Raw genomic sequence first — 56436 nt, 5'->3', positions numbered from 1 at the left:
GTCCTTGTTCTGCAGCGCGTCGTAGAAGCGGCCATACCACTGGTTGCCCAGCACGGCCACGTACACATAGAACAGGTTCAGTGCGACGATGCCCAGCAGCATGAGCCGCGCCCGCCATTTCTCCTCGGATCGGAAGTAGGGCGCCGCGAGCGCGAAGACGCGCCGCAGCACCTGCAGGAAGCTGCGGGCGCGTTCGTTGACGGTGGGAGACATGCTGGCTTTCCTCGCTGGCGCAGGCGCGCCGGTCATCGTGAGGAGACCATAGTAGACAAATGTTTCTTAAACCGGGCTGAAACATGCCGGCACGGCATGCGACCGGCCCGCGCTGCCCTCACCAGGTGTTCAGCATCACGCGCGCCGCGGTCGCCAGGAAATGCGAGAGCGGCGGCGTCTTCAGGCCTTCGACCTTCGCCTCCTCGTCCCACAGTCGCAGCCGGATCGCATCGCCCGACCACGGATGGTCGGCGAAGCGCCGCGCGGCCGCGTCGTTCATCGGCCCGCCCTGCAGTTGCAGGCTGCGCACCGAATCGGGCGAGAGCCGCGCGAAGTAGTCGGGCCGGGTCGCGCAGAGGTAGCGCTTGGCATCCACGTGCAGCCGGATCGGTTCGCGCACCTCGAGCCCGAAGGCGCCGCGCAGCAGCGGCAGCGCGATGTACTGGTGGCGGTCGTCGATGCCGAGCTCGGTCGGCGAGCGCTCGAGCGTCTGGTGCTCGGTGATCAGCATGTGGCCCAGGTCGTGCAGCAGCGCGGCCGTGACCAGCGCATCGCCGGCCTCGGCCTGCTCGGCCAGCCAGGCGCATTGCAGCGCGTGCTCGGCCTGCGACACGGGCTCGCCCGCATAGGCCACGCCGCCGCGTTCGGCAAAAAGGCGGGCGATCTCGGCGAGGTCGAGTGTCATTGTTCTGAAACGAAGCGCGGGCGACAGCACACCGAAGTTCGCGGATCTCGATGACAAGGCCGTGACCGCTGGCGCGGGCCGCGTCGAAAAGAGGGTCTTGGCGGGCCCTGGCGCATGCGTTTGACAAATCCCTGTCACACGCCGCTGCCAGCATCGCCGCGTCCACGGCAGGCCTGCGCCACCGTGTTGCGTTTTCGTTTTTCTTTCGCTTTCCGCTTCATTTCTTTCCCGAGGGATCTCACCATGCTGCGTCGTTGTCTTCGCTGGGCCGCCGTGCCCGCCCTGCTTTCGCTGGCCTTCGCCGCCACCGCCCAGGGCCGCACCGAGCTGCTGGTCTATACCGCGCTCGAGGCCGATCAGGTGCAGGCCTACAAGGCCGCGTTCGAGAAGGAGAACCCGACCATCGAGCTGAAGTTCGTGCGCGACTCCACCGGCATCGTCACCGCCAAGCTGCTGGCCGAGAAGGCCAACCCGCAGGCCGACGTGGTGTGGGGCCTGGCCGCCACCTCGCTGATGCTGCTCGACAAGGAAGGCATGCTGCAGCCCTACGCCCCCAAGGGGCTCGACGCGGTGAAGCCCACCATGCGCGATCCGGCCAACCCGCCCAAGTGGGTGGGCATGGACGTGTGGTCCTCGGCCATCTGCTTCAACACCGCCGAAGCGACCAAGAAGAACCTGCCCAAGCCCACGAGCTGGGCCGACCTCACGAACCCGGTCTACAAGGGCCAGATCACGATGCCGAACCCGGCCGCCTCGGGCACCGGCTACCTGATGGTCTCGGGCTGGATCCAGATGATGGGCGAGGACAAGGCCTGGAAGTACATGGACGCGCTGCACCAGAACATCGGCATCTACAGCCAGTCGGGCAGCAAGCCCTGCCGCCAGGCCGGCGCCGGCGAGTTCGCGCTCGGCATGTCCTTCGAATACCGCGCCAACAAGACCAAGCGCGACGGCGCGCCGATCGACATCGTGCTGCCCAAGGAAGGCCTGGGCTGGGACATGGAAGCCACCGGCATCATCAAGACCAGCAAGAAGCAGGAAGCCGCCAAGGCGCTGGCCGACTGGGCCGTGACGAAGCAGGCCAACGAGCTCTACGCGAAGAACTTCGCGGTGCTCGCGCTGCCGGGCATCCAGGAGAAGCTGGAATTCGTGCCGGGCGACGTGGAGAAGCTGCTGGCCAAGAACGACTTCACCTGGGCCGCCGCGAACCGCGACCGCATCCTGGCCGAGTGGTCGAAGCGCTACGAATCGAAGTCGGAAAAGAAGCCGATGTGATCTGAATACGGGCAGCCGGACGCAGAGGACGCGAAGGTTTCGCGAAGGACGCAAAAGATGCAGCAGAAATCCTTTCATGGATTCCTTTCGCGCTCTTTGCGAAATCTTCGCGCCCTTCGCGTACGGAAGTCCGATCCCGTATTTGCCTCAGCTTGACCATTGACATGACCAGCTTCCTGTCCCTGCGCGGTATCGAAAAATCCTTCGGTGCCACCCGCGTGCTCGACGGCATCGACCTCGACATCGAACCCGGCGAGTTCGTCTGCCTGCTCGGCCCCTCGGGCTGCGGCAAGACGACCTTGCTGCGCATCGTCTGCGGCATCGAGCGCGCGGACCGCGGGCAGATCCTGCTCGGCGGCCAGGACATCGCGGGCCTGCCGCCGGCGGCGCGTGGCTTCGGGGTGGTGTTCCAGTCGTATGCGCTGTTCCCCAACCTGACGGCGGCGCAGAACATCGCCTATGGCCTGCATCCCACGGGCGCGCTGGCGCGCGAAATGGCCAAGCGTTCGCGCGAGATGCTCGACCTGGTGGGCCTGGCGGCGCATGCCGACAAGTACCCGGTACAACTCTCGGGCGGCCAGCAGCAGCGCGTAGCGCTGGCGCGTGCGCTCGCGCCCAATCCGCGCCTGCTGCTGCTCGACGAGCCGCTGTCCGCGCTCGACGCGCAGGTGCGAGCGAGCCTGCGCACCGAGATCCGCGCGCTGCAGAAGCGCCTGGGCATCGTCACCATCATGGTCACGCACGACCAGGAAGAGGCACTCTCGATGGCCGACCGTGTGGTGCTGATGCACGACGGGCGCATCGAGCAGGCCGGCACCCCCGACGAGCTCTACCGCCAGCCGCGCACGCGTTTCGTCGCGGGCTTCGTCGGCCGCATGAACATGCTGCCGGCCACGGTGCTGGCCGATGGCAAGGTGCGCGTGCGCGATGCCGAGCTGTTCTGCGCCCCCGGCAACCTCAGCGTGGGTTCGCAGGCCACCGTGGGCATCCGTCCCGAGCATGTGGTGGTGAAGCGCTTCGGTGCCGAACTCGGCGCCAACAGCTTCGCGGCACGCCTGCTCGACACCGAGTTCTTCGGCAACCGCACCGCCGCGCGCCTGGCCTGCGAGCCGCTGGGCATCGAGATCGAGGCCGAGCTGCCGGCCGATGCGCAAGGCAATGGCGGCGAGCCGCTGGTGCCGAGCAGCATGGTGCATATCCAGTTGCCTTTGCATGCGCTGTCGGTGCTGGCGCATTGAATGACGTGTTGTCTTGCGATGCAAGGTTCGGGGCGGACTCACGCCGACGGGGTACTCCCCTCCGCGAATGTCCCCCGGCCTTCGGCCTCCTCCTTGATTTCGCTGCGGGGAGTACCCCATCGACGTGAGTCTGGAGCAGGTCGGTTGAACCGGCTGGCACCACTGCTGCGCCTCCGTGCACAGGGCAGTGGGTGCTTCCCGCAGCGAAATAAAGGAGGAGCCGAAGGCGGGGGACATTCGCGGAGGGAAGTACCCGCTGTCCTGTGCACGCGCCCCGGACAAAAAAAATGAGCAGCACCCCAGACGTCATCGCTACACCCATGGCGCCGATACGCGCCAACGCCGTAGACCGCGAACGCTGGCTCACCGGCGCCGCTGTACTGCTCGTCGTCGCATTGCTGCTGGTCATCGTCGCACTGCCCGTAGGCGCACTCGTCGGCCAGAGCTTCTTCGACCGCGAAGGCGCCTTCGTGGGCCTCGCCAACTTCGCGCGCTACCTCGACAACCCCGCCCTGGTCCAGTCCGCCTTCAACAGCCTCTGGCTGGCCGCGATCAGCGCCGTCATCTGCACCGCCATCGCCTACGTCTACGCGTATGGCCTCACGCTCTCGTGCATGCCGGCCAAGGGCGTGCTGCGCGCCGTCGCGCTGATACCGCTGCTCGCGCCCTCGCTGCTGCCCGCCATCAGCCTGGTCTACCTGTTCGGCAACCAGGGCCTCTTCAAGGGCCTGCTCGGTGGCGCGTCCATCTATGGCCCGCTGGGCATCGTGCTGGGCTCGGTGTTCTGGACCCTGCCGCATGCGCTCCTGATCCTCACCACCGCGATGGCGACCTCCGACGGCCGCCTCTACGAGGCCGCGCAGACCCTCGGTGCTTCGCGCTGGCGCATGTTCCGCACCGTCACCCTGCCGTCCACGCGCTACGGGCTGATCGTGGCCGCGATGGTGGTGTTCGTGCTGGTGATCACCGACTTCGGCGTGCCCAAGGTGGTGGGCGGCCAGACCGGCGTGCTCGCGACCGACATCTACAAGCAGGTGGTCGGGCAGCAGAACTTCCAGATGGGCGCGGTGGTGGGCTTCGTGCTGCTGATCCCGGCCGTGCTGTCCTTCCTGGTCGAGCGCCACGTGCGTCGCAAGCAGGCGGCCGCGCTGTCGGCGCGCGCCACGCCCTACCAGCCCGAGCCGGTACGCACGCGCGACCGCGCGCTGCTGGTGTTCTGCGCGCTCACGGCCTGCGCCATCCTCGTGATGATCGGCATGGCCGTGTTCGCCTCGCTCGCCACCTATTGGCCCTACCAGCTCGCGCCCTCGCTGAAGAACTACGACTTCAGCAACATGGACGGCGGCGGCTGGGGCAGCTACTTCAACTCGCTGCGGCTCGCGGTCTGCGCCGCCGTGGCGGGCGCGCTCCTCACCTTCGTCTCGGCCTACCTGGTCGAGAAGCCGCGCCACTTCGGCCTGCTGCGCGAACTGCTGAACCTGCTGGCCAACCTGCCGCTCGCGGTGCCGGGCCTGGTGCTCGGCGTGGGCTACATCTTCTTCTTCATCTCGCCCTCGAACCCGCTGCGCGCCATCTACGGCAGCATGACCATCCTCGTGGTCTGCACCGTGGCCCACTTCTTCTCGGTCGCGCACCTCACCTCGCTGACCGCGCTGCGCCAGCTCGACCGCGAGTACGAGCTGGTCTCCGAATCGATGGGCATCCCGTTCTGGCGCACCCTGTGGCGGGTGCACCTGCCGGTCGCGCTGCCCACGGTGCTCAACGTCGGCGGCTACTTCTTCGTCAACGCGATGACCACCGTGTCGGCCGTCGTGTTCCTCTATTCGCCGCAGACCACGCTGGCCGCCATCGCCGTGCTCAACATGGACGATGCCGGCGACGTGGCACCCGCCGCGGCCATGGCCTCGCTGATCATGCTCACGGCCGCCGCCGGTCGCGGCCTGTTCGCGCTGGCCGGCCGCTGGGCGCTCGTGCGCACCCAAGCCTGGAGACACCGTTGACCGCCGCTCCCAACTCCTCCTCCTTCGACGTCATCGTCGTCGGCGCCGGCATCGTCGGCCTCGCGCATGCCTACACCGCCGCCAGGCGCGGCCTGCGGGTCTGCGTGGTCGAGCGAGACGCCGCCTGCATCGGCGCCTCGATCCGCAACTTCGGCTTCATCACCGTGACCGGCCAGGCGCCGGGCGACAGCTGGCGCCGCGCCATGCATTCGCGCGACGTGTGGCAGGAGATCGCGCCGCAGGCCGACATCGACATCGTGCACCGCCACCTGTGGCTCGCGGCCTACCGGCCCGAGGCGCATGCGGTGCTCGAGGCCTTCATGCGCACGCCCATGGGCGAGGCCTGCCAACTCATCGATGCCGCCGAGGCCCAGGCCAAGGCGCCCGCGCTGCACCTGGCCGAGGCGCGCTCGGTGCTGTTCAGCCCGCACGAGCTGCGCGTGGAATCGCGCACCGCGATCGCCCGGCTCGCCACCTGGCTGGCGCGCGCGCACGGCGTGAGCTTCCGCTTCGGCGAGGCGGTGCTCGAGGTGCAGACGCCGCGCGTGCGCACCTCGCGCGGCGAGCTGCATGCCGAGCGCGTGGTGGTCTGCACCAACAGCGAACTGCACGGCCTGTTCGCCGATCGCATCGCGGCCCACGACCTCACGCTGTGCCGGCTGCAGATGCTGCGCGTGCAGCCCGAGGCCGGCTTCCGGCTGCCGGGCGCGGTGATGATGGACCTGAGCCTGGTGCGCTACGAGGGCTACAGCACGCTGCCCGAGGCCGCCGCGCTGCGCGAGCGCCTGCAGCAGGAGGAGGCGGCTTCGCTCGCGCACGGTATCCACCTGATCGTGGTGCAGAGCGCCGACGGCTCGCTGGTGGTCGGCGATTCGCACCACTACGCCGCCGCGCCCGAGCCTTTCGCGCTGGAGGAGGTCGACCGCCTGATCCTGCGCCACCTGCGCAGCACGCTCGACCTCGAGAGCGCGCAGATCGTCGAGCGCTGGAACGGCGTCTATCCCTCCTCGAAGACCACGCCCTGCGTGATCGACGCGCCCGACGACGCGACCCGCGTGGTGCTGGTCACCAGCGGCACCGGCGCCAGCACCGGCTTCGGCATCGCGCACGACGTGTTCGCCGGCTGGTGATCCCTTTTCATTCACGCGAGTTCTTCTTCATGTCCGCCACGCATTCCTCCAGGCTCCAGGCCGTCGTCTTCGACTGGGCCGGCACCATCCTCGACTTCGGCTCGTGCGCGCCCATGGGCGCCTTCGTGAAGCTGTTCGAGCAGTTCGGCATCGAGATCACCATCGCCGAGGCGCGCGGCCCGATGGGCATGGCCAAGTGGGACCACATCAAGGCGCTGGGCTCGCAGCCGCGCATCGCCGCGCAGTGGGAGACGAAGCACGGCCATGCCTTCAACGATGCCGATGTCGACCGGCTCTACGAGGTGTTCACGCCGATGAATGCCGCCAGCGCGCGCGACCATGCCGACTTCATTCCGGGCGCGCTCGACGCCGTGGCCGCCGCGCGTGCGCGCGGCATGAAGATCGGTTCGACCACCGGCTACAACCGCCCGATCATGGAGGTGGTCGCGGCCATCGCCGCGCAGGGCGGCTATGTGCCCGACAACCTCGTGTGCGCGGGCGACCTCGCGGCCGGCCGGCCTTCGCCGCTGATGATGTACCGCTGCTTCGCCGACCTCGGCGTGTGGCCGGCCCACGCCGTGGTGAAGGTCGACGACACCGGCGTGGGCCTCGAGGAAGGCCTGAACGCGGGCACCTGGGCCGTGGGCCTCGCGGTCAGCGGCAACGTGATGGGGCTGACCCTGGCCGAATGGCAGGCGCTCGGCGCCGACGAGCAGCAGGCACGCCGCGAGCAGGCCACCGAGCAGCTGAAGGCGGCCGGTGCCCACTACGTGATCGACAGCGTGGCCGAGCTCATGCCGGTGCTCGACGACATCGAGCGCCGCCTCGCGGCCGGCGAGCGGCCCGGGCGCTGAGTTCCGTTTTCACGGCGGCGCGATCGGGCCCGCGTCCGACTTGACCGCCCATCGGGCGGGCCTAGCATGCCCGCCATGCGACACCTCTTCCTCGCACTCTGCTGCTGCCTCGGCCTGATGGCCGCCGGTTGCGACGACAAGCCCAGGCCGGGCGGTCCGATGCCCAAGGCCTCGGCCGCGCAGCCTCTGGTCGCGCCGTCGGTGGGCTGACGAGCCCCCGGGCATTGCCGCGCCGTCGGCGCGCGGTGCGTTCGTGCGCCATCGCGGCTTGCCTTGTATGCTCGACCTCGCCGTCGCCCTGACGGACGCATGCAGGACAAGAAAGAGAACGATGACGGAGACGCTCGCCGCACGCCACCCCTCCCACCAGCCCGATTCGCGCTACGCCATGGTGCGGCTGGGCCTCACGCTGCTGATCATGACCGTCGGCAGCAGCGGCATGTACGTGGTGTCGGTGATGCTGCCCTCGGTGCAGGCCGAGTTCGGCATCGACCGCGCGCAGGCCTCGCTGCCCTACACGCTGCTGATGCTGGGCTTCGGCATCGGCGGCGTGCTCATGGGCAAGCTGGCCGACCGCTTCGGCATCATGTGGCCGCTGCTCGGCGGCGCCGTCTGCCTCGGTCTCGGCTACGTCGCCTCGGGCCTCGCCGGCGGCATCGTCTCCTTCACCATCGCCCAGACCCTGCTGGTCGGCCTGCTCGGCAGCTCGGTGGCCTTCGCGCCGCTGGTGGCCGACACCTCGCTGTGGTTCGTCAAGCGGCGCGGCATCGCGGTGGCGATCTGCGCCAGCGGCAACTACGTGGCGGGCGCGGTGTGGCCGCCGATCGTGCAGCACTTCATCGAGACCGTGGGCTGGCGCCAGACCTACATCGGGATGGGACTGTTCTGCAGCGTCACGATGGTGGCGCTGGCCTTCTTCTTCCGCGCGCGTCCGCCGGCGGCCGTCGCGGCACCGCCCGTTGCCGGTCCCGGCGGCGCCGCGGTGCGCAACCTCGCGCGGCCCTTCGGCTTCAGCACCGGCGCGGCGCAGGGCCTGCTGTGCGTGGCGGGCGTGGCCTGCTGCGTGGCGATGGCGATGCCGCAGGTGCACATCGTGGCCTACTGCAGCGACCTCGGCTTCGGCGCCGCGCGCGGCGCGCAGATGCTCTCGCTGATGCTGGCCTTCGGCGTGGTGAGCCGGCTGGTGTCGGGCGCCATCTGCGACCGCATCGGCGGGCTGCGCACGCTGCTGCTCGGCGGCGCGCTGCAGTGCGTGGCGCTGCTGCTGTTCCTGCCCTTCGACGGGCTGGTGCCGCTGTACGTGGTGTCGGCGCTGTTCGGCCTGTTCCAGGGCGGCATCGTGCCCTCGTACGCGATCATCGTGCGCGAGCACTTCCCGGCCTCCGAGGCGGGCGCGCGCGTGGGCACGGTGCTGATGTTCACGCTGTTCGGCATGGCGCTCGGCGGCTGGATGTCGGGCAAGGTGTTCGACCTCACGGGCAGCTACCACGCGGCCTTCCTCAACGGCATCGGCTGGAACCTCGTCAACGTCTCGATCGCGGCCTTCCTGCTCTACCGCGTCATGGGGCGCGGCCGCCGCGTCGCGCCGGCCTGAGCCGCCGTCCGGGCGGTCTGGGGCGGCAGAGTATATTCAAGCGACAGATTCTTCGAGCCGACCCCCGATGCCCGCTTCCAAGCCCACCGCCCGCCGACCCGACGTCCGCCCGCGCGCGCGCCGCGCCGCCCATGCGGAAGCGGTGCCGCCGGACTACGCGCAGGGCGCGCGCGCCGACACGCTGACCGACCAGGTCTACCAGCAGCTTCGCCAGTCGCTGATGACCGGCGCGCTGCTGCCCGAGCAGGTGCTGACCGTGCGCGGCGTGGCCGAGAGCCAGGGCGTGAGCCTGACGCCGGTGCGCGAGGCGGTGCAGCGGCTGGTGGTGGAGCACGGGCTCGAGGTGGTCAACGGCCGCACCATCCGCGTGCCGCGCCTCGATGTCGAGACCTACCGCGAGATCCTCAAGATCCGCATGGAGCTCGAATGCCTGGCGGCCAAGGAGGCCGCGCCGCGCATCTCGAACGACGAGATCGAGCGCCTCGACGGCGTGGTGCAGGCGCACCTGGCGGCGATCCAGGCCGGCGATGCGCACCGCACCCTGCTCGAGAACACCGAATTCCATCTCTCGATATATCGAGCCTCGGGCCAGGCCATCCTGATCCGCATCATCGAGAGCCTATGGCTGCGCGTCGGCCCCACGCTCAACCTGCTGTTCCCGCAGTACTGCGGCAGTCTCACGGGCCACGAGACGCATCTGACCGCGATGGACGCGCTGCGCCGGCGCGACGGCGACGCGCTCGGACAGGCGATGCGCGACGACCTGACGCACGGCTCGCGCTACCTTATCCGGCTGCTCAAGCCCTGAAAAAGCGGCTGGGTCGGGTTTTTGCGTAGACAGAATATATTCTGATCGCCTAAAGTGCGGCCCAAGGCCTCGTTGCCGGGGCTCCAGTTCCTTCGTCTGTTCGAAGAAAGGCCGTCGCATGAAGTTGAATCTCTCCCGCCGCGAGTTCCACATGGCCAGCGCCCACATGCTGCTGGCCTCCTCCGCCGGCTCGCTGCTGCTGGGGGCCTCGGGCCCGGCCGCCGCGCAGTCGCGCTCGGTCAAGCTCGGTACCTTCGGCGCCATCGATGCGCAGAACTACATCCGCGCGAAGAACATGGCGGCCAAGACCTTCGGCGCCGGCACCAGCGCCGACTTCGTGACCGTGCGCGCGGGCTCCGAGGTGATCGCGGCCATGGCCGGCGGCAGCCTCGACATGTGCAACATCGGCTCCAGCCCGATGATGGTCGGCTACGCCAACGGGCTGAAGGCCTCGATGGTCTACGTCTACAAGAACATCGTCGACAGCGAATGCCTGGTGGTGCAGGGCAACTCGGGCATCACCACGGTGGCGGGGCTCAAGGGCAAGAAGATCGGCCTGCCGTTCAACACCTCGGTGCACTTCGCCGCGGTGGCGGCGCTCAAGACCGCGGGCATCGGGCTGGCGGACGTGCAACTCATCAACATGCGCGCCGACCAGATCGCCTCGGCCTGGCAGCGCCGCGAGATCGATGCCAGCTACATCTGGGTGCCGGTGCTGCCGCGCCTGACCGAGGACGGCGGCAAGATCATCTTCAAGACCGGCGACCTCAACAAGAACAACCTGCTGATCTTCGACGGCCTGCTGGTGCGCGACGAGTTCAAGCAGAAGTCGCCCGACCTGGTGCTGGCCTTCCTCAAGGACTACGAACAGATCGCGCGCACCTTCAAGCAGGAACCGAAGGAAGTGGTCGAGACCATGACGAAGTTCCTCAACGTCGACGAGGCCGCGGTGATGCGCTCGCTCAACACCTTCTACCCGGTGCCCGCGCGCGAGCAGCTGCAGAGCCACTGGATGGGCAAGCCCGGCGAGAAGGACACGGGCGTGCTCAAGACCTTGCAGACGCAGGCGCAGTTCCTCCTGGAGTCGGCGCAGATATCGGCCATGCCCAAGGACCTGAGCGGGCTCGTCGATTCGAGCTTCGTCGCCAAGATGGCCGCCTGAGGCCATGGGACTGCCACCGCAGCAGGCGGGCACGCCCAAGGTCCGTTTCGAGGAAGTCTCCAAGCGCTTCGGCGACGGCCCCGACGCGGTGCAGGCGCTGGAGCCGATCACGCTCGACATCGCGGAGGGCGCCTTCGCCTGCCTGCTCGGCCCCTCGGGCTGCGGCAAGAGCACGCTGCTGAACATCCTCGCGGGCTTCGAGCAGCCCACGGCCGGCCGCGTGCTGATGGACGGCCAGCCGGTGCGCGGCCCCGATCCGCGCCGCGGCGTGGTGTTCCAGCAGGGCGCGCTGTTCACCTGGATGCGCGTGATCGACAACGTGGCCTTCGGGCCGCTGGCCACGGGCAAGTCGGCCGCCGAGGCCACGCGCATCGCCTCGCAATACCTCGAGATGGTCGGCCTCGCGGGCTTCGCGAAGCGCTATCCCTACGAGCTCTCGGGCGGCATGCAGCAGCGCGTGGGCATCGCGCGCGCGCTCGCCAATTCGCCCGAGATCCTGCTGATGGACGAGCCCTTCGCCGCGCTCGACGCACAGACGCGCGAGCTGCTGCAGGAGGAGATCAAGCGCATCTGGCACGAGACGCGCAAGACCGTGCTGTGGATCACCCACAGCATCGACGAGGCGCTGTTCCTCGCGACCGAGATCGTCGTGATGTCGGCGCGCCCGGGCCGCATCAAGGCGAAGTTCCATCCGGGCTTCGCGCAGAGCGACGACCCGGCCGTGGTCGCGAGCGCCGAGTTCGCGCGCATGAAGGCCGAGATCTTCGGCCTGCTGCGCGAGGAGGCGCTGGCCGCGCAGCACCAGGAGGCCCAGCGATGAGCGCCGCGCCCAACCGGCCCAACGGCGCACGCACCCGCGCGCGCTGGATCAACCTCGGCTCCTTCGCCGCGCTGTTCGTGCTGTGGCTGCTGATCACCGTGCCGATCGTGGGCGACCAGCCGCTGGTCGCGCCGCTGTTCCTGCCTTCGCCGATGTCGGTGTGGAACACCTTCCTCCAGCTCATGCAGAACGGCTACCAGGGCAAGACGCTCGCGCACCACCTGGGCATCAGCCTGTTCCGCTTCGGCGCCTCCTTCGTCCTCACCGTGCTGGTGGCGGTGCCGCTGGGGCTGTGGATGGGCATGAACGAGACCGTGAAGGCGGTGCTCGATCCGCCGATCGAGATCACGCGGCCGATGCCCAAGCTCGCGCTGCTGCCGCTGCTCATCATCTGGTTCGGCATCGGCGAGGTCTCGAAGATCGTGATCATCGTGCTCGCGCTGTTCCCGATCCTCTCGATCAGCGCCATGCAGGCGGTGCGCGCGGTGGGCCGGCGCAAGGTGCAGGCCGCGATGGCGCTCGGTGCCTCGCGCGCCATGATCTTCCGGCGCGTGATCTTCCCGGCCAGCCTGCCGGGCATCTTCACCGGCATCCGCGTGAGCATCGGCCTGGGCGTGACCATGCTGGTGGGCGCCGAGATGATCGCCACCAACGCGGGCATCGCCTACATGGCGATGTCGGCCTCCGACTTCCTGCTCACCAACGTCGTGATCGTCGGCGCGCTGATCATGGCGATCCTCGGCTACCTGCTCGACCTGCTGGCGCGGGCACTCGAAAACAAGGTCGTCCATTGGGGCGGCAAGGAAGGATGAAGCGACCATGGCACTGACACTCCCCGAGCAAGGCACGTCCTGGCCCGAACTGCAGCGGCGGCTCGAGGAGGCCGGCCGCGGCGACGCCGACTGGCGCAACGGCCGCGTGCCGATGTTCATCCACTATGCGGGCGAGGACGTGCTCGAGGTGGCCAAGAAGGCCTACCTGATGTACTTCTCCGAGAACGGCCTGGGCCCGCGCGCTTTCGCGAGCCTCGCGACCTTCGAGCGCGAGGTGGTGGAGATGGGCCTTTCGCTGCTGCACGGCGGTGCCGAGTCGCGCGGCGCCATGACCACCGGCGGCACCGAGAGCATCTTCCTCGCGGTCAAGTGCGCGCGCGACCGCGCGCTGGCGCGCCGCCCCGGCATGGCCAGGCCCGAGATCCTGATGCCCCGGAGCGCGCATCCGGCCTTCGACAAGGCCGCGCACTTCCTCGGCCTGGTGCCGGTGCGCACGCCGCTGGCGGCCGACTTCCGCGCCGACCCGGCGGCGATGCGCGCCGCCTTCACGCCCGACACCGCGATGGTGGTGGGCTCGGCGCCGGCCTTTCCGCACGGCGTGGTCGATCCCATTCCCGAGATCGCGGCGCTGGCGCGCGAGCACGGCTGCTGGATGCATGTCGATGCCTGCGTGGGCGGCTACTTCGCGCCGTTCGCGCGCGAGCTCGGCGCCGACATCCCCGACTTCGATTTCGCGGTCGAGGGCGTGACCTCGATCTCGGCCGACCTGCACAAGTACGGCTACACCGCCAAGGGCGCCTCGACCCTGTTCTTCGCCGATCCCGAGGCCTTCGCGCTGATGGGCTACTACTTCGACGACTGGCCGCGCGGCCAATACTTCACCCACACGCTGGTGGGCACGCGCGCGGGCGGCGCCATCGCCGCGGCCTGGGCGGTGATGAACTACCTGGGCCATGCGGGCTATCTGCGCGTGACCGAGCGCGTGCTCGCGACGCGGCGCGCGATGCAGCAGGGCCTCGATGCGCTGGGCCTGCCCACGCTGGGCCGGCCCGAGCTGTCGATCTTCGCCTTCGGCTCGCCCGCGCGCGACATGGGCGCCATCGGCCGCGGCCTCGGCGCGCGCGGCTGGACCGTGGGCTACGTGAAGAACCCCGACGGCATCCACCACATGCTGAACCTCACGCACGAGCCGGTGGTGGGGCAATACCTGGGCGACGTGGCCGCGGTGCTGGAGGATCCGGCGACGTTGGCGGATGGCGGTGCTGGCGGGGTGGTGGCGCAGTATTGAACGCGGGAGCGGACGGAAACCCGAATTCGACAACCTGTCCAGCGTCCGCTCAGATGTTCGTGCTCGACGGAATCCGGCTCGGCAGCAGGTGCTCGTAGGGCCGCGAGCGCGTCGTGTTGCGCTGCTTGATCGTCGTTTCGATGTTCGCCAGCGCCGCGCGGAAGCGCTCGAGCGGCCCGCCCTGGCCCGCGATCGCGGGATCGATCAGCACCGGCAGGTGCGGAAACGCGTTGTCCTTGTACTCGCCGAGCGGCCGGTAGTAGACGCCGCCGAGGATGTGGAACAGCAGGATCTGCTCCTGCGCCGCGAGCCGCGCGGGCAGCATCTGCGACCAGGTGGCCTCCGACTGGCCGGCCGTCGAGGCGGGCGCCGGCGTGCCGGCCATGCCCGCGCTGAAGGGCGCGTAGGTCATCACCGAGAGCTGCGGGAAGTTCACGGCCGCATGCTGCGCGCTGGTGTTGAAGACGATGGCCGTGATCACGTCGGCCAGCCTGGCGCGCGTGGAAATGGCCGGCAGCCCCTTCACCTTGCCGTGGGTCGATAGGTCGACGGCCCAGGCCTGCAGCTCGTGGTCGCCGCTCACGTCGGCGTCGCTGAGGTAGTAGGTCGCGACGTACTCGCCCACCCATTGCGCGATCGCGTTCCACAGCAGCAGCGCGTCGTCGCGGTACGGGTACTCGGGCAACTCGTTCGGGTTGTCGACGCCGCGCGCGCGCAACTCGTCGGGCAGCATCAGGTTGGCCTGGAAGTCGTAGGCCAGGCGGTCGCGGCCGCACTCGCGCTGCAGGGTCTCGATCGGCGCTGCGAGGATGCCGTCGCCCGTGGTCAGCGGCGCCATGATGATCAGCGTGGCCGCCTCGTTGATGAACATCGCGCCCTCGAGGTGCGGCGACAGCAGGCGGCTCAGCGGATGCGCGGTCGCGAGCTGGCGCTGCGTGGCCATCGCGAAGGCCTCCGACATCAGGTGCGTGCGGCCCAGGTGCACGAACATCTCGTGGTAGTTGAAGTCGGCCACCTGCACCGTGGTCTTGGCCGACTGCCAGGCCCAGTAGGCCTCGGCGTTCGAGGCGTCGTCCACGCGCAGGAAGATCGGATGCTGCGCCGGGTTCTGGCCGCACTGGATGGCCACGGGCACCAATGAACGGCCGGCCCTGGGCCGCGCGAACAGCGCGATCGGCATGAAGACATAGGCGGTGCCGGTCAGCGGCTTGGTCACCGGGCCCGTGGGCGCCATGTCGCCCAGGCCCTCGTAGTCGAGCAGGTAGAGGCGGCCCTCGGCGGCCGCGTCGGCGAGGCTGTCGGCGTTGCCCATGGCCTGCCGGTACTGCGCGTCGGTCAGCGGGAACTTCGAGGGCAGCACGCTGGCCTTGCGGATCAGCATCGGGTTCGGGCCGGCCACGCGCATCCAGGCGAACAGCGCGTTGTCGCGGAAGACCTGCGCGATCGACGGCTTCTCGATGGTCGCGAACAGCGCGTCGTACTGCGCCACGGTGCGCGGCCCGCCGAGCAGGCCCTGCGTCATCAGGTCCTGGTGCACCTGGCGCAACTGGGTGGCGATGTCGCCCGCGGTGCCGGTCAGCGTGCCCAGCAATGCGAGCGCCGCGGCCGGCAGCGTGAGCAGGCCGGCGTTCTGCGACAGCAGCTGCGCGAAGCTGGCCTGCAGGCTCGAAAGCCGCGTGCGCAGGTTGTCGAGCGTCTGCAGGCTGCCGCTGGCGAGCGGGCTGGTGGCGAAGGAGGCCGCGAAGTTCACGGCCGCCTCGAGCGCGCGCGACAAGGTCAGCAACTGGTGCTCGAGCGCCGGCAGTTCGGCTGGCGGCACGACAGTGCCCATCGGCACGCCCGCGAGGTTGAGGTGCGACTCGGTCCAGAGGTAGGTGGCCTGCCGGCTCACGAGTTCGAGCCGGCGCAAGGTGGCGCTGATCGGATCGATCTTCTGCGGCAAGGTGGGCCTGGGCACCGGCAGCGCGGCCGAAGCGGTGGATGGCGCGCCGGCCAGCAGGCTGCCGAATCCCGCTGCGGTGCCGGCCGCGGCCGCGCCCTTGAGGAGTTCTCTGCGTTTCATCGCTAGTGTTCCCTGTTGTTGTCGTGCATCTGGAACATCGGCCGATGGTTCTCGCCCTGGCCGACAAAATCGAACGCTCGTTCTATTCGAGCCAGCGGATTCTGCGGACGAGGCATGGCGCCCGCAATGCGGGTAGCTGCCTAGGGCGAAGGTTCGCATCCGGCGTTGCGAAAGCGCACGCCGGTCAGGTGCTGTTCAGCGTCTCAGGCCGTGTGCGGATGCCGCGCGCGCTCGTACAGCGTGCGCGCGAGCTCGCGGTGCCGCGCGAGCAGCGGCGGCAGCTCGAGATCGACGAAGCGGCCCTCGCGGATGCGCACCTGCCCGTCGATGATGCTGAGCGCGGCCGAGGCCGGCGTGCAGAACACCAGCGCCGCGACCGGGTCGTGCCCCGCGCCCGCGTGCGACACGCCGCGCAGGTCGAAGCCCACCATGTCGGCCGACATGCCCGGCGCGAGCGCGCCGATGTCGTCGCGGCCCAGCACGCGCGCGCCGCCCAGGGTCGCGATCTCGAGCGCCTCGCGCGCCGTCATCGCGGCCGGGCCATGGCCCACGCGCTGCAGCAGCATGGCCTGGCGCGCCTCGCCGAGCAGGTGCGCGCCGTCGTTCGAGGCGCTGCCGTCCACGCCCAGGCCCACCGGCACGCCGGCGCGGCGCATGGCGCCGATGGGCGCGATGCCCGAGGCCAGCCGCATGTTCGAGCACGGGCAATGGGCCACGCCGGTGCCGGTGCGGCCGAAGAGGGCGATGCCCGCTTCGTCGAGCTTCACGCAGTGCGCATGCCAGACGTCGCGGCCGACCCAGCCCAGATCCTCGGCGTACTCGGCCGGCGTCATGCCGAACTTCTCGCGCGAGTAGGCGACGTCGTTGTCGTTCTCGGCCAGGTGCGTGTGCAGCGACACGCCGCGCTCGCGCGCGAGCAGCGCCGAGTCGCGCATGAGCTCGCGCGAGACCGAGAACGGCGAGCAGGGCGCGAGCACGATGCGCCGCATCGAGTGGCGCGAGGCATCGTGCCAGCGATCGATCAGCCGCTCGCTGTCGCGCAGGATCGCGGCCTCGCTCTCCACCACCTCGTCGGGCGGCAGGCCGCCGGCGCTGCGGCCCACGCTCATGCTGCCGCGCGCGGCGTGGAAGCGCATGCCCATCGTGGCGGCCGCCTCGATCGAATCGTCGAGCCGCGCGCCGTTGGGGAACAGGTAGAGGTGGTCGCTGGTGGTGGTGCAGCCCGAGAGCATCAGCTCGGCCATCGCGGTCTGGGTCGACACGCGGATCATCTCGGGCGTGAGCCGCGCCCACAGCAGGTAGAGGTGGGTGAGCCAGCCGAACAGCTCGGCGTCCTGCGCCTCGGGCACCGCGCGCGTGAGGCTCTGGTACATGTGGTGGTGCGTGTTCACCAGGCCCGGCATCAGCACGTGGCCGTGCAGGTCGATGGCCTCGGCACCGCCGCTGCGCAGCGCCTCGAGGTAGACCGGCGGCAGCTCGGCCGTGGCACCGACCCAGGCGATGGCCGGCCCGTCGATCACCAGCGCGCCATCGGCGATCTCGCGCCGCGCGGCGTCCATGGTGACGAGCACGTCGGCGTGGCGCAGCACGCGCAGCGGCCGGGGCGAGGAGGCGATGGAGGAAGTCATGTCATTCGGTTCCGTGCGAGGTGCGTGCTGCCAGTGTGAAGGAACGCTCCCTCGACTGCACGCCGTTGTAGAAGAGATTGAGCAGCACCGCGGCGACCGTGCCGAGCACGATGCCGCTGTGCGTCAGCGGATGGGTCCAGGCCGGGAAGTGCTGGAAGAAGTTCGGCGACAGCGTGGGGATCAGCCCGAGGCCGACCGAGATCGCGATCACGTAGAGCGCGTGGCGCTCGCGTGCGTAGTCGATGCTGCCGAGGATGCGGATGCCAGTGGCAGCGACCATGCCGAACATCACGATGCCCGCGCCCCCGAGCACGAAGGAAGGCACCGATGCCACCACGTGCGCGACCTTGGGGAACAGCGCGAGCGCGATCAGCAGCACGCCGCCGCCGGCCGCCACGTAGCGCGAGCGCACGCCCGTGACCGTGACCAGCCCCACGTTCTGCGAGAACGAGGTGTAGGGGAAGGTGTTGAACACGCCGCCGATCACCGTGCCCAGGCCGTCGGCGCGCAGGCCGCGCGAGAGCGCGTCGGTGTCGACCTTGCGGCCCGTGATCTCGCCGAGCGCGAGGAACATGCCGGTCGATTCGACCAGGGTGATCAGCATCACGACGCACATCGAGGCGATGGCCGTGAGCTCGAAGCGCGGCAGGCCGAAGTGGAAGGGCGTGGTCACGGCCAGCCAGCTCGCTTCCTCGAGGCCGTCGAACTGCATGCGGCCGAGCGCCAGCGACAGCAGCACGCCGAAGACGATGCCCAGCAGCACCGCGATGTTGGCGATGAGGCCCTTGCCGAAGCGCGTGATCGCGACGATCGCCGCCAGCACGGCCGCGGCGATGGCGAGGTTCACCGGCTCGCCGTAGGCCGGGTTGGCCACCGCATGCGCGACGCCCTCGATGCTGCGCGTCGAGGTGGGCTGCCCGCCCGCGGCCCAGTGGATCGCCACCACCATCAGCGAGACGCCGATCAGCGTGATGACCGTGCCCGTCACCAGCGGCGGGAACACGCCGAGCACGCGTCCCATCAGCGGCGCGAGCGCGATGCCGAACAGCCCCGCCACGATGGTGGCGCCGTAGATCGCGGGCAGGCCCAGCGAGGGATCGATGCCGATCGCGATCATCGGGCCGACGGCCGCGAAGGTCACGCCCATCATCACGGGCATGCGGATGCCGAAGCGCCAGAAGCCGATGGCCTGCACCAGCGTGGCGATGCCGGCGGCCAGCAGGTCGGCATTGATGAGGAAGGCGATGTCGGCCTTCGAGAGGCCGAGCGCGCCGCCCACGATCAGCGGCACCGCCACCGTGCCCGCGTACATCACGAGCACGTGCTGCAGGCTCAGCGCGCCGCAGCGCATGAGGGGAAGCTTCTGGTCGACCCCTTCGCCGTCTCCTGCGGGGGTCTTTTTCTTGTCGTTCGAAAGCATGGGACTTTTCCTTCCGGCCGATGACCGGCGCGGCAGTCTAGGAGCCATGCCTTCGAACGCGCAAAGTCAATAAATGGCGCGCCCCGTGCACAAAAAGTGGACGGCCGCCGGTGCCGCGCTCAGGGCGCGAGCAGCTCGTCGAGGCAGGCCGTCACATGGTTCGCGAACAGCTCGGCCGCGGGGCTCGGTGCCTGCGCGGCGCGGGTCTCGAGCGTGAGCGTCTGGGCCGGCAGGGTCGCGTCGCGCAGCGGCACGAAGACCAGCGAGCCGTCGTGCATCTCCTCGGCCACGTCGAGCCGGTTGAGCAGCGTGATGCCCTCGCCCTCGCGCACCAGGCGGCGCATCAGCGCGGTGGAGGTGGTCTCGATCACGGGCGAGGCGCGCAGGCCCGAGCGTTCGAAGGCGGCATCGATGATCGGCCGGATCGACAGCGAGGGCGCGGGCAGCAGCAGCGGATGGCCCACGCATTCGGCCAGCACGGTGCTCGCATGCGCCGTGAGCGCATGGCCGGGCGGCACCACCGCGCCGATCGGCCATTCGCTCGCGAACAGCGTGCGAAAGCCCGCCGTGGCGGGTACGTCGTAGGCCAGCGCGAGGTCGGCATCGCCTTCGCGCACGCCGTGCAGCACGGCCGCGATCGGCAGGCCCAGCAGCTTGAGCTGGATGCCGGGATGCGCCGCGCGAAAGCGCCGCACCACGCCCGGCAGGAAGGCGTCGGCGAGGCCGGCGGTGGTGGCCAGCGTGACCTCGCCCTGGCGCAGCCCGCGCATGGCCTCGATGCGCTGGCGCACCCCGTCGAACTCGCGCAGCGTGCCGCGCGCATGCGCGAGCACCAACTCGCCCACCGGCGTGAGCTTGAGCGTGTTGTGGATGCGCTCGAACAGCGGCGCGCCCAGCTCCTCCTCGAGGTTGAGGATCTGTCGGTTGATCGCGGTCGGCACCACGTGCAGCTGCGCGGCCGCCTTGCGGATCGAACCCGCGCGAACCACCTCGACGAAGTACCGGACCACCTTGGCGTGCATGACATCTCCCGCGCCACCGTGGGCGCGGGGGGATCATGCATGCGGGCTCAGAGGTCGGGCAAGCCCAGCGCGGGATCGCTGACCGAATGCTTGCCGGTCTCGACGCGGCCGGCGAAGCGTCGGTAGTAGGCCGGATCGGCATCGCAGGTGACGGCGAAGTCGTACCACTGGCCGCTGGCCGCGAGCTCCCAGTGCAGCTCGGCCTTGGCGCCGCCCGCGACGGTCGCGGTCCACGGGCCGTCGTCGCGATAGGCCTTGGCGCGCACGCTGAACTTCGCCGCGGCCTGTCCGCCGTTCATCATCTCGAGGTAGACGTTGCCGTTGGCGATGTCGTAGCACACGCGCAGCTCGGGCAGGGCCGCGCCGCCGGCGCGCAGCGCGTTGAGGTCGCCCTGGAAATGGCGGTGGTAGCCGTTGGGGCCGAGCACCCAGAGGTCGTAGCGGCCGGCGTTGTCGGCGGTCGCGTTCCAGCGGTCGTCGAGCGACTTGCCGGCTTCGACCATGTAGCGGCGCGGCAGGCGGTCGAGGTTGAGCCGGTCGTAGACATGGAACACGGCGGCCGCGTTGCCGGTGTTGGCGAACAGCAGCTGCAGCGTGCCGCCGGCCGTGTCGGCGCGGGCGCTGGTGTGCAGCTCGTAGGGCAATGCGCGCGAGGGCCGCGTGCCCGTGGCCTGGCGCGGCAGCAGGCCATTGGCCGGCGGCGTGACCTGCGGCAGCGCCTGCTGCGCGGCGCGCAGCTGGTCGGCCTCGGCCTTGGTGCGGCGGCCCGCGAGCGTGGGCAGCGCCTCGCCGTTGGGATCGGCGAAGTTGAAGGCGCTCGTGAGGTCGCCGTTGACCGCGCGGCGGAACGGGCCGATGTTGCTTTCCTTCACGCCGAAGCGGGCCTCGACGAAGCGCAGCACCGAGGTGTGGTCGAAGGTCTGCGAGTTGACCCAGCCGCCGCGGCTCCACGGCGAGATCACGTACATCGGCACGCGCATGCCGGGGCCGTAGACGTTGCCGTCGGGCGTGGGCTGCGACTGCGTCATGCCCGGCGGCTTGGGATGGTTGAAGTACTCGAAGCTCAGGTCCGCGTCGGACATCGTGGTCTTGCCCGCGAAGGCCTTCGCCGAGGGATCGGCCGATGCGATGGGCGAGGGCGCCGAGGCCGAGGGCACGTGGTCGAAGTAGCCGTCGTTCTCGTCGAAGTTCACGAACAGCACGGTCTTGCTCCAGACCTCGGGCACGGCGGTGAGCGCCTCCAGCACCTGCTGGATGTACCACGCGCCCTGCACCGGGCTCGAGGGGCCGGGGTGCTCGGAGTAGACGTCGGGCGGGATCACCCACGACACCGCCGGCAGCCGGCCGGCCTTCACGTCGGCGCGGAAGGCATCCATGATCGCGCCCGCGTCGAAGGCCGCCTGGTCGGCCACCGGCAGCGTGTTGGCCGTGCCCTTGTAGAGCGGGTTGCCGGCGTCGTCGCCGGGCGCGTAGGCCGGCGATGCGCCCTGCGGCAGCGAGGTGCTGACCGGCTTGGCCGAGGCCTCGTTGGCCTTGCGGAAGTTCTTGAAGCCCAGCAGTGGATTGCAGCCGTAGTTGTTCGGGATGTTCTGGTAGACCATCCAGCTCACGCCCGCGTCCTGCAGCCGCTCGGCATAGGTCTTCCATTCGTAGCCCTCGGTCGAGGGACCGGTCGAGCTCCAGGCATTGACGTTGTTCACGTAGGCCACGTTGCCGCCCGTGGGGCCGTTGGTGCCGGTCCAGTGGAACGAGCGGTTGGCGTGCGTGCCGGTGTGCATCGCGCAGTGGTAGTCGTCGCAGATCGTGAAGGCGTTGGCCAGCGCGAACTGGAACGGCAGCTCGGCCTCGGCGAGGTAGCCCATCGACTGCACGTAGGGCGCGGTGCTGCTGACCTTCTTGTAGCGCGGCCACTGGTAGAGGCGGCCGCCGTCCCAGGCGTTGTGCGAGTCGACCCAGGTGTGCGGCGTGCTGCTCACGCGCTGCGCGTTGCCTTTGCTGCCGTCGAGGTGGTAGGGCAGCACCACCTTGCCGTTCTCGTCGAGCTGCTGCCACACGTTGAGCCCGTTGGGCAGCGGGATCGGGAAGCGGTCGCCGAAGCCGCGCACGCCCTTGAGGGTGCCGAAGTAGTGGTCGAACGAACGGTTCTCCTGCATCAGGATCACGATGTGCTCGACGTCCTGGATGGTGCCGGTCTTGTTGTTGGCGGGGATCGCGAGCGCGCGGCGGATGGCGGGCGGAAAGGCCGAGAGCGCGAGCGCGGCGGCGCCGGTGGTGGCGCTGCCGGTGAGGAATTTGCGGCGTGAGGTCATGGTCTTGTCGTGTTGTTTTTTGGGCCGTTGTATCAGGGCGCGCAGCGCATCACGGGCTGCGTGGTGGCGGGCGGGTTCTGCGTGCCGCCGTCGCCGCCGCCGGGGTTGCCCGTGCCCGGCAGGCCGCCGAAGCCGCCGCCGCTGCCGCCACCGCAGGCGGCGAGGGTGCAGGCCAGGATCAGCGCCGGCAGCAGCCGCGCGCGCGAGAAGAAGAGATGCATGGGGAAATCCTCGCAGGTGTGTTTTCTTGTGAAGAGGCGACGAGGAGCGCGCCGCCACTGCCCACGGTAGGAAGCGGCAATGACAGTCGAGTGAAGAACGCGGCCGAGGTGTAAGCGCGCGTTGCGCCTGCGCGCGCGATGAATACCAAAGCCGGACAGGCAGCGCGCGAAGGGCTCGCGCGTACCGTGTCCGGCCTGGTGGGAAGGCTGCGGAAGCCCTCAGCGATGCATGGGCCTCAGAGGTCGGCCATGCCCATCGCGGGATCGCTGACCGAGTGCTTGCCGGTCTCGACGCGGCCCGCGAAGCGGCGCGCGAAGGTCGGATCGGCATCGCAGCCCACGACGAAGTCGTACCAGGCGCCGCTCGACGAAAGATCCCAATGCAGCTCGGCCTTGGCGCCGGGCTGCACGGTCGCGGTCCACGGGCCGTCGTCGCGGTAGGCCTTGGCGCGCACCGTGAACTTCACGGCCTTCTTGCCGCCGTTGAGCAGCTCGAGGTAGACGTTGCCGTTGGCGATGTCGTAGCACACGCGGACTTCGGGGGCGGCCGCGTCGCTCGCGCGCAGGCTGCCGAGGTCGCCCTTGAAGTGGCGGTGGTAGCCGTTCGGGCCGAGCACCCACAGGTCGTAGAAGCCGCTGTTGTCGCGGCCCGCCATCCAGGTGTCGTCGAGCGTCTTGCCGGCCTCGACCATGTAGCGGCGCGGCAGGCGCGCGAGGTTGAGCTTGTCGTAGACGTGGAACACGGCGGCCGCCTTGCCGGTGTTCGCGAACAGCAGCTGCACCGTGCCGTCGAGCGGTGCCGTGCGCGCGCTGGTGTGCAGCTCGTAGGGCAGGGCGCGCGAGGGCCGCGTGCCGGTGGTCTGCCGAGGCAGCTGCGGATCGAGCGGCAGCGGCACCTGCGACAGCGCCTCCTGGTTGCGCCGGATCTGGTCGACCTCCGCGCGGGTGGCGCGGCCGGTCAGCGTGGGCAGCGCTTCGCCGTTGGGGTTGGCGAAGTTGAAGGCGCTCGTGAGGTCGCCGCACACCGCGCGCCGGAAGGCGCTGATGTTGGGCTCCTGGACGCCGAAGCGGGTTTCGAGGAAGCGCAGCACCGAGGTGTGGTCGAAGGCCTGCGAGCTGACCCAGCCGCCGCGGCTCCACGGCGAGATCACGTACAGCGGCACGCGCGGGCCCGGGCCGTAGACGCGGCCGTCGGCCTTGGGCTGGCCGCCGCTGCCCAGCGGCGCGGCATGCGTGAAGTACTCGGGACCCATCGCCGAGTCCGACAGCGTGGTCTTGCCCGCGTAGCTGCCGTCGCCGTTGGGCGAAGGCGCCGAGGGCGAGGGCAGGTGGTCGAAGTAGCCGTCGTTCTCGTCGAAGTTGATCAGCAGCACGGTCTTGCTCCACACCTCGGGCACGGCGGTGAGCGCGTCCAGCACCTCCTGCAGGAACCAGGCGCCCTGGATCGGGCTCGAGGGACCGGGATGCTCGCAGTAGATCGACGGCGCGTTCATCCAGCAGACCTGCGGCAGCTTGCCTTCGCGGATGTCGCGCTTGAACGCGTCGAGGTAGTCCTCGGGCTTCGTGCCGGGCAGCGTGTTGGCCACGCCCTTGTAGAGCGGGCTCTTCGCGTCGTCGGTGGCGCGGTCGTAGGCCTTGTAGGGCAGCGCCTGGCCGGTGTCGGCATAGGGCTTGTTGGGCTCGCCGCCGCTGGAGACCGGGTAGCCCGAGTCGATGTTGGCCTTGCGGAACTGCCGGAACGCGCCGAGCATGTTGTCGCCCCATTCGTCGGGCATGTTCTGGTAGCTGATCCAGCGCACACCCGCATCTTCCAGGCGCTCCGCGTAGGTCTTCCAGGTGTAGCCCACGTTCAGCGAGCCGGGCTTGCCGTCGATCCAGTCCCATTCGTTGCGCACGAAGGCGGTGTTGGTCGCGGTCGGGCCGTTGGTGCCGGTCAGGTGGAAGGAGCGGTTGGCGTCGGTGCCGGTGTGCATCGCGCAGTGGTAGGCATCGCAGATCGTGAAGGCGTTGGCCAGCGCGAACTGGAACGGGATCTCCGTCGCCTTGTGATAGCCCATGGCCTTGCTGGTCTTGTAGCGCGCCCACTGGTACATGCGCCCGCCGTCCCAGGCGTTCTGGCTGTCGGCCCAGTCGTGCGGCGTGCCGCCGTCGCGCTGCGCATTGCCCTTCGAGCTGTCGAGGTGGTAGGGCAGGATGGCCTTGCCGCTGGCATCGCTCTGCTGCCAGACGTTCATGCCTTTGGGCAGCGGAATCGTGAAGCGGTCGCCGAAGCCACGCACGCCGGCGAGCGTGCCGAAGTAGTGGTCGAACGAACGGTTCTCCTGCATCAGGATGACGACGTGCTCGACGTCCTGGATGGTGCCGGTCTTGTTGTTGGCGGGAATGGCGAGGGCGCGGCGGATGCTCGGCGGGAAGGCCGAGAGTGCGAGCGCGGCGGCGCCGGTGGTGGCGCTGCCGGTGAGGAACTTGCGGCGTGCGTTGTCGGTCATGGTGCGTGCCTCCTTCACAGATCGCCCAGGCCCATGGCCGGATCGCTGACCGAATGCTTGCCGGTCTCCACGCGGCCCGCGAAGCGGCGCTGCCAGCTCGCATCGGCGTCGCAGCTCACGACGAAGTCGTACCAGGCGCCGCTCGACGAAAGATCCCAGTGCAGCTCGGCCTTGGCGCCGCCCGCGACGGTCGCGCTCCACGGGCCGTCGTCGCGGTAGGCCTTGGCGCGCACCGTGAATTTCGCGGCGGCCTGGCCGGCATTGAGCATCTCGAGGTAGACGTTGCCGTTGGCGATGTCGTAGCACACGCGCACCTCGGGCACGGCGGTGCCGCCGGCGCGCAGCCGGCTCAGGTCGCCCTTGAAGTGGCGGTGGTAGCCGTTCGGGCCGAGCACCCAGAGGTCGTAGAAGCCGCTGTCGTCGCTGACCGCGTTCCAGGCGTCGTCGAGCGTCTTGCCCGGTTCCACCATGAAGCGGCGCGGCAGGCGGTCGAGGTGCAGCCGGTCGTAGACGTGGAACACGGCGGCGGCCTTGCCGGTGTTGGCGAAGATCAGCCGCACGCTGCCGCCGATCGCATCGCTGCGCGCGCTGGTGTGCAGCTCGTAGGGCAGCGCGCGCGAGGGCCGCGTGCCGGTGGCCTGGCGCGGCAGCTGCGGGTCCAGCGGCAGCGGCACCTGGGCCAGCTTCTCCTGGTCGCTGCGCAGCCGGTCGGCCGCGCCGCGCGTGGTGCGACCCGCGAGCGTGGGCAGCGTCTCGTTGTTCGGGTTCGCGAAGTTGAAGGCGCTCGTGAGGTCGCCGCACACCGCGCGCCGGAAGGCGCTGATGTTGGTCTCCTTCACACCGAAGCGCGCCTCGATGAAGCGCAGCACCGAGGTGTGGTCGAAGGCCTGCGAGTTGACCCAGCCGCCGCGGCTCCATGGCGACACCACGTACATCGGCACGCGCACGCCGGGGCCGTAGACGCGGCCGTCGGGCGCGGGCTGGCCGGTGGTGCCCGGCGGCTTCGGATGGTTGAAGTACTCGGGCTTGAGCGCGTCGACCGGCAGCGTGGTCTTGCCCGCGGGCGTGCCGTCGGGGTTGATCGAGGGCGCGGCGGGCGAGGGGTAGTGGTCGAAGTAGCCGTCGTTCTCGTCGAAGTTGATGAGCAGCACGGTCTTGCTCCACACCTCGGGCACCGCGGTCAGCGCATCGAGCGTTTCCTGGATGTACCAGCCGCCCTGCACCGGGCTCGAGGGGCCGGGGTGCTCGGAGTAGGTGGCCGGCGCGACGATCCACGACACCTGCGGCAGCTTGCCGTTCCTGATGTCCTGGCGGAACTGCTCGAGGAAGCCGCCGTCGCCCATGGTGTTGGCGATGCCCTTGTAGAGCGGGTTGCGCGCGTCGTCGCTCGCCGGGTCGTAGACCGGCGAGGGGCCGTCGTTGCTGACCGGCTTGCCCGAGGCCTCGTTGGCCAGGCGGTACTGCTTGAAGCCCGCGAGCGGGTTGTCGCCGAAGTTCTCCGGCATGTTCTGGTAGACGATCCAGCTGACCTTGGCCTCCTGCAGGCGCTCGGGATAGGTCTTCCACTCGTAGCCCTTGGCCGAGCTGTCGATCGAGTCCCACTCGTTGTTGACCGTGGCCACGCCCGCGCCGGTCGGGCCGTTGGTGCCGGTCCAGTGGAACATGCGGTTCGAGTTGGTGCCGGTGTGCATGCTGCAGTGGTACTCGTCGCACAGCGTGAAGGCGTTGGCCAGCGCGAACTGGTAGGGCAGTTCGGCTTCCTTGAAGTAGCCCATCGCCGCGTTGGTCTTGTAGCGCGCCCACTGGTAGGTGCGCCCGCCGTCCCAGGCGTTCTGGCCGTCGCTCCACGAGTGCGGCGTGCCGCTCACGCGCTGGGCGTTGCCCTTGGTGCTGTCGAGGTGGTAGGGCAGGATGGCCGTGCCGCTGGCATCGCTCTGCTGCCAGACGTTCATGCCCTTGGGCAGCGGAATCGTGAAGCGGTCGCCGAAGCCGCGCACGCCCATGAGCGTGCCGAAGTAGTGGTCGAAGGAGCGGTTCTCCTGCATCAGGATGACGATGTGCTCGACGTCCTGGATGGTGCCGGTCTTGTTGTTGGCGGGAATGGCGAGGGCGCGGCGGATGCTCGGCGGAAAGGCCGAGAGCGCGAGCGCGGCGGCGCCGGTGGTGGCGCTGCCGGTGAGGAATTTGCGGCGTGCGTTGTCTGTCATCGCGGGGTCGTCCTTGGCGTTCTTCCGGTTTGGAAAGCTCGAACGCTCAGGGCGCGCAGCGCTTCACGGGCTCGGTGGTGGCCGGCGGATTCGGCGTGCCGCCGCCGGGGTTGCCCGCGCCGGGCAGGCCGCCGAGGAAGCCGCCGCCGCCATCGCCGCCGCCGCAGGCGGACAGCAGGCAGGCCAGCAGCAGGGCGGGCGCGAAGCGAAGCAGGTGAAGGGGACGTGGGACTTGCATGGTGATCCTCTCTCTCGGGGTCGTTGTGTGTGGGGGAACGGAATGCGATGGCGCTCAGGGCTCGAGCGTGGACAGCGGCTGGCCCGACTTGAAGATGCTCGTGAGCTCGTCGGCCGCGAGCGCGCGGTTCCAGATCGCGAACTCGTTGAAGTCGAGCGGGCCGCGCGGCGAGCTGGTCCAGCGCTTGTAGTACTGGCCGGTGCCGTCCTCGTTGAGGCTCAGGCCGTTCTTCAGGCCGCCGAGCTGGGCCACGATGTCGGCGGTCATGTCGGCGCTGCCGGTCTGCAGCGCGCGCGCGGCGTCGAACAGGTAACCGGTCATCTTGAGGTTGGCCTTGTCGATCACGACCGCCACGTAGGCCCACTGGCCGGCGCTCAGGCGGTAGCCGTTGCTGTCGGCGCGGCCGCCGCCCTTGCCGACGTTGAAGCGCAGCTCGCAGCCGTCGAACAGGCCGATCGCGAGGCCGGCGTTGCTGCCGCTGTCGTAGTTCTTGTTGGCGATCACCGAGGCGCCGTCGCCCGCGCCCACGCTGCAGCTCGCGTCGGTGCGCAGCCAGAAGCCGATGGTGTAGGCCGTGACCGAGGGCGCGGTCGCCACGTCGGCGGTCTGCACCAGGCGATAGCCGGCGGTGCCGTCGGCGGTCTTCACGCTGCTGTCCACGCGCAGGGCCTTGGCCTTGTACGGGGCCTTGAAGCCATCGTCCACGAGGCTGCCGCCGTCGGCGCCGGCGGCCCAGGGCGCGAGCGTGGAGGCGCTCTTGCGGTCGGCGGGCGGCAGCGCGTCGAGCGGGTAGTAGTTGACCAGGCCGTTGCGCAGCGTGGGCGCGAGCGTGGCGGGCTTCACGTAGGTGACGCGCGCCGGCAGCGCGAGGCTCGCATCGCCCGCGACCACGGTGTAGTCGAAGGCCAGGATGCCGTCGCTGGCCGCCTCCACGGGGTCGTTGTAGGCGGTGGCACCGGCCGCGAGCGTGGCGACCAGCTTGCCGTCGCGCAGCACCTTCACCGGCACGTTCGCGTTGCCCGCGAGCGTCCACGAGAGGTCGACGCTGGCCTTGTCGGCGCCGGTCGTCGCCACCAGGCCGCGCAGCGCGGTGGCGGCCTGCAGCGGCTGGCCGTTGAAGCGATAGGCCTCGGCCGCGGGCAGCGCGCCGAGGTGGCGCAGCACGGTCGGCGCGATGTCGGTCGCGGCGGCCAGCTTCGTCAGCGTGGCGACGTCGGCGGGCGCGGCCTCGCCGGTGGCGGGCAGCGCGGCCAGCGTCTTGTTGCTCGCGACGAAGATCGTCTTGGTCTGCGCGCTCTGCGTGCCGGTCGCGTTGCCGAAGGCATCGAGGCCGTTGGGCGTGGTGAGCACCACGAGCCAGTCTTCCTTCGCATCGTTGGCGCTGCGCCGCGCGATGCGCGCGAGCAACTGGCCGACCGCGGCGGCGGTGTCGGACACGGCGCGCTGGTAGGCCTCGCCGCGCGGGCCGGAGGGCGCCGCCGCGGCGGGCGCGCCGTACTGCGCCACCAGCAGGTCCCAGCCCTGGTCGATGAGCTGCGCGGTGCGTTCGGTCACGCAGGCGTCGGCGCCCGCGCAGTCGACGGCGGCATCGAGCGTGCCGCTCTCGTTCGCGAGCAGCGAGCGGTAGTTGGCGCCGGCCGTCACCGAGGCGGTGAGGTAGCCGGCGTCCTTCTTCAGCTTCGCGAGCGCGAACACCGAGGGCGCGAGCCTGGCGTCGATGCGCTGGTCGGCCGTGTCCCACTGCACCGAGTGGCGCTGCGCCCAGGTGCCGGTCACGAGCGTGGCCCAGCCGGGGCTCGCGGTGGTGCGCTGCTCGGTGAGCGCGCCATTGGCGCCGCCGGTCCAGGCCGGCGCGAGCTTCAGGCCCTGCAGCGCGGGCACCTTGTTCTGCGCCATCGCATCGCGCAGCGCGGCGTGGGTGAGGCCGTCGATCTGCACCACCAGGGCCTTGGGGCCGCTCTTGCCCTGGTTGGTGGTGGGCAGGTTGCCGTCGCCGTTGCCGCCGCCGGCGGGTGGTGTCGCGACCGGCGGGAAGACCACGCCGCCGCCGCCACCGCCGCCGCATGCGGCGAGCGCCATGGCCGCGGTCAGCGGCAGCAGCCAGCGGGTCGCGGCGCGTGATCGGAATGCGGGGAGCGCGTGAAGTTTCGGACGCATCGTGGAGCCCTGGAATGAGATGGAACGGAGTGCCGGTGACAGTCGGCCGGAGGCAAAAAAAAGTGCCCGGAGGGCACGTGTGCGGACGCCGCGAAGATTAGGGAGAACCCGTGACGCAGCAGTGAATCGCGCATGACAATGCGAAGGCATGCGCGTGACAGCGCATCGCCGGTTACTGCGAAAGAATGAAGTTGAAGGTGGCCGGCGGGTTCGGCCCCGCGCCCTGCGCGCCTAGCGCGAGCGCGGCTTCGCGGGCTTCGCCGCGGCCTTGGGCGCGCGTTGCTTCGATGGCGCCTTCGCGGCCTTCGCCGCTTCGCGCGCGGGCTCGTTGCTGATCCCGCTCGAGACATGCCCCGCCGGCACATGCCGCGCCGCCGCATCGACATGCCCGGTCTGGTCGTCGAAGAAGAAGTCGGGCTCGAACTCGCGCAGGAACTCGCCCTTGGGCAGGCCGCCGAGGAACATGGCCTCGTCGACGCGGATGTTCCAGTTCATCAGCGTGCGGATGGCGCGTTCGTGCGCGGGCGCGCTGCGCGCCGTCACCAGCGCGGTGCGGATGCGCATCTGCGCATTGCCCGCCATCTGCAGCCGGTGCAGCGCGGCCAGCAGCGGCTTGAACGGGCCGCCGGGCAGCGGCAGGTCGACCTTGCTCGCCTCGTGCGCCTGGAAGGCATCGAGGCCCTCGGCCTGGAACACGCGCTCGGCCTCGTCGCTGAACAGCACGGCGTCGCCGTCGAAGGCGATGCGCACCTCGTTGGGCCAGGCATCGCTGGCCTTCACCGATTCGACCAGCACGCGCGCGGCCGGGAAGCCCGCGGCCAGCGCCTCGCGCACGTCCTGCGCGTTGACCGAGAGGAACAGGTGGGCGCGCAGCGCGCGCAGGTAGCCGAAGGGCGGGCGGCCCTGCGTGAACACGCCGCGCTGCAGCTTGATGTCGGCCGCGGCGCTGGAGCGGAAGATGCGCATGCCCGAGACCGGGTCGTTGCGCGAGAGGATCACGACCTCGACGCGCTGCACGCCATCGTCGTTGAAGCGCAGCAGCTTGCGGATCAGCGAGTAGGCGATACCGGGCGCGGCCGGCACGTCGAGGCGCTCGAGCTGCAGCTTCATGTAGCCCGCGTCGTCGCCCGACTCGAAGATCTCGTTCTCTTCTTCGAGGTTGAACAGGGCGCGCGAGGAGATCGCGACCACGAGCTTGTCTTCGAGGGTGACGGGCATGGCGTGCGGTTGGACGGTCAGGAGTCGTCGCGGCCATCGTCGGCCGCATCGAACGAGAAGTAGAGCGTATCCGACCAGTGGCCCAGGCCGAGCTCGCGGATCGGCGCCTCGACCACCTGCTGCGCGGGCGGCAGCAGGCGTTGCCAGATGTTCTTCGGCCGCGGCGCGAGCGTGGCGAGCGTGCGCTCGATCTCGGCGTCGAGATCGGCCAGGCCCTGGCGCAGCTTCTCGACCTCGCCGGCCACGGGTGCGTCGCCCATGCCCAGCACCTCGGCCGGCTCGAGCACGAACCATTCGTCGGGCCGCGTGCGTTCGTTCAGGAAGCGCAGCGCCTCCTCGCGCATCGGCGAGATCGCGGGATGCTCGATGCGCGCGAGGAAGGCGGCCGCGCGCGCGATGCCCGGGCCGCAACGCCCGGCCAGCGCGAGCGGCTCGGGCTCGTTCCAGATCGCCGAGCGGCAGGGCCGCGTCTCGCACGAGACCAGCAGCCGGAACAGCAGCGGCACCGCGTACGCATGCTCGGAGATGCCGCGCAGCGTGGACGGGCTGGCCTGCGCATCGGGCAGGGCGGTGCTGGCATAGAGGTAGCTTCGATTCGCCATCGGCTTGCTCCTTGCCCGCGGCCGGACCGCGCGCGGGCGCTACTTCACGAACTGGTTGAGCTGGATGATCGGCAGCATCACGGCCAGCACGATCAGCATCACCACGCCACCCATCGCCACGATCAGCAGCGGCTCGAGGATGGTCGCCAGGTGCATGGCGCGGCGCTGCACTTCGGCGCCGAGCTGGTTGGAGGCGCGCTGCAGCATCAGCGGCAGCGTGCCGGTCTGTTCGCCGAGCCGCGCGAACATCGACACCAGGCCCGGAAAGCGCTTCTTCTGCGCCAGCGCCGAGGCCAGCGGCGCGCCCTCGCGCACCAGCACCAGCGCATCGAGCGCGTCGGCGCGCATGGCGCGGTTGCTCAGGGTCTCGGCGGCCGCCTGCAGCGCGCGCAGGATCGGCACGCCGGCGGTGGCCAGCATGGCGAGCGTGCTCGCGAAGCGCGCCGCGTTGTAGCCGCGCGCGAGCTTGCCCACCAGCGGCAGCTTGAGCCAGGCGGCGTCGAACTTGAGGCGGAAGGCCTCCTGCGCCAGCGCCAGCCGCGCGCCGATGGCGGCCAGCAGCACGGCGCCGAGCATCCACCAGCCGTAGTTGCGCACCGCGGCGCTGAGGCCCAGCATCACGGTGGTGAGGAAGGGCAGCGAGCGCTTGGTGCCCGCGAACACCTGCGCCACCTGCGGCACCACGTAGCTCACGAGGAAGATCACGATCACGATCGCCACCAGCGTGACGATGGCCGGGTAGAGCGCCGCGCCGACCAGCTTCTGCTGCAGCGCCTGGCGTTCCTCGAGATCGTCGGCCAGGCGGTCGAGCACCAGGCCGAGGTTGCCGCTCTGCTCGCCGGCGCCGATCACGGCGGTGTAGATCGGCGAGAACTCGCGCGAATGCGCCGACAGCGCGCGCGCGAACGGCGAGCCGGCGTTGACCTCCGCGCGCAGCGAGGCCACGAGGTTGCGTTGCTGTTCCGATTCGGCCTCGTCCGTGAGCGCCGTGAGCGCGCGCTCGAGCGGCAGGCCCGAGGAGACCAGGCCCGCGAGCTGGCGCGTCCAGACCGCGAGGCCGGTGGAATTGAAGACCCGCTTGCCGCCGCCGAGCCAGCGCGACAGGCCGCTCGCCTGGCCGGTGCCGTTGACGTGGTCGCTGCCGACCGGCTTGACCGACAGCGGGATCAGCGCCTGGGCGCGCAGCATGCTGCGCGCGCTGCGCGCGGTGTCGGCTTCGAGCACGCCTTCGCGCGACTGGCCGGCGGCATCGATGGCTTCGAAGGAGTAGGCGGGCATGGCGGAACTCGCGCGCTAGTCGCGCGTGACGCGCAGGAGCTCGGCGCGCGAGGTGATGCCGGCCTGCACCAGCCGTTCGCCGTCCTCGCGCATCAGGCGCAGGCCGCCCTGCGCGCCGGCCTTGAGCAGCTCGCTCTCGGCTGCCTTGCTGTGGATCAGGCCCTGGATGGTCTCGTCGGCCACCAGCAGCTCGAAGATGCCGGTGCGGCCCTGGTAGCCGGTCTGGCCGCAGGCCTCGCAGCCGGCGCCGCCGCAGCTGGTGCAGACCTTGCGCACCAGCCGCTGCGCGAGCACGCCGAGCAGCGAGGAACTCAGCAGGAAGGGCTCGACGCCCATGTCGGTGAGACGCGTGACGGCGCTGACCGAGTCGTTGGTGTGCAGCGTGGCCAGCACCAGGTGGCCGGTGAGCGAGGCCTGGATCGCGATCTGCGCGGTCTCGAAGTCGCGGATTTCGCCGATCATGATCACGTCCGGGTCCTGCCGCAGGATGGCGCGCAGGGCCTTGGCGAAGGTGAGCTCGATCTTGGCGTTGATCTGGGTCTGGCCAACGCCCGGCAGCTCGTACTCGATCGGGTCTTCCACCGTCATGATGTTGCTGCGGCTCGCATCGAGCCGGGCCAGCGCGGCATACAGCGTGGTGGTCTTGCCCGAGCCGGTGGGGCCGGTCACGAGGATGATGCCGTGCGGCTGCGTGATCAGCTTCTCGAAGCGCTCCAGCGTGTCGCCCAGCATGCCCACCGATTCGAGCGTGAGCTTCGACTCGCTCTTGTCGAGCAGGCGCAGCACGGCGCGTTCGCCGTGCGCGCTCGGCAGCGTCGACACCCGCACGTCGACCGCGCGCGTGCCGATGCGCAGCGAGATGCGCCCGTCCTGCGGCAGCCGCTTCTCGGAGATGTCGAGGTCGGCCATGATCTTCAGGCGCGAGATCAGCGCGGCATGCAGCGCGCGGTTGGGCTGCACCACTTCGCGCAGCGTGCCGTCGATGCGAAAGCGCACCGACGACGTGCGCTCGTAGGGCTCGATGTGGATGTCGCTGGCGCCGTCGCGCGCGGCCTGCGTGAGCAGCGCGTTGAGCATGCGGATGATGGGCGCGTCGCCCGCGCTTTCCAGCAGGTCCTCGACCGCCGGCAGCTCCTGCATCATGCGCGAGAGGTCGGCGTCGCTCTGCACCTCGCTGACCACCGCGGCGGCGCTCGATTCGCCCTGGGCGTAGGCGGCGCTGATGCGCTGCGCGAGCGGGCCGTCGGCCAGCACCTCGAAGGCCTGCACGCCGTACTTGCGCGTGACCTCGCCGACGGCGCTGCGCGCGGGGTGGCTCGACATCCACAGCGTGTAACGGCCGTCGTCGGCTTCCTCGAGCAGCAGTTGCTGGCTGCGGGCGAAGGCGTAGGGCAGGGGATAGCGCATGGGGCGGGTCGGCGGGGCGTGGTCGGTGCGTGGTTCGAGCGGGGCGGGCGGCCTTCGGGCCTCAGGGCATTTCGCGTTGCGTGGCCGGGTCGGCGGTGGGCGGCAGGGCGCCGCGCAGCGGGCTGGCCGGCAGCTTGCGGTTGTCGGGCGCGGGGATCGGCGGCGGGATCAGCTGCGTGCCTTCCTCGCGCAGGCTGCCCGAGGGAGCGCGCGGCGCGCGCGTCAGCGGCGTGTCGGGCAGGATCGGCGCGGCGTCGACCTTGTTGAGCATCGGGTTGCCGGTGTCGGGCTGGGCCTGGACCTGCAGGGCGCGGATCTGGTCGTAGCGGTCGAAGGCGAAGGCCTCGGTGGAGGCGGCGTCGCGCATCACGACCGGACGCAGGAACATCATCAGGTTGTTCTTCTCGCGCGAGCGGGTCTCGTTCTTGAACAGGTTGCCCACGACCGGGATGTCGCCGGCCAGCGGCACCTTCTCGATCTTGTTGCCGTAGTTGTCGGACAGCAGGCCGCCCAGCATGACCAGGCCGCCGTCTTCCACCAGCACGCTCGATTCGAGCGAGCGCTTGTTGGTGGTGGGGCCGTTCGGGTCGGTCAGGCTGCCGGGCAGCACGGTGGAGATCTCCTGGAAGATGCTCATCTTCACGGTGCCGTTCTCGTTGATGGTCGGGCGCACGCGCAGCGTGAGGCCGACGTCCTTGCGTTCGACGGTGGTGAAGGGGTTGAGGCCGCCCGTGGTGGGGTTCGAGTAGGAGCCGGTCGGGAAGGGCACGTTCTGGCCGATCACGATCTTGGCCTCCTCGTTGTCCAGCGTCAGCAGGTTCGGCGTGGACAGCACGTTCGTGTCGTTGTCGCTGGCGAAGAAGTTGGCGATGGCGCCCAGCACGTAGTGGCCGCCGATCTTGCCGCCGATGCCGATGTTGAAGCCCTGCGGCAGCGAGATGCCCTGCGGGTTGCGCGTGGCGATCGCCGCCGTGAGCGCCAGCAGGTTGGTGCCGGTCAGGCTCGAGTTGGTGCCGAGCACCGCGTTGTTGCCGAGCGCGCTCTGCCATTGCACGCCGAACTGCGCGGCCTTGGTCGCGTTCACCTCGACCACCAGCGCCTCGATCATGACCTGGGCGCGGCGGCCGTCGAGCCTGTCGATCACGGCGCGCATCTGGCGGTACTGCGGCTCGGGCGCGGTGATGATCAGCGAGTTGGTCGACGGGTCGGCCTGGATCTGGCCGCCGGTCGAGGGCTGGTTGGCGTTGTTGAGCGGAGCGCTCGCCTGCGGCGAACTGCCGTTCTGCGAGTTGCTGTTGCCGAAGTTGACCGGCATGGCGGCCGACAGGTTGGGCTGCGACTGTGCCGCGGCCGCGCCGGCGCCGCCGGCCGCGCCGGGCTGGCCCTGGTTGTTGGTCTGCGCCGCCGCCATCGCCGCGCGCAGCGTGGCCGCGAGCCGTACCGCGTCGGCGTTCTTCAGGTAGACCACGTAGATGTTGCCGGCCGCGCCGTTGCTGCTGTCGATGGCGGGTCGGTCGAGCTTCTCGACCAGCGTGCGCACCAGCGCCGCGCGCGCCGGGTTGGCCGCGCGCAGGATCAGCGCGTTGCTGCGCGGATCGGCCATCAGCGTGGTGCGGAACGAGGCATCCGTGCCGCCCGGGGCCGCGGCCGCGCCGGGCTGGCCGGTGGCGCCGCCGCCGTCGACCAGGCGCTGGATCAGCGGCACGATGTCGGTGGCGATCGAGTGCTTGAGCGGGATCACGTCGATGTCGGAGGCGTTGGGCACGTCGAGCGCCGCGATGATGCGCGCGAGGCGGCGCATGTTCTCGGCGTAGTCGGTGATCACGAGCGAGTTGTTGCCCGGGTTCACGTTGATGGTGTTGTTCGGCGGGATCAGCGGCCGCAGCACCGGCAGCAGGTTGTTCGGCGACTCGTAGTTGAGGCGGAAGATCTGCGTGATGATCTGGTTGCCCGCCACCGCGGCGGTGCCGCCCGTGGTGGTGGTGACGGTGCTGGTCTGCAGCTTGGCGTCGGCCTCGGGCACGATCTTGTAGAGGCCGTCGGCCTCGACCACCGCGAAGCCCTGCAGCCGCAGCGCCGAGGCGAACTGGTTGAAGGCGGCCGAGGGCGGGATCGCGCGGTCGGTCACGAGGTTCATCGTGCCCTTCACGCGCGGATCGACCACCACGTCGCGCCCGGTGACCACCGCCATGGTGCGCGCCACGGCCTCGATGTCGGCGTTCGCGAAGTTCAGCGTGATCGGCTCGCCGCGGCGTGGTGCCTCGCCCTGCGCGAAGGCCGGCATCAGCGCGAGCGGCGCGGCCTGCAGGAAGGTGGCGGCGATCAGCAGCCGGACCGCATGCGCGACCAGGCCACGGGGGGCGCGGGGGAAGGAGCTCAGGGGCGTCGTCATGGTCAGGTCAACCCAGGGTGATGATCGAGCGCGCGTTGTCGCGCCGCCCGATGATGTTCAACAAGTTGGAGAGAGCGTCTTCGCTGCCCGGCGCGGCACTGGCCTCGCCGTTGAAGCGGAATGCGGTGCCGTTCCAGCTGCCGCTGCCGTTGAGCTCGAGGCTGCCCTGGCGCGTGCTCAGCAGCAGCGAGGGGCGGTTGCCGCCCTCGAGCGCGAGGCGGTAGCTGCCCATCGGCCGCAGGGTCGAGAGGCTGGAGGAAACGTCGGTCGCGTCGAGCGTGGCCTGGCCCGCGATGCGCAGCACCGGGCCGTCGGTGCGCAGCGAGAAGGCGCGCGTCGAGAGGTCGAGCGTGCCTTCGAGCTTGAGCGTGTTCCAGGGCGCGCCGAGGCCGCTGAGCATGGTGGCGGGCCAGCGCGAGCGGCCGTCGCCCCAGTCGATCTGCACGCCGCCGGCGCGCGGGCCGGCGCGCAGTTCGAGCGGCTGGGCGGCGCAGCAGGGCAGGTCGAGCGAGGCGGATACGCCGCCCCAGCCCGGCCGCAGGCGCCAGTTGAGCGTGCCGGGCAGCGAGACGGCTTCGCCGCCGCCCGCGCCGCTCGCGAACACCACGGCCGCGGCGCCGTTCCAGACCGTGCCGCGCGGATTGACCAGCAGCAGCCGGCCGTCGCTCCAGCTCGAGAGGCCGGCCGCGAGCCAGCGCGCGGGCGCGAACAGCACCAGCGCGACCAGCGCGCCGACGACGATGCCGAGCACGGCCCAGCGCCAGCCGCGGCGCGGCTTGGGGGAAGACAGCGGGGCGCGCGTCAGCATGGACGGGGGCACCGGTGGAGGGGGCGGCTCATCGCGCGGCCGGCAGCGTCATGACGAGGGTGCCCTCCCAGCGGATCTGCGGCGGCTCGGGCGTCTTGTCGCGCGCGGCGGCCTGCGCCGGGCCGGTGGGCGGGGTCGGCGTGGCGGCGACGGCGCGCGTGAGATGCGCCTCGCGCGGCACCGCATGGGCATTGCCGCGCGCCTGCGCGAGCCATTGCGCGAGCGCGTCGGCGGCGGTGGGACGCAGCGTGACGGTGGCGACGTCGCCGGAGCCGCCGCCACCGGTCATCAGCTGGCCGCTGGCGCCGATGCCCTGGCGCACCGAGGTCTCGAGCGCGCGCAGCGCGTCGTCGCGCGCCAGCCGCGGTTGCGACTGCAGCGCCTTGGCGCGGTTCTGCAGGGTGGCCATCTGCTGCAGCTGCGCGTCGAGCTTCGCGTGCTCGGCCGGCGCGGCCCAGAGGGTGCGCAGCGCGGGCGCGAGCGCGATCCACCACAGCAGGGCCAGCGCCACCAGCGAGACGGCGGCGATCACCATGCGGCGCTCGCGCATCGCGAGGACGGCCCAGCGGGCCTTGAGTTCTTCGGTGAATTTCATCGGGTGGCCTCGGCCTGTACCAGCAGCAGATCGCCCTCGGTGCGCACGCCGTAGCCGCGCGGCGCCATCGCGGACGTGAGCTGCGAAACCTCGGAGGGCTGCAGCCCGAGGCCGCGCAGACGCAACTGGCCGGCCACATAGTCGATGGCGCTCGGCACGCGGCCCGGCGGAAGATTGCCGGCGAGCGCGCCGAGCATGGGTTCGAAGTCGCCGCTGGTCACGTCGCCCACGGCGAGCTGCAGCGCGGCGACTTCGCGCTGCATCTGCACCGGCGCGTCGACCACCAGCTTGACGGCGGGGAAGGTCTGCGTGAGCACGCCCTTGACGGCTTCGCGTTTGGCCTCGAGCGCGCTGCGCTCCTTCCAGGCCCAGGCGTTGAGGCCGACGAGCTGCACCAGCACCAGCACCACCGCGCCCCAGCGCGCGGCGCGCCATTCGGGCGCGTAGCGCAGGGTCTGGACCACGGAGGCGAATTTCTTGCCGGCGCGCGCGCGGCCCGTGACCGCGAGGTCGAACTGCGCGAGCTCCCAGCGCGAGCGCGCGGCCTGCAGCCAGCGCTGCGGCGCCTGCACGATCGGCACGCGCTGCTCGAGCAGCCGTTCGGCCGCCGCGGCCACGGCCGGCTCGGCCGAGATCACGGCGGTGTCGGCCGGCAGGCCGGCCGAGAGCGCGAGGCCGGCGCCCGCGAGCGGCAGCGAGACCACGCCATCGGCGTCGCAGACCGTGAGCTGCGGGGCTTCGGGCTCGCCGGTGATCAGCAACTGCGGCGGGCCGTCGGCCGGCTGCGGCGCGAACTCGGGAACGATGCGGGTGACGCGCCGGCCGCTGGCCTCGAGCGCCTGCACCACCGAGCGCAGCCAGATGCGGTTGCAGGCCGCGACCCACACCGGATCGCCGGCGCGCGCCTCGGGCTCGAGGGCGAAGTGCAGCGCCTCGGGGTCGTCGAGCAGGTGTTCCTCGAGCAGGCCATCGAGCACGGCGCGCAGCTTGGAGGCGCTGCCCATGCTGCCCTTGGGCAGCGTGACGCGGTGCCACGAGAGCGCGGTCGACGGCACGCCGAGCGTGACCTCGCTGCCCGAGGGCAGCAGCGCGAGCAGTGCGCGGCCATGGTCGCGCAGCACGATGCCGTCGTCGCCGGCCTGGGCCCAGTCGTACTCGCCCGCGGCGTCGGCCGGAGGCAGGGGAGCGATGAGCAGCAGCGGGGTCATGGGGGTGTGGGGAAAAGCCGGTGATTGTAGGTGGGCGTCTTACAAAGGCGCACTACGTTTTTCATAGCGTACCTGACAGATGTGACGGGCGTTGGAAGGCGTTTATGCTCGGAAAAATGTAACGGGCCTCAGGGTTTGACCGAGGTGTAGGTGGCGCCGGTGCCGCGCGTACGCCACAAGGTCTTGACGGTGACGCCATCGCGTTGCAGCAGCGAACGCTCGTCGACCCAGGTGCGGTCGATGCGCAGGCGGCCGTAGACCTCGAAGAACTGCGTGGCGACGCCGTGCTGCTCGGCGTTGAACAGGCCGCCGTCGGCGGGCAGGCCGGCATTGGCGTCCGCGAAGGTCTTGAAGTACGTGCGCGTGCGTCGTTCCACCAGCTGGCGCGCGTTGGCGATGGTGAGCGAGGGCAGGCTGGCGGCAATGACTTCGGCGGACGCCGTGTTGAGGTTGATCGGCGTGCGGATCGGCAGCACCGTGACGTAGGGCTCGAGCGCGGCCGCGGTCGCAGGCGAGAGGCCGAGCCACACGAGCTGCGACACCTCCTGCGGCATCAGCGGCGCGCTGGCGCCGTCGTCGGCCGGTGCGCCGGCCGAGGCATCGGTGGTGGTGTTCAGGGTGCGCGTCAGCGAGGCGACCATCGCGTTGAGTTCGGCGCCCGGCAGGTTCAGCAATCCGAACAGCTTGGTGAAGGCGGCGACCGCCGCTGGCACCGGCTTGCCCGCATTCACCAGCGTCAGCACGTTGAGCTTGGACTGCGCATCGACGATGCGGCCCGAGAGGAAGGCATCGGGCAGGCCCTCGAGCTGGTCGCTCGAGACGTTCTTGTCGGCCGCCAGGAAGCTGGTGAGCCGCGCTTCCTCGAGCGGCACGGCCCAGGGCTCGGCCAGGTGGTCGGGGCCGCCGGCGCGGCCGTCCTCGCGCAGGATCAGGCGCGACCAGTCGAGCGCGCCGACCAGCACCCAGGCCGCCTGCACGCGCGCGCGCTCGGCCGATTCGACCTCGGACGCGCGCCACTGCTGCCACAGCGCGGCGGCGGCGAAGGTGGCGACCAGCGTCACGGTGAGCATCGCGGCCAGCAGCGCGGCGCCGGCCTGCCGATGGCGTTGGTGGTGGCGTGGCGTCATGAGCGTTGCGATCCCACGGTGGGCCGCACCCAGTCGCGCGTGAGCGTGCCCGAGAGGCCGTCGCCCGGCGGCAGGGTGAGCACCAGCCGAACGCCGTCGGGCATGCTGACGATCGAGCCGGTCGGTGCCTGCGGATTGGCCGGCGTGGCCTGCAGTTCGCTCGCGGGCACCCAGACGTCGTTGCGGAAGTAGTAGAGCTGCCAGCTCTGCACCGGGATCAGCACCGTGTCGCTGAAGCCGTTGGGGCCGCCGTAGCTGCCCTGCGCACCGGCGTTTTCCTGCGCCCACGCGGCGGCCTGGGCCCAGGCCTGCTGCCAGGCGCCACGGGTGCTGAAGGGCGGCGACTGCCAGCGGCGCCAGCGCACGCCGTCGGGGCCGGCGCGCAGCGTCCAGGCCACCACCAGCACGCCGGGGTTGGCGGCGTCGCCGCCGCTGCGCGTGAGGCGCAGCACGCGGCCGTCCCAGTCGATCGGCCGCGTCTGCGCGAGCGCGACCACCGCGTCGAGGTCGGTGCTCCATTGCGCCAGCGTGGTCTGCAGCGTGAGCACCGCGTCGGCGCGCAGCTGGTTCTGCGAGGTGGCGCGCGACATGCCGTCGAGCCCACGCCAGCTGACCAGCGCGAGCAGCGCCATCACCGCGATCGCGACCAGCAGCTCGATCAGCGTGAAGCCGCGGGCGCGGGTTGTGCGGGCAGGCCTGCGGTTCATCAGTAGCGCCCCACCACCGTCGACAGGCGCAGGATCGGCGCATCGACCGCGTCGCGCACCTGCACGTCGACGCGGTTGAAATTGGGATTCAGCGTGGGGGACACGGTGGTCGTCACGTTGAAGCTCGCGCCGGCCTGGGCGCAGATGGAGCCCGAGATGCCCACCCCCGGCATCTGGCGCGCGAGCCGGGCCTTGGCCAGTTCGTTCTCGGCGCACAGGTCGGCCAGCAGCAGGTCGGACTGGCGCTGCGCGTTGCGCGTGAGCGCCATCGTCGCCTCGGAGCCCGCGGCCAGCGCGAGCGCGACGATGCCGAGCGCGATCAGCACCTCGATCAGCGTGAAGCCGCGGCGGCGCCGCGCGGCGGCCGCGGCGCGGGGGGCGCGCTGCCTCATGGATTGCTGACCGAGAAGGGGCGCAGGCCGTCGGTCGCGATGCGCAAGGTGCGCGCGGGCGGGCCGTCGGAGGACAGCAGCACCTGCTGGGGCGCGATGATCGGATCGGGGCCGAGCAGCAGCGCCGCGACCGGAATGCCGTTGGCGAAGAAGGCCTGCGCCGTCATGCCCTGCGAGGCCCAGCCGTTGGGCAGCGTGCCGGGCGGCAGGCCGTCGAACACGAAGCTGCCGCCCTCGACCAGGCGCCAGCGCACCGCGATGCCGCTGGCGCGCGACTGGGCGCGGGCCGATTCGAGCAGCGCGGCGAGGCGGTCGGCCTCGCGGTCGAGCCGGGCCTGGCCGCTGTCGCGCATCGCGAAGCTCACGCCGGCCGTGGCGATCGCGATCACCGCGATCACCACGATCAGTTCGATCAGCGTGAAGCCCGCGGCCCGGCGGCCGGCGCGGCGTCTATTGCCAGCTGCCGATGTCGGCATTCTTGCCCTCGCCGCCGGCCTGTCCATCGGCGCCGAGCGAGAGCACGTCGATTTCGCCCTTGATGCCTGGGTTCATGTACTGGTAGGGATGACCCCAGGGGTCGTTCGGGAGCTTTTCGACGTAAGGCTTCCAGTTGGGGGCCGCCGGGCCGGTGGTCGGGCGCACCAGCAGCGCCTGCAGGCCCTGTTCGGCCGTGGGATAGCGCTGGTTGTCGAGGCGGTAGAGCTTGAGCGCCTGCATCAGGTTGTTGATGTCGGTCTTGGCGGCCGTCACGCGGGCGTCATCGGCCCGCTCGATCACGTTCGGCACGATCAGCGCGGCCAGCACGCCGATGATGACGAGCACCACCATCAGCTCGATCAGCGTGAAGCCGCGCTGGGCGGAACGGGTGGCGGCGCGAAGGAGTTTGGTCATGGATTTCGGTGACATGGTTCGGAAAGCGCGCTGCATGATAATCCGCGGCCATGACAAGTCCCTATACCGCCGCGCGCTGGCATGCGCCCCTCGCAACCACGGGCCTGTGGGCGCTCGCGGCCGGTGCGGCCGTGTTCTGGGGTCTGCGGCTGGCGTCGCCGGTGCAGACCGTCGCCGCGGCCGCTGCCGCCGGACGGCCCGCCGCGGCGGCCGACAACGACGCGGTGGCGCGGATCTTCGGCGTGCTGCCGGCCTCGAGCAACGCGCCGGTGGCGCCCGAGGCGGCCAGCCGCTTCGCGCTCGCGGGCGTGGTGGCCGACCCCTCGAGCCAGGGCGCGGCGCTGATCGCCATCGACGGCAAGCCGCCGCGGCCCTTCCGCGTGGGCTCGCGTGTCGGCGAGGGCTACGTGCTGCAGTCGGTCGGACTGCGCTCGGCGACGCTGGGCACGCGGATGGATGCGCCGGCCGCGTTCACCTTGCAGCTGCCGGTGAAGGCGCCGATCAACGTGAGCGTGCCGCCGCCGATCGGTTCGGCACCCGTGATGCAGGCGCCTCCGAATCCTGGCGTACTGCCTGCGACCATGCCCGCGATGGCGCCTGCCGCCGCCGCGCTGCAGCCGCAGCCGCAGCCGGACGGGGCGGCAATGCCGCAGCCCGGGCAGGGCGGGGCGACCGCGCAGTAGCGCCGCGTTGGGCGGAAAGAAAAAAACCGGCAGCGCGCCGGTTTTCTTCTTTCAGGCCTGGAGGAACAGGCGGTACGCGGGGTTCGCGGTTTCTTCCACGTAGGGATAACCCAGGGTTTCGAGGAAAGCGTCGAATGCTTCGCCGTCGCCGGCGGGCACCTGCAGGCCGACCAGGATGCGGCCGTAATCCGCACCCTGGTTGCGATAGTGGAACAGGCTGATGTTCCAGTTCGGACGCATCAGGCTCAGGAACTTGAGCAGCGCGCCGGGACGCTCGGGGAAGATGAAGCGCAGCAGGCGCTCGTCGTGCGCGAGGCCGGTGCGCCCGCCGACGAGGTGGCGCAGGTGTTCTTTGGCGAGTTCGTCGTGCGTGAGATCGAGCGCGTCGAAGCCGTTCTCGCCGAAGGCCCTGGCGATGACCGCCGACTCGCCGCGCGTCGAGGTCGTGAGGCCGACGAAGACATGGGCCTGGGCCGCGTCGCTGATGCGGTAGTTGAACTCGGTCACGTTGCGCAAGCCGCCGCCCGGAGTGGCCGCGTTCGTGTCGGCGTCGCCGATCGGCATCTGGCCGACCAGCTCGCACAGGCGCCGGAAGCTGCCGCGCTCCTCGGGGATCGTGACCGCGAACAGCGCTTCGCGCTCCTCGCCGACTTCCGCGCGTTCGGCCACGAAGCGCAGGCGGTCGAAGTTCATGTTCGCGCCGCTGAGGATCGCCGCGTAGGTCTCGCCATGGCGGCCATGCTGCGCCGCGTACTGCTTGATCGCCGCCACCGCCAGCGCGCCCGAGGGCTCGACGATGCTGCGCGTGTCGACGAACACGTCCTTGATCGCGGCGCAGACCGCGTCGGTGTCGACCGAGACGTAGTCGTCCACCAGGTCGCTCGCGACGCGGAAGGTTTCCTCGCCCACGAGCTTGACGGCGGTGCCGTCGGCGAACAGGCCCACGTCGGACAAGGTCACGCGCTGGCGCGCCGCGACCGATCGCATCATCGCGTCGGAGTCGTTCATCTGCACGCCGATCACCTTGATCTCGGGACGCACGGCCTTGATGTAGTTGGCCACGCCCGAGATCAGGCCGCCGCCGCCGATCGCGACGAAGACCGCATCGAGCCGGCCCTGGTGCTGCCGCAGGATCTCCATCGCGATCGTGCCCTGGCCCGCGATCACCTCGGGATCGTCGAAGGGGTGCACGAAGGTCAGCTTCTGTTCGGCCTGCAGTTCGAGCGCGCGCGTGTAGGCGTCGGAATAGCTGTCGCCATGCAGCACGACCTCGCCGCCGAAGCCGCGCACCGCATCGATCTTGAGCTTGGGCGTCGTCACCGGCATCACCACCACCGCGCGCGCGCCGAGCTTGCGCGCGCCGAGGGCCACGCCTTGCGCATGGTTGCCGGCCGATGCGCAGATCACGCCGTTGGCGAGTTGCTCGGCGCTCAGGTGCGCCATCTTGTTGTAGGCACCGCGCAATTTGAAGCTGAAGACGGGCTGCTGGTCCTCGCGCTTGAGCAGCACCGTGTTGCCGATTCGCTCGCTCAGCGCGCGCGCTTTTTCGAGGGCCGATTCGACCGCCACGTCGTACACGCGGGCGTTGAGAATTTTTCGGAGATAGTCAGCAGGTGTCAGTGCCGACGAGGGTGCATGGCGCACGATTGTTCCTGGGGAGAATTTTGTTAACAACGAATGATAAGAGGCATCGGGATTGCATACGGGAGATGACATGGACACAAATGTCATAACTCTCTTTCCCAACGCGCCTGCCGCCAATGATTCCGGTTTTTTTGGACGCACCTATCCCGCAGTCCCACCGGCCGCCGAAAAGTTCAAAGACGGACAGAATCTGTTATCAATTTCTGTCAGTGATCTTTCCGAAAAGTTGATGCACGCGGAGGCCGCGCGCGTTCAACGTGGGGAGATAGGACGCGCCACCTGGCAGGTGATGGGCAACAGATTGCGTGCGCATGTCCTTCCGCTGCTGGGGGATTTGCCCGCGCAGGCGTTCGGCACTCGCGATGCGCAGCGGCTCATCGATCGGCTCGGCGACGAGGGCTTCACGAGCACGACGATCGCGCAGTACCTCGTGCTGCTGCGCAAGGTCGTGATGCATGGCGTGCACATCGGTGTGTTGCGCGAAGCGCCGCTGTTTCCGAAGGTGAAGGTGCGCAGCCGGCCGCGCGGAAGCTTCAGCGTGGCCGAGTACCGCGCACTGATCGCCGCGGCGCGCAGGTTGCGCGGCCGATCGCATCCCGTGCTCGATGCACTCGCGCCCGGCGAGCGCTTCTGGATCGCGCGCGAACTGCTGGTGATGCCCGACGAGATGCCGTGGCTGATCCGCTGGATGGTCAACACCTTCGTGCGGCCGAGCGACATCAAGCTCATGAAGCACAAGCACATCGAAGTGGTGCGCGCGAAGCATGTCTACCTGCGCATGAACCTGCCGGAGACGAAGCGCCACAGCCAGCCCATCGTGAGCCTGCAGCCCGCGGTGCGTGTCTACGAACGCCTCGTCGCGCACCGCGCGCGACACGGCTTCGATGGCGCGGACGACTACATCTTCCTGCCGCAGCTCAAGAACCGCGAGCACGCGCTCGCGGTGCTCAACTTCCTCTTTCACTGGGTGCTCGAGGTCGAGGGCATCGAGAAGGGGCCGCTGGGGCAGGACCGCACGCTCTACTGCCTGCGCCATACCGCCATCACGTTGCGTTTGCTCTATGGGCAGGGCATCGACATGCTGACCTTGGCGCGCAATGCAAGAACGAGTGTCAACATGGTCGAGCGCTTCTATGCGTCGGTGCTCAATGGGGAAATGAATGTGGGGCTGTTGCAAAGCCGTCGGGGACGCACGGTGTGAGAGGGCTGCGATGAACCCGCCGGTCCTCGAGGCTTGAGGCCGGCGCCGCAGGCGCCGAAGAGGCGGATTCGGAAAGAGCGTCGACAGAACGCTCGACACGGACGACCAAAAAGCCGCCCGGCGCGAACCGGGCGGCTTGGGATGAGAAGGATTCGATCTGGCGGGAGCCAGCATCGGAATCGGCTTCTTTCAGGTCGGCTTAGAACGCGTGGCGGATGCCGATGTCGTAACCGGTGGCCGTGCGCGGAGCCCAGCCGAGGTTCTTCGCGGCGTCCAGGTAAGCGGGGGTGCCGCCCGTGGTCGCGCCCATCACGCCGGGGTTGTTCTGGCCGTCCTTGATGCGGATGCGAGCCACCGTGGCGTACAGCGCGGTGCGCTTCGACAGGTTGTGCACGTAACCGATGGCGAGCTTGTTGGCCGAAGCATCACGGTTGCCGCCGAAGAGCGCTTCCGCGACGCTGAGCGGCGCGCCGTTCTTGAACTTGACCGTCGAGTACGAAGCGCGGATCAGGCCCGGGCCGACCGGCACCGTCACGCCCAGCAGGTAGCCGTTGTACTTGTCGCTCTGCGAGCTGGTGGCGAAGTAGGGGACCGACTGCAGCGTGAGGGGGTTCACGAAGCTCGAGCTCGCGCCCGTTTCGTTCTTGTCCTTCACGCGGGACACCTCGCCGAAGAGCTTGACCGGACCGAAGTCGTACGAAGCGCCGAGGTTGAAAGTGCTGATCTTGCGATCCTGCGAGCCGGTGATGAGCGACAGGTTGTTGATGGTCACGCTGTCGGCGGCGGTGCTTTGCCCGTAGGCGGCAGCCACGTCGATCGGGCCGTTGGCGTAGCCGAAGCGGCCGCCGACGTAGCGACCCTTGGTCGACGGGCTTTCGGGCAGGCCGCTCGACTTCACGTTCTCGTGCAGCGCGTACTGGATCTGGCCGTAGAAACCGCCCAGGTTCGGAGGCAGGAAGTACCCGATGCTGTTGCTGGCGCGGTAGTAGTTGTCGGTCTTGTCCACGGCGGAGCCGGGGCCGGACGAGGTCGACAGGTTGCTGTTGATCGTGGCGATGAGGTTGGTGCCGACGCCATTGGTGCCGAACGGATCGAACACGGTGTCGTTCCAGAAGGTCGAGGTGTAGTCGCGACCGAGGCGGACTTCACCGAAACCACCCGACAGGCTCACGGTCGAGCGGCGGCTGAAGTCGGCGACGCCCTTCGAGCCGTCGTCGTTGCTGATGGGGGCCTCGAGCCAGAAGCTGGCGGCCAGGCCGCCGCCGAGGTCCTCGGTGCCGCGGAAGCCGAGGCGGCTGGAGTTGTAGCCCGAACGCGAGAGCGCGGTCTGGCTTTGCTTCACGCCGACGGGTGCCACCAGGAAGGGGTTCGCGAGCGCGCTGTAGTAGGTGCTCTTCGTCGAGTAGTTGCTGACTGCGGCATCGACCACACCGAACAACGTGACGGAAGACTGGGCCGAGGCAACACCGGCAACAGCCAGGGCAGCCAGAGCAACTGCCCTTCGGAGCGGATGGCTAGAGTGGGCGCGGCGCCCAAGAAAAAAGCCCCGGGCCTTGCGGCTCGGGGCTAAATCCACCAATTGGAAGGGTGGAGGAGACAACTTGCACGCACCGGGGTGCGCAATGAAATAAAGTATATCGGTTGTTTGTTGCGATGCAACAAGCGAGTGACGCTTTTCCCACACAGATAACGATGCCGGGCGTGATTTTTGCCAGACATCCGGAACCGGAGTTCAAAAAAAGATGGAATGCACTGTAAGTTGGACCGGCAATGCGGGCGCGCGGTCGTCGATGGGCTTTGTGGCCGAGACGGGCAGCGGCCACGTCCTGATGATGGACGGGGCGCCCGATGCGGCCAAGCCCGAGAACGGCGGCCAGAACCTGGCGGCGCGTCCCATGGAGACGGTGCTGGCCGGCACCGGCGGTTGCACGGCCTACGACGTGGTGCTGATCCTCAAGCGCGGCCGCCACCAGGTGGAGCGCTGCAGCGTCAAGCTGACCAGCGAGCGGGCCGAGAAGGATCCCAAGGTGTTCACCAAGATCCACATGCATTTCACCGTGGCCGGCAAGGGAATTCCGGCCTCCGCGGTGGAGCGAGCGATCGCTCTCAGCCATGAGACCTACTGTTCCGCCAGCATCATGCTGGCCAAGACCGCGGAGATCACGACCAGCTTCGACCTGATCGAAGCCTGATCCTCCCGGGGGTCAGATCCGGTGCGCCACGGTCGTCATCACCCGTGAGGCGACGCGCATCAGGGCCTTGGCGGGCGGCGGCAGCTCGGCGGCGCCTGCGGCCACGGCGTTGTCGGCGTGCCGGGCCTCGTCGGCCTTCATCTGCTCGACCACCGCGCGCGAAGCGCTGTCCGCGGGGGGGAGCCGGTCCAGGTGGCTGTCCAGGTGGGCCTCGACCTGGCGCTCGGTTTCCGCCACGAAGCCCAGGCTCAGCGGATCGCCGAGCCGCCCGGCGACCAGGCCAAGCCCGAAAGCACCCGCGTACCAGAGTGGATTGAGCATCGAGGGGCGTGCGCCGAGCGCGTCCAGGCGCTCGCGCGTCCAGGCCAGGTGGTCCGTTTCCTCGTGCGCTGCCTCGAGCAGTTGCGCGCGCAGCAGGGGATCGCGCGCCACGGCCGCCTGCGCCGTGTAGAGCGCCTGCGCGCACACTTCCCCGACATGGTTGACGCGCATCAGCGCGCCGGCCTCGCGCCGCTCCGTGTCGCTCAATTCCCCGCCGGGCTGGGCGGGGACGGGGCTCGCGCGGGTGGCATGCGGACGGGCGAACAGCGTCCGCAGCGCGGAATCGGCGGCGGTCAGCAGGGGGTCGAGCGAAGTCGTCATGAAGGGATTGGAACGCAACTTGCCAAAGCACCAATTCCGGCAAGTTTGTTTCACATCATGAGATGGAAAGGCCCTAAGTCCTTTGTTGCATCACTGCAACGAAACGCGGGGAGGGTAGGAGATTTCGGCCGAATTGTTTTGCCCTGCCGCAGCGGCTCTGGTGCAATAGCGACAACTTCCCAAAAGGAGGTTGGCCCGGGGTCCGGTGGGAGCACAGAAGTGCCAGTCACGGTGAGCCCTTCGCGCCGGAGCCCTATGTTTAACCTTGGAGAAACTTGCAATGAAAAAATCTCTAGTTGCTCTGGCTGCCCTGGCTGTTGCCGGTGTTGCCTCGGCGCAATCGTCCGTGACGCTGTTCGGCGTGGTTGACGCTGCAGTCAGCGGCTATTCGACCAAGAGCAATCTGTACTACACGAACCCGTTCGCGGTTCCGTTCACGGTGCCGGGCTCGCTCAAGCGCAGCCAGACCGCTCTGTCGAACTCGGGCTACAACTCCAGCCGCATCGGCTTCCGTGGTACGGAAGACCTCGGTGGTGGCCTGGCAGCCAGCTTCTGGCTCGAAGCCCCGATCACGAACGACGACGGCAAGGGTGGTATCTCCAACTTCGCTCGCCGCTCGACCGTGAGCCTGTCGGGTGGTTTCGGTGAAATCCGTCTGGGTCGTGACTACACCGCCACGTTCTGGAACGACACCGTGTTCGACCCCTTCGGCACCAACGGTGTCGGTTCGAGCGCGATCTTCCGCACCAACGTGAACCTGGCTGCTACGCACGGCGGTACGCCGAACGGCGCCGCAGGCTCGGACAGCTATGTCCGCACCAGCAACGCCATCGCCTACTTCCTGCCCCCGAACCTGGGCGGTTTCTACGGCCAGTTCCAGTACGCTCTGCATGAGAACGTCAAGACCGACGAACTCAACGGCAGCCCGTCGAAGAAGGGTCGCTACATCGGTGGCCGCTTCGGCTACGCGAATGGTCCCCTGGACGTCGCAGCCGCCTACGGCATCGACACCAAGGACAGCCTGACCGACCTGACCGTCGCTGGCAAGGATCGTCTGAAGACCTTCAACCTGGGCGCTTCGTACGACTTCGGTCCCGTCAAGCTGTTCGGTGAACTGTCGCAAGTCAAGGACGCGTACAACCTGAGCTCGACGGTCACCCTGGGTGGCTTCCCGTACCTGCTGACGCAAGGCGTGTCGAACAAGTACAACGGCGCTCTGATCGGTGCGACGATCCCCGTCGGCCCCGGCCTGATCCGCGCTTCGTACTCGCAAGTCAAGTACAAGCCTGACTCGGCCATCGTGCCGTTCAACTTCTACAACAACGGCAGCAGCCGCGCCAGCCAGTTCGCTGTTGGCTATGTGCACAACCTGTCGAAGCGTACGGCTCTGTACGCTACGCTGTCGCGCATCTCCATCAAGGACGGCCAGAACAACCCTGGCGTGATGGGCATCACGACCGGCGGTTCGCCGGCCTACGGCACCCTGACGGGCTACACGTACGCTCCGAAGAGCGCCACGGGTTACGACTTCGGTATCCGTCACGCTTTCTAATTTGATGCTGGCGCAAGCCAGCTTCGAATCGAAAGATCAAAAAGCCGCTCGACGCAAGTCGAGCGGCTTTTTTTCATGGGCATTCCAGCGGCCCTGGCGATGCCGGGATACCCTCGCGCACCGTTGCGAGATCGCATGCGCACCAAGCGCGTGCACCCCGGGGGAACCCCCGTGCGGGCACGCAGTTTGCACTGCTAGCATGCCTGCTCTTTTTCAGAACTGAATGATTGCCTTCGTACTGCGCCGCCTGATCCAGGCCGTGATCGTGATGGTCGCGGTCGCGTTCATCGCCTTCCTTCTCTTCCAATACGTGGGCGATCCGGTCGTGTTCCTGCTGGGCCAGGACGCCCGGCCCGAACAGATCCGCGAAATGCGCTCCGCACTGGGGCTCGATCGGCCCTTCTTCGTGCAGTTCTGGCATTTCCTGGTGAATGCCGCGCAGGGCGAGTTCGGCCTGAGCCTGCGCCAGGGCGCCAAGGTCTCGCGCCTGATCGGCGAGCGCTTCCCTGCCACGCTCGAACTCGCGCTGGTCGCGGCCGTGCTCGCGCTGCTGGTCGGCATCCCGATGGGCGTGTACACCGCGCTGCGCCGCGGTACCTTCATGAGCCAGGTCTTCATGACTGTCTCGCTGCTCGGCGTGTCGCTGCCCACCTTCCTGATCGGCATCCTGCTGATCCTGGTCTTCGCCGTCACGCTCGGCTGGTTCCCGAGCTTCGGCCGCGGCGACACCGTGCAGATCGGCTGGTGGTCCACCGGCCTGCTCAAGCCCGACGGCTGGATGCACATCGTGCTGCCCGCGATCACGCTCGCGATCTTCCAGCTCACGCTGATCATGCGGCTGGTGCGCGCCGAGATGCTCGAGGTGCTGCGCACCGACTACATCAAGTTCGCGCGCGCACGCGGCCTCTCGAACCGCGCCATCCACTTCGGCCATGCGCTCAAGAACACGCTGGTGCCCGTGATGACCATCACCGGCCTGCAGCTCGGCGGCCTCATCGCCTTCGCGATCATCACCGAGTCGGTGTTCCAGTGGCCGGGCATGGGCCTGCTGTTCATCCAGGCCGTGACCTTCGCCGACATCCCAGTGATGGCCGCCTACCTGTGCCTGATCGCGCTGATCTTCGTCACCATCAACCTCATCGTGGACCTGCTGTATTTCGTGGTCGATCCACGGCTGCGCATCGGCAAGGCGGGAGGACACTGACATGAGCGCCACCCCCACCGCGGCCACTCCGCGCCTGCAGGCCAACGGCCGCGCCTTCGCCCACATCGCGAGCTTCTACCCCGAGATCGAGGCCTTCCGGCGCGACCTGCATGCGCATCCCGAACTGGGCTTCGAGGAGGTCTACACCTCGGGCCGTGTGCGCGAGGCGCTGCGCGCCTGCGGTGTCGACGAGATCCACGAGGGCATCGGCAAGACCGGCCTGGTCGGCGTGATCCGCGGCCGCTCCACCGCCAGCGGCCGCATGATCGGCCTGCGCGCCGACATGGATGCGCTGCCGATGCGCGAGGACAACGACTTCGGCTGGCGCTCCGCCACCGAGGGCCTGATGCACGGCTGCGGCCACGACGGCCACACGGCGATGCTCGTGGGCGCCGCGCGCTACCTCGCCGAGACGCGCAACTTCGACGGCACCGCGGTGCTGATCTTCCAGCCTGGCGAGGAAGGCTACGCCGGCGCGCGCGTGATGATCGAGGACGGCCTGTTCGACCGCTTCCCGGTGCAGTCGGTCTATGCCATGCACAACTGGCCCGCGATGCCGGCCGGCACGGTCGGCATCAACCGCGGCGCGATGATGGCCGCGGCCGACCGCATCACGATCGAGATCAAGGGCAAGGGCGGCCATGGCGCGCATGCCTACCTCACGGTCGATCCCGTGGCCGTGGCGGCGCATCTGATCACCGCGGTGCAGACCATCGTCTCGCGCAACGTGCGGCCCATCGACGCGGCCGTGATCAGTATCTGCGCGATGCAGGCGGGCGACCTCGGCGCCTTCAGCGTGGTGCCGGGCGAGGCCACCCTCGTGGGCACCGTGCGAACCTTCAGCGCGCGCGTCCAGGCGCAGGTCGAGCAGCGGCTCGGCGAGCTCTGCAAGTCCGTGGCCGCGGGCTTCGGCGCCACCGCCACGCTGAAGTACGAACGCATCTACCCGGCCACCATCAACACCGCGCCCGAGGCCATGTTCGCGGCCGACGTGGCCGAGTCGCTGGTCGGCGCCTCCAATGTCGATCGCAGCCTCGAGCCCAGCATGGGCGCCGAGGACTTCTCGTTCATGCTGCAGAAGAAGGCCGGTGCCTACCTGCGCCTGGGCCAGGACGCGCGCCGCGGCGCCTTCCTGCACAACAGCCGCTACGACTTCAATGACGAGATCCTGCCGCTCGGCGCCGCGTTGCACGCGGGGCTGATCGAGCGGGGCATGCCGCTCGCCGCGACCCGCGGCGGGCAGCCGGAGAGAGCTGCCGCCACCGCGGCGCCTTGATTGTTTTGATCCCAACCCGAGGAGTGTTTCCCATGAGTCTCAGAAGAAATGTGGCCGCGGCCGCGGTCGTGTGCGCCCTGGGCGCCGTCAGCATGGTCGCCGGCGCGCAGACCATCCGCATCGCCAACCAGGGCGACGCGCTGTCGCTCGATCCGCACTCGCTCAACGAATCGCTGCAGCTCAGCGTGACGGCGAACGTCTACGAAACCCTCGTGGGCCGCAACAAGGACCTGAGCCTCGCGCCGCTTCTGGCCACCAGCTGGAAACAGACCTCGCCCGACGTCTGGCGCTTCGAGCTGCGCAAGGGCGTGGTGTTCCACGACGGCACGCCGTTCACCGCCGACGACGTGGTGTTCAGCTTCGCGCGCGCGCAGGGCGACGGCTCCGACATGAAGGCCACGCTCAGCGAGATCAAGGCCGTGCGCAAGGTCGGCGAGCTCGCCGTCGAGATCGAGACCAACGGCCCGTTCCCGATCCTGCCCGACGTGATCTCGCTGACGATGATCATGAGCAAGAAATGGTGCGAGGAGAACCAGGCCACCAAGCCGGTCGACCGCCGCAAGGGCATCGAGAACACGGCCTCGTTCAAGGCCAACGGCACCGGCCCGTTCCGCGTGCGCGAGCGCCAGCCGAACGTGCGCACAGTGTTCACGCGCAACGGCACCTACTGGGGCAAGATCGACGGCAACGCGCAGGAGATCGTCTTCACGCCGATCGCCAACCCCGCCACCCGCGTGGCCGCGCTGGTCTCGGGCGAGGTCGACGTGATGGAGCCGGTGCCCGTGCAGGACATCGCGCGCATCAACGCCGCGCCCAACGCTCGCGTGATCACCGGCCCCGAGCTGCGCACCATCTTCCTGGGCATGGACCAGAAGCGCGACGAGCTGCAGTACTCGAACATCAAGGGCAAGAACCCGTTCAAGGACAAGCGCGTTCGCCAGGCCTTCTACCAGGCCATCGACATCGCCGGCATCCAGCGCACCGTGATGCGCGGCGCCTCGCGGCCCACGGGCCTGCTGGTCGGCCCCGGCATCAACGGCTGGACCGCCGAGCAGGACAAGCGCCTGCCCTTCGACGTCGAGGCCGCCAAGAAGCTGCTGACCGAGGCCGGCTATCCGAACGGCTTCGAGGTCTCGCTCAACTGCCCGAACGACCGCTACGTCAACGACGGCCAGATCTGCCAGAGCGTGGCCGCCAACCTCGCGAAGATCGGCGTCAAGATCAACCTCGTGGCCGAGACCAAGGGCACCTACTTCCCGAAGATCCTGCGCCGCGACACCAGCTTCTACATGCTGGGCTGGACCCCGACCACCTACGACTCGCACAACGCACTGAGCTCGCTGACCTCCTGCCCCGACGACAAGGGCACGGGCCAGTTCAACCTGGGCGCCTACTGCAATCCGAAGCTCGACGAGATCACGAAGAAGATCCAGTCCGAGAGCGACAAGGCCAAGCGCAACGAGCTGATCAAGGAAGCCTTCAAGATCCATGCGGACGACGTCGGCACGCTGCCGCTGCACCAGCAGTCGCTGGCCTGGGGCGTGAGCAAGAAGGTCGAGCTGGTGCAGCTGGCCGACAACTTCATGTATTTCAAGTGGATGAGCGTCAAGCCCTGACGCGGCCCTTCGCTGCTCTTGCGGCCTGACCATGGGCCCGCTTCTTGCGGGCCCATTCCTTTTGCTTCCACGATGAAAAAAACCATAGTCCGCTGGTTCGACAGCGACGTCGGCTACAGCTTCCGCACCTCGCCGGTGGCGATCGTCGCGGCGCTGATCGCGCTGACCTGCCTGTTCTGCGCGGTGTTCGCCGGCTGGGTGTCGCCGCACAACCCCTTCGATCTCGCATCGCTCGAACTCGGCGATGCGCGCCTGCCGCCGGCCTGGACCACCGACGGTTCGGCCAAGTACCTGCTGGGCACCGACGACCAGGGCCGCGACATCCTCTCGGCCGTGATCTACGGCGCGCGCATCTCGCTGATCGTCGGCGTGGTGTCGGTGGTGCTGTCGGTCTTCGTCGGCGTCGTGCTGGGCCTCTTGGCCGGCTTCTTCGGCGGCTGGCTCGACACCTTCCTCATGCGGCTGTGCGACGTGATGCTGTCGTTCCCGCCGATCCTGGTCGCGCTGCTGATCGCCGGCGTGGGCCGCGCGCTGTTCCCGCATGCCAACGATTCGCTGGCCTTCGGCGTGCTCATCATCTCGATTTCGCTGACCGGCTGGGTGCAGTACGCGCGCACCGTGCGCGGCTCCACGCTGGTGGAACGCAGCAAGGAATACGTGCAGGCCGCGCGCGTCACCGGCGTCGCGCCGCTGCGCATCATGCTGCGCCACGTGCTGCCCAACGTGCTCGGGCCGGTGATGGTGCTGGCCACGATCCAGGTCGCGACCGCGATCATCACCGAGGCCACGCTGTCCTTCCTCGGCGTCGGCGTGCCGCCGACCTCGCCCTCGCTGGGCACGCTCATCAGCATCGGCAACCAGTACCTGTTCTCGGGCGAGTGGTGGATCACCGTGTTCCCCGGAGCGATGCTGGTGCTGATCGCGCTCAGCGTGAACCTGCTGGGCGACTGGCTGCGCGATGCGCTCAACCCGCGGCTGCGCTGAAGAAGCGGGAGACACGCCATGACACTGCTCCAGGTCAAGAACCTCGTCGTCGAATTCCCGAACCGCCGCGGCACCCTGCGCGCGCTCGACGACATCTCCTTCGACATCGCACCCGGCGAGATCCTCGGCGTGGTCGGCGAATCGGGCGCGGGCAAGTCGCTCACCGGCGCCTCGATCATCGGCCTGCTCGAGCCGCCGGGCCGCGTGGCCGGCGGCCAGATCCTGCTCGAGGGCCAGCGCATCGACAACCTCGGCTTCGACGCCATGCGGCCGATCCGCGGCCGCAAGATCGGCGCGATCTTCCAGGACCCGCTGACCTCGCTGAACCCGCTCTACACGGTGGGCCGACAGCTCATCGAGACCATCCGCACCCACCTGCCCGTGACCGAATCGGAAGCGCGCAAGCGTGCCATCGGCCTGCTGCAGGACACCGGCATTCCCGCCGCCGAGCAGCGCATCGACCATTTCCCGCACCAGTTCTCGGGCGGGATGCGCCAGCGCGTGGTGATCGCGCTCGCGCTCGCGGCCGAGCCCAAGCTGATCGTGGCCGACGAGCCGACCACCGCGCTCGACGTGTCGATCCAGGCGCAGATCATCCAGTTGCTCAAGCGCGTCTGCAAGGACCGCGGCGCGGCCGTGATGCTGATCACGCACGACATGGGCGTGATCGCCGAGACCTGCGACCGCGTGGCCGTGATGTATGCGGGCCGCATCGCCGAGATCGGCCCGGTGCACGAGGTCATCCACCAGGCGGCGCATCCCTACACCGCGGGCCTGATGGCTTCGATCCCCGACATGGCGAGCGACCGCGAGCGGCTGAACCAGATCGACGGCGCGATGCCGCGGCTCAATGCGATCCCCAGGGGCTGCGCCTACAACCCGCGCTGCCCGCGCACCTTCGCGCGCTGCCTCGAGGAGCGGCCCGAGCTGATGCACGCGGGCGCCACGCGCGCCGCCTGCTGGCTGCACGACGCGACCGATCCGCACACCGGCCAGGCCGAGATCGCGGCGAAGCATCACGACGTGCTCGCGGCCGGCGAACGCGCCACGCCCGAGGCGGCGGAACCGATCGTGGAGGTGACGCGATGAGCGCCGTGATCGAACCCGGCAAGGCCACCGGCGGCGAACCGCTCGTGGTGGCCCACGACCTCGCGCGCACCTTCGACGTCTCGCCGCCCTGGCTCAACCGCGTGCTCGAGCGCAAGCCGCGCGTGCTGCTGCATG

Annotated in this window: 49 protein-coding genes and 1 pseudogene (1 of these 50 only partly in view); 22 read left to right on the top strand and 28 right to left on the bottom strand. The window is 69.5% G+C overall.

What is annotated here, in order from left to right:
• Positions 1–213, bottom strand: partial view of an ABC transporter ATP-binding protein/permease gene (locus ACODT0_RS31840; protein WP_489043106.1) — the start only. It extends 1578 nt beyond the left edge of the window; only the first 213 of its 1791 coding nucleotides appear in the window; its start codon is at positions 211–213; its stop codon lies off the left edge, out of view.
• A 118-nt stretch (positions 214–331) separates the two neighbouring features.
• Positions 332–898: a phosphonate degradation HD-domain oxygenase gene (locus ACODT0_RS31835; protein WP_261217892.1), complete on the bottom strand. Its 567-nt coding sequence runs from the start codon at positions 896–898 to the stop codon at positions 332–334.
• A 243-nt stretch (positions 899–1141) separates the two neighbouring features.
• Between ACODT0_RS31835 and ACODT0_RS31830 the strand changes: the two genes are divergently transcribed.
• The 12 genes from ACODT0_RS31830 to ACODT0_RS31775 all read left to right on the top strand — a co-directional run bounded on the left by ACODT0_RS31830 (position 1142) and on the right by ACODT0_RS31775 (position 13840).
• Positions 1142–2173 carry a putative 2-aminoethylphosphonate ABC transporter substrate-binding protein gene (locus ACODT0_RS31830; RefSeq protein ID WP_057593792.1) on the top strand — a complete coding sequence of 344 codons (1032 nt, stop codon included), beginning with the start codon at positions 1142–1144 and terminating at the stop codon, positions 2171–2173.
• A gap of 164 nt (positions 2174–2337) precedes the next feature.
• The gene (locus ACODT0_RS31825) at positions 2338–3411 is read left to right on the top strand and encodes an ABC transporter ATP-binding protein (RefSeq protein ID WP_261217891.1); all 1074 of its coding nucleotides are present in this window, start codon (positions 2338–2340) and stop codon (positions 3409–3411) included.
• Positions 3412–3698: 287 nt separating this feature from the next.
• Positions 3699–5411, top strand: a complete 1713-nt coding sequence (locus ACODT0_RS31820; RefSeq protein ID WP_489043105.1) for a putative 2-aminoethylphosphonate ABC transporter permease subunit — start codon at positions 3699–3701, stop codon at positions 5409–5411.
• Entirely contained in the window at positions 5408–6541 is a 1134-nt protein-coding gene (locus ACODT0_RS31815) for a TIGR03364 family FAD-dependent oxidoreductase (RefSeq protein WP_296734392.1), read from the top strand. Before ACODT0_RS31820 ends, ACODT0_RS31815 begins: the two co-directional genes overlap by 4 nt.
• A gap of 29 nt (positions 6542–6570) precedes the next feature.
• A complete protein-coding gene (phnX, locus tag ACODT0_RS31810; protein WP_489043104.1) occupies positions 6571–7395 on the top strand; it encodes a phosphonoacetaldehyde hydrolase in 825 nt (274 codons plus the stop codon).
• Positions 7396–7470: 75 nt separating this feature from the next.
• Positions 7471–7605, top strand: a complete 135-nt coding sequence (locus ACODT0_RS31805; protein ID WP_412179451.1) for a hypothetical protein — start codon at positions 7471–7473, stop codon at positions 7603–7605.
• Between the two features lie 121 nt (positions 7606–7726).
• On the top strand, positions 7727–8989 hold the full coding sequence (locus ACODT0_RS31800) for an MFS transporter (RefSeq protein ID WP_057593784.1): 1263 nt from the start codon (positions 7727–7729) through the stop codon (positions 8987–8989).
• 67 nt (positions 8990–9056) lie between these two features.
• The gene (locus ACODT0_RS31795; RefSeq protein ID WP_489043103.1) at positions 9057–9797 is read left to right on the top strand and encodes a GntR family transcriptional regulator; all 741 of its coding nucleotides are present in this window, start codon (positions 9057–9059) and stop codon (positions 9795–9797) included.
• 118 nt (positions 9798–9915) lie between these two features.
• Positions 9916–10959, top strand: coding sequence for a taurine ABC transporter substrate-binding protein (locus ACODT0_RS31790; protein ID WP_489043102.1), 1044 nt, complete (start codon positions 9916–9918; stop codon positions 10957–10959).
• A gap of 4 nt (positions 10960–10963) precedes the next feature.
• Complete coding sequence (locus ACODT0_RS31785; protein ID WP_261217737.1) at positions 10964–11779, top strand: ABC transporter ATP-binding protein; 816 nt, start codon at positions 10964–10966, stop codon at positions 11777–11779.
• Positions 11776–12591: an ABC transporter permease gene (locus tag ACODT0_RS31780; RefSeq protein ID WP_057593781.1), complete on the top strand. Its 816-nt coding sequence runs from the start codon at positions 11776–11778 to the stop codon at positions 12589–12591. The genes ACODT0_RS31785 and ACODT0_RS31780 overlap by 4 nt, the downstream gene beginning before the upstream one ends.
• Before the next feature lie 7 nt (positions 12592–12598).
• Positions 12599–13840, top strand: a complete 1242-nt coding sequence (locus ACODT0_RS31775) for a pyridoxal phosphate-dependent decarboxylase family protein (protein ID WP_261217736.1) — start codon at positions 12599–12601, stop codon at positions 13838–13840.
• A 49-nt stretch (positions 13841–13889) separates the two neighbouring features.
• Here the strand turns inward: ACODT0_RS31775 and ACODT0_RS31770 are convergent, their stop codons facing one another.
• The 23 genes from ACODT0_RS31770 to gspG all read right to left on the bottom strand — a co-directional run bounded on the left by ACODT0_RS31770 (position 13890) and on the right by gspG (position 42218).
• Positions 13890–15902, bottom strand: a complete 2013-nt coding sequence (locus tag ACODT0_RS31770) for a lipoxygenase family protein (protein WP_422097946.1) — start codon at positions 15900–15902, stop codon at positions 13890–13892.
• Positions 15903–16105: 203 nt separating this feature from the next.
• On the bottom strand, positions 16106–17530 hold the full coding sequence (locus tag ACODT0_RS31765; RefSeq protein WP_489043101.1) for an 8-oxoguanine deaminase: 1425 nt from the start codon (positions 17528–17530) through the stop codon (positions 16106–16108).
• Between the two features lies 1 nt (position 17531).
• Positions 17532–18950 (bottom strand): nucleobase:cation symporter-2 family protein, encoded by a 1419-nt coding sequence (locus ACODT0_RS31760; RefSeq protein ID WP_489043100.1) that lies wholly within the window; start codon positions 18948–18950, stop codon positions 17532–17534.
• Between the two features lie 119 nt (positions 18951–19069).
• Positions 19070–19972, bottom strand: coding sequence for a LysR substrate-binding domain-containing protein (locus tag ACODT0_RS31755; protein ID WP_057593776.1), 903 nt, complete (start codon positions 19970–19972; stop codon positions 19070–19072).
• Positions 19973–20019: 47 nt separating this feature from the next.
• Positions 20020–22281: a phosphocholine-specific phospholipase C gene (locus tag ACODT0_RS31750; RefSeq protein ID WP_057593775.1), complete on the bottom strand. Its 2262-nt coding sequence runs from the start codon at positions 22279–22281 to the stop codon at positions 20020–20022.
• Between the two features lie 32 nt (positions 22282–22313).
• Positions 22314–22502, bottom strand: coding sequence for a hypothetical protein (locus ACODT0_RS31745; protein ID WP_057593774.1), 189 nt, complete (start codon positions 22500–22502; stop codon positions 22314–22316).
• Positions 22503–22738: 236 nt separating this feature from the next.
• On the bottom strand, positions 22739–24991 hold the full coding sequence (locus ACODT0_RS31740; protein WP_261217723.1) for a phosphocholine-specific phospholipase C: 2253 nt from the start codon (positions 24989–24991) through the stop codon (positions 22739–22741).
• A 14-nt stretch (positions 24992–25005) separates the two neighbouring features.
• The gene (locus ACODT0_RS31735) at positions 25006–27198 is read right to left on the bottom strand and encodes a phosphocholine-specific phospholipase C (protein ID WP_261217713.1); all 2193 of its coding nucleotides are present in this window, start codon (positions 27196–27198) and stop codon (positions 25006–25008) included.
• A 46-nt stretch (positions 27199–27244) separates the two neighbouring features.
• A complete protein-coding gene (locus tag ACODT0_RS31730) occupies positions 27245–27436 on the bottom strand; it encodes a hypothetical protein (protein ID WP_057593772.1) in 192 nt (63 codons plus the stop codon).
• 54 nt (positions 27437–27490) lie between these two features.
• A complete protein-coding gene (locus ACODT0_RS31725) occupies positions 27491–29593 on the bottom strand; it encodes a LamG-like jellyroll fold domain-containing protein (RefSeq protein ID WP_057593771.1) in 2103 nt (700 codons plus the stop codon).
• A 231-nt stretch (positions 29594–29824) separates the two neighbouring features.
• Positions 29825–30811: a 5'-nucleotidase gene (locus ACODT0_RS31720; RefSeq protein ID WP_261217708.1), complete on the bottom strand. Its 987-nt coding sequence runs from the start codon at positions 30809–30811 to the stop codon at positions 29825–29827.
• Between the two features lie 17 nt (positions 30812–30828).
• A complete protein-coding gene (locus ACODT0_RS31715) occupies positions 30829–31413 on the bottom strand; it encodes a DUF7822 domain-containing protein (protein ID WP_261217707.1) in 585 nt (194 codons plus the stop codon).
• 39 nt (positions 31414–31452) lie between these two features.
• Positions 31453–32691, bottom strand: a complete 1239-nt coding sequence (gene gspF, locus ACODT0_RS31710) for a type II secretion system inner membrane protein GspF (protein ID WP_057593768.1) — start codon at positions 32689–32691, stop codon at positions 31453–31455.
• Positions 32692–32706: 15 nt separating this feature from the next.
• The gene (locus ACODT0_RS31705) at positions 32707–34098 is read right to left on the bottom strand and encodes a GspE/PulE family protein (RefSeq protein WP_057593767.1); all 1392 of its coding nucleotides are present in this window, start codon (positions 34096–34098) and stop codon (positions 32707–32709) included.
• 61 nt (positions 34099–34159) lie between these two features.
• Positions 34160–36490, bottom strand: a complete 2331-nt coding sequence (gene gspD, locus ACODT0_RS31700) for a type II secretion system secretin GspD (RefSeq protein WP_057597893.1) — start codon at positions 36488–36490, stop codon at positions 34160–34162.
• Between the two features lie 7 nt (positions 36491–36497).
• Entirely contained in the window at positions 36498–37298 is an 801-nt protein-coding gene (gene gspN / locus ACODT0_RS31695) for a type II secretion system protein N (RefSeq protein ID WP_489043099.1), read from the bottom strand.
• Positions 37299–37326: 28 nt separating this feature from the next.
• Complete coding sequence (locus ACODT0_RS31690) at positions 37327–37893, bottom strand: type II secretion system protein M (protein WP_057598076.1); 567 nt, start codon at positions 37891–37893, stop codon at positions 37327–37329.
• On the bottom strand, positions 37890–39101 hold the full coding sequence (gene gspL / locus ACODT0_RS31685) for a type II secretion system protein GspL (protein ID WP_057594109.1): 1212 nt from the start codon (positions 39099–39101) through the stop codon (positions 37890–37892). The genes ACODT0_RS31690 and gspL overlap by 4 nt, the downstream gene beginning before the upstream one ends.
• A 128-nt stretch (positions 39102–39229) precedes the next feature.
• A complete protein-coding gene (gene gspK / locus ACODT0_RS31680) occupies positions 39230–40228 on the bottom strand; it encodes a type II secretion system minor pseudopilin GspK (protein ID WP_057594108.1) in 999 nt (332 codons plus the stop codon).
• Positions 40225–40935, bottom strand: a complete 711-nt coding sequence (locus ACODT0_RS31675; protein WP_261209592.1) for a PulJ/GspJ family protein — start codon at positions 40933–40935, stop codon at positions 40225–40227. The genes gspK and ACODT0_RS31675 overlap by 4 nt, the downstream gene beginning before the upstream one ends.
• Complete coding sequence (gene gspI, locus ACODT0_RS31670) at positions 40935–41327, bottom strand: type II secretion system minor pseudopilin GspI (protein ID WP_057594106.1); 393 nt, start codon at positions 41325–41327, stop codon at positions 40935–40937. The genes ACODT0_RS31675 and gspI overlap by 1 nt, the downstream gene beginning before the upstream one ends.
• On the bottom strand, positions 41324–41803 hold the full coding sequence (locus ACODT0_RS31665) for a prepilin-type N-terminal cleavage/methylation domain-containing protein (protein WP_057594105.1): 480 nt from the start codon (positions 41801–41803) through the stop codon (positions 41324–41326). The genes gspI and ACODT0_RS31665 overlap by 4 nt, the downstream gene beginning before the upstream one ends.
• Entirely contained in the window at positions 41778–42218 is a 441-nt protein-coding gene (gene gspG, locus ACODT0_RS31660; RefSeq protein ID WP_057594104.1) for a type II secretion system major pseudopilin GspG, read from the bottom strand. Before gspG ends, ACODT0_RS31665 begins: the two co-directional genes overlap by 26 nt.
• A 50-nt stretch (positions 42219–42268) precedes the next feature.
• Between gspG and ACODT0_RS31655 the strand changes: the two genes are divergently transcribed.
• Positions 42269–42901: a type II secretion system protein N gene (locus ACODT0_RS31655; RefSeq protein WP_261209597.1), complete on the top strand. Its 633-nt coding sequence runs from the start codon at positions 42269–42271 to the stop codon at positions 42899–42901.
• Between the two features lie 51 nt (positions 42902–42952).
• Here the strand turns inward: ACODT0_RS31655 and ilvA are convergent, their stop codons facing one another.
• The gene (gene ilvA / locus ACODT0_RS31650; RefSeq protein ID WP_261209598.1) at positions 42953–44545 is read right to left on the bottom strand and encodes a threonine ammonia-lyase, biosynthetic; all 1593 of its coding nucleotides are present in this window, start codon (positions 44543–44545) and stop codon (positions 42953–42955) included.
• Between the two features lie 70 nt (positions 44546–44615).
• On the opposite strand from ilvA, the gene ACODT0_RS31645 reads away from it, so the two are divergent.
• The gene (locus ACODT0_RS31645) at positions 44616–45746 is read left to right on the top strand and encodes a hypothetical protein (protein ID WP_057594102.1); all 1131 of its coding nucleotides are present in this window, start codon (positions 44616–44618) and stop codon (positions 45744–45746) included.
• Between the two features lie 199 nt (positions 45747–45945).
• On the opposite strand, the gene ACODT0_RS31640 is transcribed toward ACODT0_RS31645, so the two are convergent.
• Positions 45946–47235 carry a porin gene (locus ACODT0_RS31640; protein WP_489043112.1) on the bottom strand — a complete coding sequence of 430 codons (1290 nt, stop codon included), beginning with the start codon at positions 47233–47235 and terminating at the stop codon, positions 45946–45948.
• 253 nt (positions 47236–47488) lie between these two features.
• On the opposite strand from ACODT0_RS31640, the gene ACODT0_RS31635 reads away from it, so the two are divergent.
• Positions 47489–47938, top strand: coding sequence for an OsmC family protein (locus ACODT0_RS31635; protein ID WP_057594099.1), 450 nt, complete (start codon positions 47489–47491; stop codon positions 47936–47938).
• 12 nt (positions 47939–47950) lie between these two features.
• On the opposite strand, the gene coq7 is transcribed toward ACODT0_RS31635, so the two are convergent.
• A complete protein-coding gene (coq7, locus tag ACODT0_RS31630) occupies positions 47951–48580 on the bottom strand; it encodes a 2-polyprenyl-3-methyl-6-methoxy-1,4-benzoquinone monooxygenase (protein ID WP_057594100.1) in 630 nt (209 codons plus the stop codon).
• A 280-nt stretch (positions 48581–48860) separates the two neighbouring features.
• Between coq7 and ACODT0_RS31625 the strand changes: the two genes are divergently transcribed.
• The 7 genes and pseudogenes from ACODT0_RS31625 to ACODT0_RS31595 form a co-directional block, all read left to right on the top strand.
• Positions 48861–50132, top strand: a complete 1272-nt coding sequence (locus tag ACODT0_RS31625) for a porin (RefSeq protein ID WP_296731284.1) — start codon at positions 48861–48863, stop codon at positions 50130–50132.
• Between the two features lie 223 nt (positions 50133–50355).
• Positions 50356–51336 (top strand): ABC transporter permease, encoded by a 981-nt coding sequence (locus tag ACODT0_RS31620; RefSeq protein WP_489043098.1) that lies wholly within the window; start codon positions 50356–50358, stop codon positions 51334–51336.
• A 1-nt stretch (position 51337) separates the two neighbouring features.
• Positions 51338–52612 (top strand): M20 aminoacylase family protein, encoded by a 1275-nt coding sequence (locus tag ACODT0_RS31615; protein ID WP_489043097.1) that lies wholly within the window; start codon positions 51338–51340, stop codon positions 52610–52612.
• A 32-nt stretch (positions 52613–52644) separates the two neighbouring features.
• Positions 52645–54228 carry an ABC transporter substrate-binding protein gene (locus ACODT0_RS31610; protein WP_203204548.1) on the top strand — a complete coding sequence of 528 codons (1584 nt, stop codon included), beginning with the start codon at positions 52645–52647 and terminating at the stop codon, positions 54226–54228.
• Positions 54229–54300: 72 nt separating this feature from the next.
• Positions 54301–55212: an ABC transporter permease gene (locus ACODT0_RS31605; RefSeq protein WP_057594095.1), complete on the top strand. Its 912-nt coding sequence runs from the start codon at positions 54301–54303 to the stop codon at positions 55210–55212.
• A gap of 18 nt (positions 55213–55230) precedes the next feature.
• A complete protein-coding gene (locus tag ACODT0_RS31600) occupies positions 55231–56301 on the top strand; it encodes an ABC transporter ATP-binding protein (RefSeq protein ID WP_057594094.1) in 1071 nt (356 codons plus the stop codon).
• Positions 56298–56436: pseudogene (locus ACODT0_RS31595) on the top strand (ABC transporter ATP-binding protein); the annotation flags it as partial. The gene ACODT0_RS31600 and the pseudogene ACODT0_RS31595, both read left to right, overlap by 4 nt.

This window comes from Variovorax sp. FG153, from assembly GCF_057809595.1.
The sequence above is the reverse complement of the archived record's forward strand: the minus strand, read 5'-3'. Positions and strand labels throughout refer to the sequence as shown.

Coding starts and splice junctions, on each gene's coding strand:
- ACODT0_RS31835 (WP_261217892.1), bottom strand. CDS start 898: ATGACACTCGACCTCGCCGAGATCGCCCGCCTTTTTGCCGAACGCGGC.
- ACODT0_RS31830 (WP_057593792.1), top strand. CDS start 1,142: ATGCTGCGTCGTTGTCTTCGCTGGGCCGCCGTGCCCGCCCTGCTTTCG.
- ACODT0_RS31825 (WP_261217891.1), top strand. CDS start 2,338: ATGACCAGCTTCCTGTCCCTGCGCGGTATCGAAAAATCCTTCGGTGCC.
- ACODT0_RS31820 (WP_489043105.1), top strand. CDS start 3,699: ATGAGCAGCACCCCAGACGTCATCGCTACACCCATGGCGCCGATACGC.
- phnX (WP_489043104.1), top strand. CDS start 6,571: ATGTCCGCCACGCATTCCTCCAGGCTCCAGGCCGTCGTCTTCGACTGG.
- ACODT0_RS31805 (WP_412179451.1), top strand. CDS start 7,471: ATGCGACACCTCTTCCTCGCACTCTGCTGCTGCCTCGGCCTGATGGCC.
- ACODT0_RS31800 (WP_057593784.1), top strand. CDS start 7,727: ATGACGGAGACGCTCGCCGCACGCCACCCCTCCCACCAGCCCGATTCG.
- ACODT0_RS31795 (WP_489043103.1), top strand. CDS start 9,057: ATGCCCGCTTCCAAGCCCACCGCCCGCCGACCCGACGTCCGCCCGCGC.
- ACODT0_RS31790 (WP_489043102.1), top strand. CDS start 9,916: ATGAAGTTGAATCTCTCCCGCCGCGAGTTCCACATGGCCAGCGCCCAC.
- ACODT0_RS31785 (WP_261217737.1), top strand. CDS start 10,964: ATGGGACTGCCACCGCAGCAGGCGGGCACGCCCAAGGTCCGTTTCGAG.
- ACODT0_RS31780 (WP_057593781.1), top strand. CDS start 11,776: ATGAGCGCCGCGCCCAACCGGCCCAACGGCGCACGCACCCGCGCGCGC.
- ACODT0_RS31775 (WP_261217736.1), top strand. CDS start 12,599: ATGGCACTGACACTCCCCGAGCAAGGCACGTCCTGGCCCGAACTGCAG.
- ACODT0_RS31770 (WP_422097946.1), bottom strand. CDS start 15,902: ATGAAACGCAGAGAACTCCTCAAGGGCGCGGCCGCGGCCGGCACCGCA.
- ACODT0_RS31765 (WP_489043101.1), bottom strand. CDS start 17,530: ATGACTTCCTCCATCGCCTCCTCGCCCCGGCCGCTGCGCGTGCTGCGC.
- ACODT0_RS31760 (WP_489043100.1), bottom strand. CDS start 18,950: ATGCTTTCGAACGACAAGAAAAAGACCCCCGCAGGAGACGGCGAAGGG.
- ACODT0_RS31755 (WP_057593776.1), bottom strand. CDS start 19,972: ATGCACGCCAAGGTGGTCCGGTACTTCGTCGAGGTGGTTCGCGCGGGT.
- ACODT0_RS31750 (WP_057593775.1), bottom strand. CDS start 22,281: ATGACCTCACGCCGCAAATTCCTCACCGGCAGCGCCACCACCGGCGCC.
- ACODT0_RS31745 (WP_057593774.1), bottom strand. CDS start 22,502: ATGCATCTCTTCTTCTCGCGCGCGCGGCTGCTGCCGGCGCTGATCCTG.
- ACODT0_RS31740 (WP_261217723.1), bottom strand. CDS start 24,991: ATGACCGACAACGCACGCCGCAAGTTCCTCACCGGCAGCGCCACCACC.
- ACODT0_RS31735 (WP_261217713.1), bottom strand. CDS start 27,198: ATGACAGACAACGCACGCCGCAAATTCCTCACCGGCAGCGCCACCACC.
- ACODT0_RS31730 (WP_057593772.1), bottom strand. CDS start 27,436: ATGCAAGTCCCACGTCCCCTTCACCTGCTTCGCTTCGCGCCCGCCCTG.
- ACODT0_RS31725 (WP_057593771.1), bottom strand. CDS start 29,593: ATGCGTCCGAAACTTCACGCGCTCCCCGCATTCCGATCACGCGCCGCG.
- ACODT0_RS31720 (WP_261217708.1), bottom strand. CDS start 30,811: ATGCCCGTCACCCTCGAAGACAAGCTCGTGGTCGCGATCTCCTCGCGC.
- ACODT0_RS31715 (WP_261217707.1), bottom strand. CDS start 31,413: ATGGCGAATCGAAGCTACCTCTATGCCAGCACCGCCCTGCCCGATGCG.
- gspF (WP_057593768.1), bottom strand. CDS start 32,691: ATGCCCGCCTACTCCTTCGAAGCCATCGATGCCGCCGGCCAGTCGCGC.
- ACODT0_RS31705 (WP_057593767.1), bottom strand. CDS start 34,098: ATGCGCTATCCCCTGCCCTACGCCTTCGCCCGCAGCCAGCAACTGCTG.
- gspD (WP_057597893.1), bottom strand. CDS start 36,490: ATGACGACGCCCCTGAGCTCCTTCCCCCGCGCCCCCCGTGGCCTGGTC.
- gspN (WP_489043099.1), bottom strand. CDS start 37,298: ATGCTGACGCGCGCCCCGCTGTCTTCCCCCAAGCCGCGCCGCGGCTGG.
- ACODT0_RS31690 (WP_057598076.1), bottom strand. CDS start 37,893: ATGAAATTCACCGAAGAACTCAAGGCCCGCTGGGCCGTCCTCGCGATG.
- gspL (WP_057594109.1), bottom strand. CDS start 39,101: ATGACCCCGCTGCTGCTCATCGCTCCCCTGCCTCCGGCCGACGCCGCG.
- gspK (WP_057594108.1), bottom strand. CDS start 40,228: ATGACGCCACGCCACCACCAACGCCATCGGCAGGCCGGCGCCGCGCTG.
- ACODT0_RS31675 (WP_261209592.1), bottom strand. CDS start 40,935: ATGAACCGCAGGCCTGCCCGCACAACCCGCGCCCGCGGCTTCACGCTG.
- gspI (WP_057594106.1), bottom strand. CDS start 41,327: ATGAGGCAGCGCGCCCCCCGCGCCGCGGCCGCCGCGCGGCGCCGCCGC.
- ACODT0_RS31665 (WP_057594105.1), bottom strand. CDS start 41,803: ATGCCGACATCGGCAGCTGGCAATAGACGCCGCGCCGGCCGCCGGGCC.
- gspG (WP_057594104.1), bottom strand. CDS start 42,218: ATGACCAAACTCCTTCGCGCCGCCACCCGTTCCGCCCAGCGCGGCTTC.
- ACODT0_RS31655 (WP_261209597.1), top strand. CDS start 42,269: ATGACAAGTCCCTATACCGCCGCGCGCTGGCATGCGCCCCTCGCAACC.
- ACODT0_RS31645 (WP_057594102.1), top strand. CDS start 44,616: ATGGACACAAATGTCATAACTCTCTTTCCCAACGCGCCTGCCGCCAAT.
- ACODT0_RS31635 (WP_057594099.1), top strand. CDS start 47,489: ATGGAATGCACTGTAAGTTGGACCGGCAATGCGGGCGCGCGGTCGTCG.
- coq7 (WP_057594100.1), bottom strand. CDS start 48,580: ATGACGACTTCGCTCGACCCCCTGCTGACCGCCGCCGATTCCGCGCTG.
- ACODT0_RS31625 (WP_296731284.1), top strand. CDS start 48,861: ATGAAAAAATCTCTAGTTGCTCTGGCTGCCCTGGCTGTTGCCGGTGTT.
- ACODT0_RS31620 (WP_489043098.1), top strand. CDS start 50,356: ATGATTGCCTTCGTACTGCGCCGCCTGATCCAGGCCGTGATCGTGATG.
- ACODT0_RS31615 (WP_489043097.1), top strand. CDS start 51,338: ATGAGCGCCACCCCCACCGCGGCCACTCCGCGCCTGCAGGCCAACGGC.
- ACODT0_RS31610 (WP_203204548.1), top strand. CDS start 52,645: ATGAGTCTCAGAAGAAATGTGGCCGCGGCCGCGGTCGTGTGCGCCCTG.
- ACODT0_RS31605 (WP_057594095.1), top strand. CDS start 54,301: ATGAAAAAAACCATAGTCCGCTGGTTCGACAGCGACGTCGGCTACAGC.
- ACODT0_RS31600 (WP_057594094.1), top strand. CDS start 55,231: ATGACACTGCTCCAGGTCAAGAACCTCGTCGTCGAATTCCCGAACCGC.